This is a genomic window from Lactiplantibacillus plajomi, assembly GCF_005405405.1.
Taxonomy (GTDB): Bacteria; Bacillota; Bacilli; order Lactobacillales; family Lactobacillaceae; genus Lactiplantibacillus; species Lactiplantibacillus plajomi.
Genome location: NZ_BJDZ01000013.1, coordinates 1 through 57,671, shown reverse-complemented (window position 1 = coordinate 57,671; position 57,671 = coordinate 1). Strand labels below are relative to the sequence as shown.

Here is a 57,671-nt window from a genome sequence, read left to right as displayed (position 1 = left end):
TTCGGGCTATTATAAACCGGTTAGAATGGGAACTATAAGGCCTTAAGAATAAAAAGTGTGCCCCTCAACTAACGGCTAAAAACCGGGTTGGGGGGCTTTTTTGCGTCTTTTGGGGCTTTACGAATCCGTAAGTGTCCCGTATACTCTGGGAGTCAAATTTAATTAATTAGAAATTGAAAGGAGTAGCCAGGAATGACGACAAAATTCATCTGGCGGATGCTCAGTGGGGCGACTTAGCGGCGAACGTTCGGCTTAAACTGCGACCAACAGTTACGTTTGCATAAAACTGCGATTAACAGTTTAGTTGAGCGTGGAACGCCTTAAGCCGAACAATCTACGAGTGATGGTAACGTCGCGCCCAACCAACTTGCGCGGGGAATTCCGACCACTCAATTCGCCGCGAAAACGCCTAACCACCGTTTCCGCCCAAATAGCCACTACCGAACGTCCAGTCCGTTTCGGCAGTGATCAATTTTAATGGCACGTTGTTTAATTATTAAGAACAGTTTTTAATCATGAAAGGAGCTTTAAATTAATGAAAGATGCTACCGTTCACTATAAAATGTATAAATCTGGTAAAACGTGGGTAATTGCCGGGTTGACCCTAACCGTCCTGACCTTTTACAGCCAGACACACGTTTTAGCGGCCGGCGGCACCCCCGTTGAAGCCGCAGTCGGCATGACGAAACCCACGGTCGATCAACAACCGGTCATCGCCGAAGTTGCACCAATCGAAATTAGTGATGAGCGTCGTCCCCAATCAAACGCTCAGTTAACGAACCAACAACCGGTTAGTCAAGCAACGTCGCAGGGGAGCCTAACTGGTTCGTCCGCGGAAAGCGCCGCCCCGGAAGCTACGTTGCCGGCTAGCGATGCTGCCCAGACCAGTCAACCGGCGAGCTTGGCCAGCCAAGCAACCAGTGCGGCAACGAGCACACCGACAAGTTTGCACGCGCAAACTAGTGCCACTGCCACGACTAGTGAACCGGCTAGTACGGTAGCGCCCGCGTCTAGCGGCGTTGCTGATCAGCCGGTTAGTGTCGTGGCCAGTGAACGGCCGTCCCCTAATTTACCTGAAACTGCGCCCGACAGTTTAGCGCCGGCCGCGCCAACCCCGATTAAGGCTGAACGGACCACCCCCGAGGTCACCGAAGACATCAACGCGTGGATGCCGGATAAGAACTTGCAATATTTAGTACTTTGTCATTTGCAGAAAAAAGGGCATAAGATTTCGGCGACTAGTGAAATTACCCGCGAAATGGTTGAAAATATGAAGGATTTCTTCGTCAATGAAGCGTACCAAAGTAAGGATAAAGCCTACCTTGACGCGGTTATTAATATAGAAACGTTAGCCGGTTTGCAATACGTTAAGAATATGGACCGGTTTCACTTCAATATTTCACTGAATGCCTATACTAAGTGGGGTTATGAATTGAAAAATATCCGGAGTAAGCTCCGCGATATTAGCGCGTTGAAGGACCAGACGGAACTGACCCACTTTATTCTTCAATTTACCTCGGTTAGTGATGTGAGCGTGCTAAAAAACATGCATAAGATCCGGTTATTTAGCATGTCGCGGAACTTTATTACGGATGCGAGCGTTCTTTCCGACGAACTGATCAACAAGCAGGGCAACTCGCCGATGGGTTACCAAAACATTAAGTACCCTGGCGTCTACGTTCACGTGGATCCGGTAACTGGCAAGTACGTCACGACCGCCAACATCATTGGCTTGGATGGTAAGCGGGTGCCGGTTAAAGTCAGTTCCCTAGCAACGGCGAAGGGCCATAATCTTGATGATTACACCATCGAGTGGGACCATTTAGGTGATACCGGCTACTTTGCGATGGAGTGGAACGCACCGGCGACGATTGCGGGAGTCAAGGGCACGCCGTTTCACGGTAACTTGATTATTCCTTACAAGGTCAGCCAAGCCGTGGGTAACGCCCAGGTGCAATTCGTGGACGAGGCGGGCAACTTAATCGGTCAAGAAATCAATTTGCACGGTGAACTGGGTAAAACCCAGGACTTGAGCCAAAATGCGCAGGTTCAAACCATGCTGAACGACCTCAAGAAAAAAGGCTTAACGCTTAAAGAAGTTCGTCCGGGTGCGCAGTGGCAGGCTACGGATACCGTTCAAAAAGTGACCTTTGTCATGGAGACCCAAAAGACTAGCTTGACGGTAACGGCGACCGATGATGCGGGTAACCCCGTACCAAAGTTCCCCGCGCTGGATCAAAAGGGCGAAGTCGGGGCGGATTGGACGATTACCGTACCGAACGTGCCGGGATACGAGCTGGTCGCCGTTAACCAGGGGGATCAGTCGTTAACGGTTGAAAACGGTCAAGTTAGTGGCAAATTTGGCGACCAGTATCAAACGTTGACCTTTAATTTCAAACGGAAAACTGGCACGGTGGTGGTGCAATTCGTGAACGAAGCGGGCCAACCACTGGCTGAATCCGAGACGGTTACCGGTAAGTTCGGTGAGGACTATACCGTTGAACCGAAGCCAATTCAGGGCTTTCACTTATCGAAAGTCAACGGTCACGAAAGCGGGACGTTCGTTGACGGTGAATTGATCGTTCAATATATTTACGAAGTCGATGAGGACCTGGCCGCACCGGGGGTTCCTGAAGAACCGGGTGAACCAGAAGAACCGGGCAAACCGGAAGTACCAGGCGAACCTGAAGAACCGGGTAAACCGGAAGTACCAGGCGAACCGGAAAAACCGGGTGAACCGGAAGAACCAAGTGAACCAGAACAGCCGGGCAAACCCGAAAAACCAGGTAAACCGGGACAATCCGAACAGCCGGGCGAGCCTGAAAAACCAGGTCAGCCGCAACAACCCGAAGCACCGCAACGTCCCGGTCAAGCTGGGAAACCGACCCCAGAAAAACCGGAACGACCGACGCAGCCCGCACCGGCGGAAAAGCCTGAAACCGGGATGCAGTCCGGTCAATCTGCACCAATGGAACAGGCGGGTCAGATGACTGGTTCAGCACAACCAGCGCCGACCCACCACTCAGTAGTAGCACCACAGTCGACGGCTAGTACCGTTCATGCACAAACGGTGGTAACCGAACGACCGAACACGCCAGAACGACCGGTAACGGCCGCCGCAACCGCTCACCTGCCCCAAACGGGTGAGCAAGCAGCTAACTGGTGGCAACAACTTGGGCTGGCCCCCCTCGGCCTGACCAGTGCGGTTTGGTGGTTCCGCAAGCACCACTAATCACCGACTTTCACTTTCACAAAAATAAAGAATGTTAACAAATAAACCGGAAGCAGGCCCGCACAGCCCGTTTCCGGTTTATTTAATCGTCTAAAATTGTAAAGCTCGGATCAAGCAATGTCACGCTAGTGCGTGGTAGTCCAACAATTTGCAGTTGGCGTTGCTTGTTCACGAAAATAGCGCCGTAGATGTCCGGCCGGTCCTGCGCCCAACCGGCCACCGGTTTACCCGCGAAGAATAAACGGGTCGTTTCGATTTCACCATCAATCGACTTCTTCGAGAAAATCGTGACGCTTTCGAGGTCGTTTTCACGCGGATAACCGGTCTTGGCGTCCAAGATATGGTGGTAAGAGTGGCCGTTAAATTCCAAGTGCCGTTCGTAAATCCCGCTCGTAACTGCGGAAACCGGGCCAATTTGAACGCTAGCAATCGCGTTACCCCGTGGTGTCAGTGGGTTTTGAATCCCAACGCGCCACTGGTGGTCGGCATGTAACGGCGAGTTTCCTACCATTAATAAGTTACCGCCAAGGTTGACCATTCCGGCACGTTGGCCGCAGGCGTCCCAGTAATCCTGGACCCGGTCGGCGATGTAGCCCTTCGCGATGCCACCGAGGTCGAGTTGCATGCCGGCGATTTTGAGAAAAACGCTTAGGTCGTCGTCGTTGAATTCAACTTGGTTGGGATCGACGAGCGCTAGCCGTTGCTGAATTTCTGCGTCGCTCGGCACCTTGGCGTTGGAGAAACCGATGCGCCAAAGCTGGACGAGGGGGCCAATCAGGGCGTTGAAGCCGAAGTGTTGTTGGCTTAACTTTACGGCCAGCTTGACCAGTGAATAGGTGGCGGCGCTGACTTGGACCGGGTGGTTTCCAGCCGCCTGGTTGATGGCCACGACTTCGGAATGGTCGCGGTTGACCGTTAAGCGGTCCTCGTATTGGTCGATCAGTTGGCGGGCGCGGTCAAGGTAGTCGTCGCTGTCGCTGCCGAAGAGCGTTAGGTCGATGTCAGTGCCCAGGGCGTGGTGACCCTGGTAACGGCGTTGGCGAGCCAGGCCGGCTAGGGCGGGCTCGCCGTTGAAATTTTGAGTTGTCATAGTTGTCAGTCCAATCTGGTTTAAATCAGGATGCCGTTACAGTGGTCGACTTCGTGCTGAATGATTTGGGCGGTGAAGTCGTTAAACGTTTGCTGCTGCGGTTGAAAATTTTGGTTCAGAAAACTGACCGTGATGGTTCGGTAGCGGGTCGCCGGGCGCTCACCGGTCAATGATAAGCAACCTTCCTGAGTTTGGTAGCGCCCGTTTTTTGCAGTGATTTGCGGGTTGATCATGGCTAGGGCGAGCGGGCCGATTTGAACCACGATGATGCGTTTGTTGACGCCAATCATGTTGGCCGCCATCCCCACGCAGGTCGCCTGGTTGGCCGCCAACGTGGCGAGTAGGTCGCTTACTACGGCTTGGTCGGCTTTAGTCGCCGGCTGCGCCACGGTTTGTAGGGCGGCCGGGTCGTGAACAACGGGTCTGATCATAAGAATTCCTCCATCCGGTACGTTAGTGAATGACTCCATTATAGGTGGCGAATCGGACTGGGTGCAAGCACTTAGTTAGTAAGGTGAGCAATCAAATGTGCGCAATCACCAGACCTTTTGCTGGTTTGTTCGTTAGAATCGGGGTGGATAATTTATATTTGATTATAAAAGTATTAATTAAAACGGGTGCAGGGAACCCGGTGCAGTGCGCCTGAACGGAAGGTGATCTTGATGGCGACGGACTTAGCAAATTTAACGTTATTAGCTCCGGTAACGGGACGACCGGAACCCGTCAGTGCGTTACACGACCCGGTGTTTGCAAACGGGCTGATGGGACCGGGTGTAGCGATGGAACCCACGGCTGATCAGGTGGTCGCACCGGTCAGTGGTGAAATTACGATGGTGGCGGCAACTAAGCACGCCTTCGGGATTCGAACGGCTGACGGGCTGGAACTGTTGCTACACCTGGGTATCGATACCGTGGGGTTAGCTGGGCGCCCGTTCACGGTGACCGTTAACGTGGGCCAACACGTGACGGCGGGTCAGCCCGTCGCCACGATGGCGGTAGCCGCGATTCAGCAAGCCGGTAAGGCGGCGAGTGTGATCGTGGCAATCACCAATGGCCAGGCACAGGCGGCCAAACTATTCGTGACGGCGACGACGACCGTCGCGGCCGGGGAGGCCTTAGCGGTCGTCACCCGACCACTCGTGACGACCAGTAGTGCGGATAACATTAGTGCGCCGCTGGCAGCCGCCAACCCGGACCAGCCGTTAGCGGCGACCATCGTGGCCGCGGTCGGCGGTGCGCCCAACGTTCAAAGCGTGGTTCACTGCATGACCCGCTTACGCTTTAAGCTAAAGGACAGTGCCGTTGCACAAACGGCCCGGTTAAAAGCGACCGACGGCATCATTGACGTGGTTCAGGCCGCCAATCAGTACCAGGTTGTGATTGGCGCGGCGGTCAACGACGTTTATGACGCGGTCGTGAAGTTACTTGGACCGCGGAAGCCGGACCCGGCCCGTCCCGAGGCGCGCCCGCAAACCGTGGTCGCCGGGCTTAAACGGGGATTAGGCAACGTGATTGGCGTGATGACCGCCTCAATGGTGCCCGTTATTGGTATCTTGGCTGGTTCCGGGATCTTAAAAGGGATTCTGGCGGCACTGACCGGCTTTCACGTGTTGGACGCGGTCAGTGGCACTTACATGGTGTTAAACGCGTTAGCGGACGCGGTATTTTACTTTCTGCCGATTATATTAGGCATTACGGCCGCCAAAAAAATGGCGGTTGACCCGATCGTGATGGCGGTCGTGGGGGCGGTCTTGGTTTATCCAAGCTTGATCAGCGCGGCGCAGCGGGCGACAACTGCTGACATTACGGTGTTCGGCTTGCCAACCCACCTCGTCAACTATTCGGCGTCGGTCTTTCCAATCATCGTGGCTGCTTGGCTGGCGAAGTACGTCGAGCGTTACTTGAAAAAGTGGGTTCCGGTCGCACTGCGCAGTGTCTTAGTGCCAATTTTGGAAGTAATGGTCTTAGGCTTAGTCGTTCTGGTTGGTATCGGACCGCTGATCACAGTGATTAGCCGCGGCATTGCTAACGGCATCATGGCTGTTTACAATCTCAGTCCGGCGTTATCTGGGCTGATTATTGGTGGCGTCTACCAAACGATGGTGATCTTTGGGTTGCACTGGTCGCTAGTCCCAATCGCCATTAACGACATCGCAATGAACGGGCATAGTTACCTGAACGCAATCTTGTCGGTCACGATGGTGGCCCAAGGCGGCGCGGTCCTCGCCGTTTTCCTGAAGACCCGTCATCAAAAGCTTAAGAATTTGTCGCTGGCCGCCGCGATTTCGGCCTTTTGTGGGGTCACCGAACCGGCGTTGTACGGGGTTAACCTCAAGTATAAGCGGCTCTTCGTTATCGCCAGTGTCGTTAGTGCCCTCGGCGGGATGCTGACCGGACTGTTGCGGGTCGATAACTTTGCCATGTCCGGTGCGTTAGTTGGTTTTCCGGCGTTCATTAACCAGAAAGTCGGCATCGACGCTAACTTTTACGGCTATCTGATCACGCATTACGGGACGCTGGTTTTGACCACGGCGGCGGTCTACTTATTCGGCTTTTCGGACCGACTGGTCGAGCAGCCGGCCGAATCCGCGACCGAATCGGGGAACGGTTAATCGTGAACCGGTCAATTTTGAACGATTGATTACGGCAAAATTTGGCGCCTGAAAAAAGTTGAAAACGGGTGACGGCACGCCGCAAGCCGATGGTACACGCGGTTGACTAAAAATTCTATTTTTATAACTCAGGCCATATAAAAGATAAATTTTATTTAATCAAAAGAATCACCTAAGCTTGTGAATCGGCTCGTTTGCCCGGCACAAGCTTTTTTTGCACAACCCACTATGGGTAGGCAACTTATCGAAAATGAGCTACTATATATAGTGTTGATTGCATCCCGATGACGACTAGTTGTTGGGATGTAACTTAGTTCACAGCTTACATAATTTTGAAAAGTGGGGATACGCATGATTAAAACGCCGACCAACGATTGCTTAGAGCAATTGCGCGCACTGCCGGTTATTAAACGCGGTGGGACACAAACTAAATTTCATCCATATAAACTAAACTTTGTGCTCGACCGGATTCTGGATGATCCGGAAGACCGGTTAGCCATTAAACGGGCCATCGTTGACCATTATCAGGATGCGGACCAAATTGAGACCCGTGAACTGCGGCCGGCGTTGATCGCCATGTTGACGGACCGTGGTCTGGACGCCGCGGCTAAGGCTTTTCAGGACTACTTTATTGCCGAACAGGAGCGCTTTGCGGCGGCCAAGAACGTTCGTGGCCGCATCGAAAAATTATTTAACCGTGATGCGAGCGTCGTTCACGAAAATGCCAATAAGGACAGTACCGTTTTTAACACCCAACGGGACTTGGAAGCCGGGGCGGCTAGTCGGGCGCTGGGACTTCAAATGTTACCCGATTTAGTCGCTAAGGCGCACTTGCGCGGAGATATTCACTGGCACGACTTGGACTATTCTCCGGTCACGCCGGAAACCAACTGCTGCCTGATCGACTTTGACGGCATGTTTAAAAACGGTTATAAAATTGGGAACGCCGAAGTGGTGTCGCCACGTTCGATCCAGACCGCGACCGCTCAGATGGCTCAAATTATTGCCAACGTCGCCTCGCTACAATATGGCGGTTGTTCTGCCAACCGGGTCGACCAGTTATTGGCACCGTACGCGGCCATTAACTACCAAAAACATTTGCATGACGCTGAACAGTGGGTCGCCGAACCCCAACGGGAAGCTTACGCCAAAACCAAGACGAAGAAGGATATTTACGACGCGATGCAGGCGTTGGAATACGAAATCAACACGCTCTACTCGTCACAGGGGCAGACGCCGTTTACGACGGTCAACTTTGGTCTGGGAACTAGCTGGATCGAACGTGAAATTCAAAAAGCCATTTTAAAGATCCGCATCAAGGGGCTCGGCAAAGAACACCGAACCGCCATTTTTCCTAAGCTGATTTTTACGATGAAACGCGGCTTGAACTTGGCGCCCAGCGACCCGAACTACGACATTAAAACGCTGGCGATTGAGTGTGCCACCAAGCGGATGTACCCCGATCTTTTAATGTACGATAAAATCAAGGAATTAACGGGGAGTTTTAAGACGCCGATGGGCTGCCGCTCGTTCTTACAGGGCTGGCGGGATGAAAATGGCCACGAGGTCAATTCCGGCCGGATGAACCTGGGGGTCGTGACGGTCAACTTGCCGCGGATCGCGTTATCGGCCCACGGGGATCAGCAGTTATTCTGGGAAATCTTCGACGAACGGATGTCGACTTGTCACCAGGCGTTGGCTTACCGGATTGAACGGACTAAGCAGGCCAAGCCGGAGAACGCCCCGTTACTTTACATGTACGGTGCCTTTGGTAAACGGCTGCCGGCCGGTGGGAACGTTGACGAGTTATTCAAGAATCAACGGGCCACGGTGTCACTCGGTTACATCGGTATTTACGAAGTCTGCACGACCTTCTTCGGACCGGACTGGGAAAAAGATGCCCACGCACTCGCCTTTGCGGAACAAGTGGTCAAGGCTTTGCGTGACCAGTGTGCGGTGTGGGCGAAGGAAAGCGGCTACCACTATAGTTTGTATTCGACGCCGGCCGAATCGTTGACCGATACGTTCTGTCGTGACGACATTGCTAAGTTTGGTAAGATTGCCGACATTACTGATAAGGAATACTACACGAATAGTTTCCACTACGACGTCCGTAAGCACCCCACGCCGTTTGATAAGCTGACCCTGGAAGAACGGTTTCCACAGTACGCTTCTGGGGGCTTTATCCATTACTGTGAATACCCGAACCTGACGCAAAATCCGAAGGCGCTCGAAGCCGTTTGGGACTGGGCCTACGATCACGTTGGCTATTTAGGAACTAACACCGCGATCGACCAGTGTTTCAAGTGTGGGTTCAAGGGCGAGTTCAACGCCACCGCCCGCGGATTTGTGTGCCCCGAATGTGGCAACCACGATCCGAAATACTGTGACGTGGTCAAGCGGACGTGTGGTTACCTAGGTAATCCGCAACAGCGTCCGATGGTGCATGGCCGTCACGTTGAAATCGCGTCCCGTGCTAAAAATATGTCTCCGGAGATGATTAAGAATGCCGCGCGCTACGAAAGGGCCAAACAATCCGATGCCCAAAGAATGGCTGGCAGCCGATCTAAGTGAGCAATACGTTGCCGACTATAAACCGTTTAACTTTGTGGACGGGGAAGGGGTTCGCTGCAGCCTGTATTTAAGCGGCTGCCCGTTCCACTGCCCGGGCTGCTATAACGTGGCCGCCCAAAACTTCCACTACGGCCAGCCCTATACGCAGGAACTTGAGGACCAAATTATTGAAGACTTGAGTCAGGATTACGTCCAGGGACTGACCCTACTCGGGGGGGAACCGTTTTTAAATACTCAAGTCGCCATTCGTATCTGCGAACGGGTCCGCGCCGAGTTCGGCCACACCAAGGATATCTGGTCGTGGTCCGGTTACACTTGGGATGAGCTGCAAAAGGATTCGGAAGATAAGTTAAAGATGCTGTCGCTGATCGATATTTTAGTGGATGGCCGTTTCTTACAAGCTAAAATGGACTTAAAACTTCAGTTTCGCGGGAGTTCTAACCAACGCATTATCGACGTCCAGAAGTCACTTGCAAGTGGCCAAGTTGTCATTTGGGATAAATTAGTGCGTTAGTTGTTAGGATACCTAACGAGACGTTGCAATTAGAAGGATATCAGTGCATACTGGGTTGAAGAAAGCGTTTTCTTCAACCCGTTTTTTTAGATTAAATTAAGGGGATGACACCATGTTAACGATGATAAAACGGTGGCAAATTCGCTACCTACACTTTTGGGACCGCTTGAACGTCTTACGGGCAGGACTGCTCGGCGCCAACGACGGCATTATTTCGGTATCGGGGATCGTCCTCGGGGCGGTCGGTGCCAACATGAGTAACGAGACGCTATTTGTTAGCGGTATTTCTGGGATGCTGGCCGGGGCCTGTTCAATGGCCGGGGGCGAGTACGTCTCCGTCAGTGCTCAAAAGGACGTGCAGCTGTCGCGGCTCAATGCCCAAATTAGCCCCGAATTTCGCAAGTCAAAGGATTACCAGACTAAAATTGATGAGATTGACCTTCTGAACCCGTTACACGCGGCAATCATGTCGTTCGTCTCGTTCATGTTGGGCGCACTAATTCTGCTGTTGGCAATTAGCTTATCTACGCCACGCTGGCGCCTGTTCAACACGGTGGTGGCGATGGCGGTCGCGTTGACCCTGAACGCCACGATTAGTGCTCAACGGGGTGAGATTCCGATTCGCCGGGTCGTTCTTCGCAATATTGTGATCGGGTTAGTGACTGGTTTTGTGACGTACATAGTGGGAACGCTATTGGGCGGCTAAAGCGATAATGAAAGTAAAACCGTGCGGGTTACAATCCGGACGGTTTTTATTTACGCGAAAAAGTTCATTTATTCACAAAACGGGGGTGACTTCTACGGTCATTTTCTATTCCACTAATAACAATCCACTGGTAAGGGTGGGGTTAGTAAAGTGGCAAAACGTTCATTTTTTGAGTTTACGAACTAACGTAGACAATTGTAAACCTTGAGTAAATAAATAGTAAAAGCTGTTAATTATGCTAAAATATGTTAAAGTCGATAAAGAGATTTAGATTGTCAACCGGTTGAACTAATTAGTCTACAACTAATTGGGATACGATTGTGATTTTGTTATCAATCAGTTTAAAGTAAGGAAGTGAAACGCGTGTCAACTGTAGTTAGTCCATTGATACCGGTCGTTGCCCACGTTGGCGGCGCCATGGTTCGGCTCCGGTCGTTAGTTGCCATGGTCCACCCGTACGGTGTTTTAGGGTACCGCCGTCGTTATTACCCGTCGACGGAACAGCTGTTGGCACCGTTTGCCGGGCGGGTCACGGTAATCGATAGGCAGCGCCACTTATTGGGATTCACGACGGGTTACGGCTTAAACGGTTGGTTACAACTTGGCAAGTTTAGTGGCGCCGTGCGATCACCGCGCTTTCGGGTCCGGGTCAAAATTGGTGATTGGGTCACGCCCGGCCAGGTTTTGGCCGTGCAACGGTCTGAAGTCGGGGACTGGACGGAGCCACAGCCGGTGGTCGCAACAATTAGTGCGGCTATGGTTAGAATATTAGCCATTTTATTGGCCGCAAGTAATCGCGTGGCTGCCGTGGGCACGGTAATTCCGAACCTGGTGACGAGTTTGGCCGGTACCCACCGCGTGGCAACGATTGGACCACCAACGGCTTCAAACTAAGAAGAGCATCGATCGGTTAGTGGGAACACTAATCGCAGCGCTTCAACAGTCCGTTAACGGATAGTGTGGTTGAGGTGTCATTGGGGCAGTCATAATCAATGGCTGGTTCACAAGGTCACCGGGTCATTACCGACCGGTGACGCTGAGGAAGGTGCCGTGACTGGTACCGAGATACGGTAATGGTTTGAAGCACTCATAGTGGTCAAAAGTTAGGATGACCGTTATCCCGGCACGTTGGGGGTCGATTGTTGCCGGTAATGGTTCCGAATGCTTGCATTCAGTTAGTTGGTTAGGTTTGTAAGCGAATTACTTGCTATTATTTGGCAGTCCAGTTTAGAATTAAATAAACTGTGAAGGAGTGATTCGATGAGTACAAAAACCTTTAATCAAGCTGAATTAGCAAAATACGATGGTCAAAATGGCCAACCCGCATACGTTGCGGTCGACGGTGTGGTTTACGACGTCACGGGAGTCGCTGCCTGGGCCGGTGGTAAGCATCACGGTAACTTAGCCGGACAAGAATTAACGGCGGTTATTGATGAAAAGTCACCACACGGACGCGGTGTCTTGAAGAAGTTAAACGTTGTCGGCGAATACGTCGCGGGCTAATTAAAGCGAGCGTGTGCCAATTATTAGACGGACACGTTGAAGAAGCTGTGACTCTGGTTACGGCTTCAGCCAGCACTTGGACGAAACCAGTCCAAGTGCTTTTTTTGGTGCAAGCGGTAGATGTAACCGGTTCATAATTTATCATTAAATTGTTACTTACGACGTTGGTGCGTTCCGTGCTATAGTTAGCAACCGTAACTGTTAACGAACGAGCTAAAATTAATTACGAAGGCCAATCACTTACATGGTTAGTGAAAAGGTGGTAGGGTTACTGCTCGTCACTATATTAAGGAGAGTGGAAATTAATGCCACGGAATTTAAAAGAAGAAGTTGTTTTTACGGCAATCATGGCGGGCCTAATGGTCTTTGTGATGACGGCGTATAACGTGACGCTGGCGCAAGGTTTCACGAGTGGTCTGATCATGGCAATTTTGAGTGGTTATCCACTCGGGTTAGTCGTTGCCATCTTATTGGACCTCCTAGTTGTCGGTCCGATTGCGAAGGGCTTAGCCTTTAAATACATTATTAATGATTATATGCGGAAAAAAGTCGTTTTAATCGGTATTACCATTTCGGTGTTGATGGTCCTTGGGATGGTGACTTGCATGTCACTGTTCGGAATCGCGGTTGAAGGTAAGTTAGCCGGGGGTCACGTGCTGGCGACGTACGGTCACACTTGGATCTTTAACTTGATTGTCGCGTTACCGTTACAATTATTGATCGTCGGCCCAATTGCCCGGGCGGTGCTTGGTAAGATGCAACAAGCAACGGCGGCAAAGACCGAAGCTGCGGAAAAAACCGATATTGATTAGTCAGTTTTCTAGAAAGTGCGTGATCACAGACGTTGTGGTGACGCACTTTTTATTTGCACACTGACCGAACTGGGCATGCGAGTATCGCTTGCGCCCCGTTGCTGGGTAAACTACTGGCAGGGGGTGTCAGGATGGTTTGGTTACCGGTTTTAATTGGTGCGGGCTTAGCCGTACAAACGGGCGTTAACGCCCGGCTCCGGCAGTTGGTCGGGTCACCGTTCTTGGCGTCGGCGGTGTCGTTTGCAATCGGCGCGTTGGCGCTGAACGGGTTGCTGCTGGTCACAAGCACGCCAATCACGATTCCGTTGCGCGTATTTGCTCGTCAACCGGCGTGGCTGTGGCTAGGTGGTGTGCTGGGGGTCGTCGGATTGACGGTTAACTTAGTGTTGTTTACCCGTCTCGGTAGCGTCCGCGCCGCCGTATTGCCGATTTTTGGGCAGATTTTAGCGGGAATCATAATCGATCAGTTTGGCTGGTGGGGTGCGCCGCGGCAACCATTGACCGCGATTAAGCTGCTCGGCTTATTGGCGGTGACCGGCGGCGTACGATTAGCGATTGGCTGGCAGCCACGACCATTCCGGTTTAAATTGCCAGGTCAGTGGCGGTGGTCGGCACTGGGCATCTTTGCCGGTGGGTTGGTGGCGGTTCAGGCCACCATCAACGGTCGTTTGGGTACGGTACTCCGTTCGGCCAGTCACGCCGCCGCGATTTCGTTTACCGCCGGCGCGCTTTTACTACTGCTCCTAGTGGTCGCGCTGCGGGTGCCAGTCCACCTTGGCCAAGCCTGGCAGCAAGCCGGTACGGCCAATTGGTGGCTTTGGTCGGGGGGCTTATTAGGGGCGGCCTACGTTTTGGGGCTGTGCCTGGTTAGTGCCTAAAATCGGTACCGGGCAAGTCGTTGTTTTAGCGTTGAGTGGGCAACTCACACTGAGTGCCTTGATCGAACGCTGTGGTTGGCTGGGTGCCCATCGCCACCGCCTGACATTTTGGCGTTACTTGGGATTAGGGTTATTAATTATGGGCGTACTAATGATTCATCACCGTTAGGCCGGCTAAACTGAGTTTTTAATTAAACTGACGGTCAAAGCTTGACAAGTAACCGGTCCCATATCGTAAACTAGGACTGTTCCGTAAGGATAATAATTCAGTGGTTTGGCCATCACTGAAACACGCTTATAGGAACCCTAGAATAGTTTGAGCCGGTGTGACGCGACACCGGCTTTTTTATGGATTATTTTATTAAGTTTACTATCCAATTAAGAATAATTTTTAGTAGTGGGATAATTGCGAAAATTATTGGATTTATGGAAACAATTGTAATTGAAATAATCTGAATATCCCTATCAAATCCCAAAGTATTAACATTGTTTAGATTGGCAGTATAAGTGAAACGGATTGATAACATCATTTGTATTCTTAGTCGGAAACTCTTGGTATTAAAATTTGTAAGCGCTTACTTTATTATTGAAACATAAAGTAAATAATACTTAAGGAGTGATTTTAGGATGACAAGTGATTGGTTAGATTTAGATGGAAACGTTATTATTGTGACGGGAGGCTCATCAGGCATTGGTGAGGCTGTGGTCAAAGAATTGTTAGGTCACGGTGCAGAGGTTTATGATTTTGATTTGAATCCAAGTAAGTTGGATGATGCGCATTTGCATTTCGTAAAGTGTAACGTAACTTCAACAGAAGAAGTGGACGCTGGCGTTGCCGAAATCATTAAGGCGCACGACCGCATTGATGGTCTGGTAAATAATGCGGGAATTAATTTACCAAGATTATTGGTAGATGCAAAGACACCAAAAGGAAAATACGAGCTGAGCGTCACTGATTTTGACAAGATGTTTGCGGTTAATGTTAAGAGTACTTTCTTATTGTCACAAGCTGTCGGTCGGCAAATGGTTAAGCAAAATGAAGGTGTGATTGTTAACATGTCTTCTGAAGCTGGCCTTGAAGGATCACAGGGGCAAAGCATTTACTCTGCGACTAAGGGTGCCATTAATGGCTTTACCCGTTCGTGGGCTAAAGAATTGGGATCGTTTAACGTTCGGGTCGTTGGTGTAGCACCAGGTATCATGGAAGCCACTGGGTTACGGACACCGGCTTATGAAGAAACGCTGGCTTACTCACGTCATAAAACCGTTGACGAGTTGCGAGCTGGCTATAAGAGTACGACGACAACGCCACTTGGTCGCAGTGGTCACCTATACGAAGTTGCTGACTTAGTTTGTTACTATCTTTCAAAACGGGCCAGCTATATTACCGGGGTAACGACGAACGTTGCTGGTGGTAAATCCAGGGGCTAGAAGGAATGAGGTAATTGAATAATCAATATTTACGTCTTTTAAGTTTCTTTATTGTGAATGATTCTGTAACGTTGCGTGAATTGGCGGCAGCTGAACACGTTTCAGAGCGGACGATGACCAAATATATTGAACAATTAAATCAGGAGTTGCAATCAGCAGCTCAAATCGTGGAGAAGCATCGACGCTACTATTTACACGTTGATGATTATCAACAACTAGCAAAATTACAAACGGGCCACTTAAAAAAACGACTTGATTTTAATGATGTGCACAAACGGTTTGGCTATATTTTAAAGCAGCTTTTTCAACATCAGGACTATATTACGCTCGATAATTTAGCCGAAGATTTAATTATTAGTAAGATGACACTAAATCGAGATCTCAAACAATTGAGGACACTGTTAGCGCCATACCGGGCTGAGATTAAATCGATGACTAATAATGGAATTAAGTTGGTTATTAAAGAGGACTATGAGGCGCCGATTATTATTGATGATTTCATTGCAGATTACTTTGACTTACAGAGTGGGGACTACGCACCGCAGCGTGGTCGATTAATGAAGATTCTACAGCCGTTGGAGTTAGATGATCGATCGACAAAGTTGATTGTTCGTAATGCGCTAGTTTTAAATTACGCGGTTACTAATCATTATAGAATTAAGCATCCAATTCCAAAATTCACACGATTATGGCAAAATAATCAAATTATTCAAATAATTAGTAACTCGATTAAAGCGGTATTAAATCAGTCGCTAACAGAATTTGAAATGGATTTTATTTTATCGCCGTTGACGTTCAAAGCGAATGAATGGCTTAAGCCAGATTTAGTTAACCAACAGTTAGACCGGAACTGGCCGTTGTTCTTAAAATTGCCTGATAAGTATGGCATAAAAAATCATATTAATTATTTACACTTTTATCAGCAAATTAAATACCATTTTCTATTCTTGCTCAACCGAACACTCTTTCATACCAAAACTAATCAGCTGTTACCAGGTAGTTTGTTAACCAAGTACCCAACGGCCTATGATTTGGCACAAGGTTTGGTATCGATTGTTGAGGATTACCTGGGTGTCGCGGTTAACCAAGCGGAGTTTAGCTATCTCGTCCTCTATTTTGAAATGGAATTAGAAGATCAGCAAAGGGTAGCTCAACCTGAATTTGAAGTTGCAATTGTTGGACAAGTTGGCTCAAGCGTTATTCGGTTTATAAAACATCAGTTATCTGAAATCTTTGATGATGAGGTTATTGTGACGGTTTTTAGCGACGCTCGGCAACTGAATAGTGACGAAAATCATTATTTGCTAATTTTTTCAGATAAGCCGATTAGTTATCATGATGAGACAACACCGGTAGTGCGGATTAGTGCAGCTTTTCGGGTTGATGAGTTACGTGGAAAGTTACAAGCTTCACTCGTCGAGAAAGATATCTTAAATGGTACTTGCCACTTTAATTACTGGCGGTTTGAAGATGGTGAGACTTATCTTACGGGAGTCCAACATTTAATCAAGACGCGTATCGCTGACGGAGAGTTAACGGAGGATTTCTTGACCGCTTGGCGGGACCGCGAAGCGCAGGGATCCTGTGTGTTTGAAAATGGTATTGCTATGCCACACGTTGTCGACCGTTCGAGTAAACCACGAATTTTACTACAAATTGGCGTTTTTCAACGACCGGTTAAATATCAGGGTAGGGAAGTCCAGATGGTTTTTCTGATTGGTATTCCTAACAACTTAAATCATTTATTAAGCAAAACTCTGTCGGAAGTTTATGATTTAGTCTTTCAGGTTGCTAGCAATCAAAATATTTATCAAGGATTATTAAACTTTGATTCCGAGCAACGTTTTACACAAATAACGGAGGGAATCTAAATGTCGCTAACTTTATATTTAGGAATAGGGCTGGCGGGAGCCTTTTTACTCCAAGGGCTGTTTGGCTTTATTCAAATAAAAAATTTTACGATTAATTATCGTACCATGCGTGAACATGGCCGCGTGTTAATTGGGAAAAATCCAAAACGTTTGCAGGCGGGAAGCTTACTACTGCTGGCAATCGATCTTGATGGCAACATCTCAAAAGCACGGATGATGAAAGGTGTCACGGTATTTGCCCACTTTAAAAGTTTGCCGGCATTAGTTGGAAAAAACATTGGGATGGTTGCCTGTGACCATCAAGAGATGCAGTATTTTGATAAATTAACGCAAGGTTGTATTTTAAACGCTTATCGAAATTTTGTTAACTTTAAAACTGGACAATTGGCATATGACGATTTGGACACTAGTGTTAACATCTTCGCTATGCCATTATTCGAAAAAGGAAAACAGGCTTTTAGAAACTTAACTCAGTTGATTCAACATCAAGTAAATAAATTAAGGAGAAATGAATTATGAAGTATATTACAGATTTTGCTTCAGGATTTATGGGACTTTTCCAAACTGGGGCTAAAACGTTTATCGGGTGGATGAGCTCGATCGTACCAGTTGTCTTGCTATTATTAGTTTTGATGAATACAATCATTGCATATTTAGGTGAAGAGCGGATGACTCGGTTAGCTCAATTTTCATCTAGAAATGTTGTAACGCGTTACATGGTATTGCCATTCTTAGCGGCATTCATGTTAGGTAATCCGATGTCATTTACAATGGGACGCTTCTTACCGGAATTTTATAAACCTAGCTACTATGCTTCGCAAGCACAATTCTGTCACACTAGTAACGGGGTTTTCCCACACATTAACCCTGGGGAGCTCTTTATCTGGTTGGGAATCGCACAAGGGGTTGAAAAGCTCGGACTAAATACGATGGATCTAGCCATTCGGTACTTATTAGTCGGGCTTGTTATGAACTTCATTGGTGGCTGGATCACCGACTACACAACGGCTTATGTTTGCCGGACAAGTGGTGTCAAGCTTTCTAAGAAAGTTAACGTTGCAGCAGTACCGGAAAGTAATTAAGGAGGGAAGAACATGGCTTGGAAAAGTATTCGTGTTGAACACGGCGCAGGTGGCTGGGGCGGCCCACTAGTTATTACCCCGACAGAAAAAAAGCATAAGTTTATCTACGTTACGGGTGGCAATAGACCAGAAATTGTTGATAAAATTGCAGAGTTGACTGGTATGGAAGCCGTTGACGGTTTCAAGACTTCCATCCCGGATGATGAAATTGCTGTTGCAATTATTGATTGTGGTGGCACCCTTCGCTGTGGTATTTACCCTAAGAAGAATATCCTGACAATCAACGTTCTTCCTACTGGGAAGAGTGGTCCGCTGGCAAAATTCATCACACCTGAATTATACGTTTCCAGTGTAGGTGTTAATCAAATTAAGTTATCAGATGCCACTGAAGCGGAAGAAACGCCAGTTGCAGAAACCCAGGAAGCGCCGGTTGATTCACAAGAAAATGAAAGCGATTCTAAATACGATAACTCCAAAACAATTACCCAACAAATGGAAAAGAAAGGATTCATTGCCAAAATTGGGATTGGCGCCGGGAAAGTCGTTGCAACGTTCAATCAAGCCGCTAAGGATTCTGTTCAAACTGTGATTAATACGATTATTCCGTTTATGGCGTTCGTTGCCCTACTAATTGGGATCATTCAAGGTTCGGGGATTGGTAAAGTCTTTGCGAAATTGATGACGCCACTTGCTGGTAACGTTTGGGGATTAATGATTATGGGCTTCATTTGTTCATTACCATTCCTGTCACCATTACTCGGACCTGGGGCTGTTATTGGGCAAGTTATCGGGACGTTGATTGGTGTTGAAATTGGTAAAGGAAACATTGCACCGCAATACGCGTTACCGGCTTTGTTTGCGATTAATACGCAAAACGCCTGTGATTTTATCCCAGTTGGGTTAGGACTTGAAGAAGCGGACTCAAAGACTGTTGAAGTGGGTGTGCCATCAGTACTATATTCACGGTTTATTAACGGGGTTCCGCGGGTCTTAGTTGCTTGGATTGCTAGTTTTGGTTTGTACGCTAAATAGATTTTTGACGGTAGGTGAATTAAATGATGAGAATTAATGAGAACGCAACGTATCAAACGCAAGTGAAAGAAATTGGTGCGGATGCAAGGGAATTTTCTGAGATCAACATGGTCATCTTTTTTGGTGACGAAGCACCGGATGCATTACGATCATCCTGCTATATTATCGATGTTAAGCCGATTAATGGGGAGATTAAACCTGGAATGCATTTAGTTATCGATGATGTGACGTATGAAATTACGGCGGTAGGAAATGAAGTTCAACGTAATTTGAAGAATCTTGGCCACATTGCAGTTAGTTTCACCGGAAAAACGACAGCGGAATTGGCTGGCACAATGTATGTTGAAGAAAAAGCATACCCGGATATTAAAGTTGGTAGCCAAGTTAAAATCGTTTAATTCAAGGGTACCAAGATTAAGATAGAGTTTTATAAGTCAGTTTATAGGAGCGATAATCATGGAATTTTTACTAGACACCGTCGACATTGCGGCAATTCAAAAGTACGTCAACATTATCCCGCTAAGCGGGGTTACCTCGAACCCGTCGATCGTTAAAAAGGCGGGGAAAATTGATTTCTTCAGTCACATGCGGCAGATTCGACAAATTATTGGTCCGGACGCCACGTTGCACGCCCAGGTCGTTGGCACGACGACCGACGCGATGTTGGACGACGCCCACCATATCTTAAAGGAAATTGATGATCAGGTCTATATTAAGGTGCCGACCAACGAGGCTGGGCTGGCAGCAATCAAGCAGTTGAAGGCGGAAAACGTCAACGTGACGGCCACCGCTATCTACACGACCTTCCAAGGTAACTTGGCAATTGCGGCCGGGGCGGATTACTTGGCACCGTACTACAACCGGATGGTCAACATGGATATCGATGCCGACCGGGTAATTCACGACTTAGCAACCCAAATTGAACGCGACCACGCGAAGACCAAGATCTTGGCGGCCAGTTTCCACACCGTTCAGCAAGTGAACGCAGCGTTTGCCAACGGTGCTCAGGCCGCAACCATGGGCGCGGATATCTTACAAACGGCGCTGAACGTGCCGGCAATCGGTGCCGCCGTGGCCGACTTTACCCACGACTGGGAAAGTTTATATGGTCAGGACAGCACGATTACGTCACTTTAATTGAATTGAATTGTAAAAACGTTGGCATTTTTAGTGCCAGCGTTTTTTTGAAATTAGCGATAGTATTTCCATTACGTGATATTAAAACTGTTATTTAATGATGAAATAATGGGTTGATGATGATGTATACCAATTAGTGTAAATAGTGACTACCGTAATATTTTTAACTAGACCATTGTTGCAGATAAGCTATAAATAATATTAATTGGGCGCTTGAATGTCACCGGAAAAAGCGTGAAAATGGAGGTGGATTATAGTAAATATTAATAAACATATTAGGTGGGATCGGAATGGAATCAAAACGAACACATTTTAAAATGTATAAAATTGGCCGGCGTTGGGCCTTTGACTGCGCGGTGATTTTAACGTTAGGAAGTACCGCGGTGGCGGCTCAAGCGGACGAAACGACATCGAGCACCGCTAGTACGACTAGTTCCGTAGTGGACCAGGCTAGTGACCAATCATCCAGTGACGTCAGCAGCTCGGGAAGTAAAGCAGCTAGTCAGGATGAGCAGCAGTCCAATGATCAGGGTACTGAAACGACCGGTGCTAAGAAGACAACGGTGAAAGCCAACGCTCAAGGTTCCGAAACGGATACTGAGCAGAGCCATGATTCTGCGGCGGATGCTTCCAGCAATGAAAGTTCGGTTAATGAACACTCAACTAAGGAGAATAGTGCGTCACAAAATAGTGCCAAGGGAAGCAATACTACCGGTGACGAAGCCAAAGCGCAATCAACGACTCAGGGTGAACCAGTGAAGTCGTCAAGCAAACCTACGACGAAAGCCGCTAAAGTTGCGGCGATGACAACACAATTAGCGACACCAAAGTCAGAAAACAGTGCCGTCAAAGATGGTGGTAACGTTGAAGATGACTACCCGGATTTACATAACCTCTTGGGGATTTCCTCGCAATTTCATATTTTTGCCCGTGAAGCGGAACTAAACGCGCACACGAACGGGAACGTTGCCGTGGAAACTTTGATTGGTAACGTCAACTTTGGGACCAACATCACGGAAGAACTTTTGGATAAGGATATTTCCTACATTCAAAATATTACAAACATTGCCAACAGTTCCTTCGTTTCAAAAGGCAATAAGCGGGTCAATAAAGTGATCTTTGGTAAGGACATTGAGATTGACGTTTCTAACCCGAACCGGCCAAAAGTTAATGGTGAATACATCGACCACTTATTAGCCGAAGAAGTTTACCAAGACAAGAACGGCAACGTCTACATTGACTTTGACAAAGAGTTTGCCAAGTTGGAAAAGTTAAGTGGGAGTTTGAGCGCCATTAACCCGCACGTCAACTACAACAACAGTGATTTTGAAGATATGAATAACCGGGTGATCGACGTGACCGACCTGGAACCGGATGAAGACGGCCACATTATCATTAACTTATCCGCCGACGTGTTGGCGAACAGCACACCACTGACAATCAAGGGACTTTCTGCTGATAAGGACGGCCACACCGTTATCATTAACGTAGATACGGAAGGCAACCAGGATTACCACGTTAACTCGCAAATCAAAGTGATTTACGATGACGGCACTGAACGCAATAATAAGGAAACCGAAGACTTCGGTGATAACCACTTGCTTTGGAACTTCTACGACTCGACGGCGAGTGACAAGTTAGCGACCGGCACGATTTCAGTTGACCGGCCGTTCCAAGGAAGTGTTCTGGCACCCAAAGCGGAAATCGTGGCCAACCAAAACTTGGATGGTAACATCATTGCTGACAAAGTCGTAGTGAATGCCGAAACCCACCGTTGGGATTTACAAGACAACGTGGATAATAAGAAGGATCCCGATGACTTTGATAAGCCGGTCCACCCAAGTATCGACGTTGAAATGCCGAATATCGAAGAACCGGAAGGCCCCGAAGAACCAGGCGAACCGGAGGAACCAGAAGGCCCTGAAGAACCGGGCGAACCGGAGGAACCAGAAGTGCCCGAAGTACCGACTGCACCGGTTGACGTTGAGGAACCGGACGAGGAAACCGATGGGAATACCGATGAAGTAATTGATGAAATTGAAGAGGAAGTCGAAGAAGAGCTTGAAGCGGGGAACGTGACCGAGGACACCGTCGACGAACTCGAAGACTTATTCGACTTAATCGAAGAAGAGGCCGTTAGTGACCAAATCGAAGATGAAAGTAACTTATTAACGCTGATTGATGAAGCGATTAAGGTTGCCCAAGCGCAACATAACACCGCGTTGGTCAAGCAATTGACGACGTTACGGGCAAAAGTGGCAACCGCGCTTGCCCAAGCCAAGGGACAGCAATTGCCACAAACTGGTGAAGCCACGACACAATGGCTGACCTTAGCTGGTTTCGGCCTCGCTAGCAGCTTAGCGGTTGCGGCGTACGGGTTACGTCGGCACCGGGTAACTGAATAAAGTGTTAATGTAACATTCAGTTTAGCAAAAAAACTCCTATAATTGTTAGAGCCATTTGTCTAATAATTATAGGAGTTTTTACGACTAAAAATAAGAAAGCGTGGTAACTTCAACTACCGCGCAAAAATTTTAGGAGCATTATCATACAGCTAATTAAATCACTATTTTAACGTCCCGTGAAATAACTCATGATGACTACCAACTCTAATTAGGCGAATTGTTGGATTAGTTTTATGGGGCATATAAATAACGAGCACGTCAACTTTGCCATCGGATAAATGGTATTCGTAACAGCCAGTATAATTGCCACCGCGATTATTTAAGATGTGTGGTTGATACTCAGCATTAACGACACCGTTAAAGTGCAACTGATTTAAGCTGTTCATGAGATGAGTAATCAACTCAGGGTGCCGAAGTTTTAACCGCTGATAGTCTTTCTTGAATTAAGGCTCGACTTTTAGTTGGTATATCATGCTTTATCCAGATAGGTCTTCAGTTCGTCTACGCTATTGAAAGTAGGGGCGTCATCGGGGAGGATGCCGAGTTCCTTCGCTTGGGCCGTTACGATGGCTTTCTTAGTTGCTTCCGTTGGCACATCTGATTCAGATAGTACTTCAAAAGGCACTTTCTTTTGAATAACCAATTGACGAGCAGCTAAGTTGAAATACCCATTGATGCTTAGCCCCATGGATTTTAGTTGTTTAGTTAATTGTTTCTTGAGATCATCATCAAGACGAACGGTAGTTGGCGTTGTCTTCATATAAATCACCTCTATTTATATATCATTCTACCATACTATTGATATACAGTGAGTATCAAGTTGCCGTTTGTTAGCTGGTTACTTAGGACGGCCGATGCCTAAGACGAGGCTGTTAGTCACCCTAGTAAGTATTTGATCAAGCAGTATCCAAACTGATTGATAAGGGCTACTATAAATTAGCACACTTTTCCGTTGCATGTTGGACCACTGACGGTCGTTTGGTATAAGGGATAATTTTAGTTGGGCATTAAAAAAGTCACTAGTTACCTAACCAGTGACACCCAATCTTATGACGACTCCTTGACCTAATCCTTTGACCCCATGTCGACCACGAGTTTTCGTGGTGTAAAGGCTAACCCCCATTAGCTTTTTACAACTATTATTATAAATGGTTAGCTTAATTAGTCAATATTTGTTCGAATATATTTTAAATAAACATTGTAATTAAAATGCAACAATTGGTCGCTAACTTTTGGTAAACGTTCCAATCGTTGATTTAACAAGCAATCCCCGCGGACCGTTGCGCACAGTCCGCGGGGATTTAGTTTGTTTGCTCTAGTTACGAATGAGGCGGGTGAAGTTAAATTCGTTCGGAATGAAGTGTGATTCAGTGTATTCGAACTGGCGCCCCTGATCATTAAAAGAGATGCTGATCATATTGCCGACACAGTTATTATCGCCGAGATCGAGTTGTTCCAAGTCGAGATCCTTGGCGGAGTCTATTTGCAATATTCGCTTAACGACCGCAATTTTTAATTTCAACGTCGTTTTTAAATAATGGTAAATCGACTGCTTGGCGATTGCCGCCGTAATCCCGGGCGTTAGTTGAGCGTTAAAATAGTTGATATCGATTACGGCGCGGGTACCGTTGATGACCCGTACCCGCTGAATGGCGTAAACCGGGATACCGATTTCGAAAGCTGTTTTGGCGCTTAGGGCCTGGTCAACGATGACCTGTTCAAAGTAAATCACGTCCGTTTGGTAGTCGATGGAGCGGCCGCGATTCATCGCGGCTACGCCGGTCGTATCGCCTAGGTTTAAGTTAAACTGCTGGGTTTGCGGTGAATGTTCAAGCAGCACCACACCGCGCCCCTTTACACTGTATACTAATCCTTCGGCGGCCAGTTGTTCGATGGCCTTTCGCACGGCGTAGCGGCTACTGTCAAATTCTTTAATTAAGTCGTCTTCAATCGGTAGGCGCATCTTGATACTGTAGTCCCCAGCCAGGATGCGCTTTTTGAGTGTTTCGTATATGGTTGCGTAAGTTGCTTTTGCCATGGCTGTCACCCTCGTTCATTCCTTTATTTACCTACATTATATCAGATTCTTTATCAATTGAATAAATAATTCGAATAAATTTAGATATTTATTCGAATAAAAATTGACAGCGCTTACGACTGTAATCTATAATGTTGGGTGAGGAAATGAAAGTTAATTAATTAGGCAATATGGGGGGATTCGTAATGCAAATTGAAAACGTGACACTAACGACTGACAACCAACCGTTTCACCTGACCGCGACTTGGCTCGACCAGATTTCTGATTTGGGGACGCCGGTTGACTACCCGCTCATGATTATTTGCCCGGGCGGGGGCTTTACTTACCATTCTGGTCGGGAAGAAGCGCCAATTGCGACCCGTTTTAACGCGAGCGGCATGCACACAATCGTACTGAACTACCAACTGGAAGCACCGGAAACGCCGGTTTATCCACGGGCGTTGCACCAAGTGGCGGCCACGTTGGACTGGGTTAGCGACCAGGCCGCGGCGCACCACGTCGACACGGACCGGATCGTGTTAGCTGGCTTTTCAGCCGGGGGTCACGTTGCCGCGTTGTTCAACGTCGTTGCGACCGACCCGCAGTTGCGTGAGCAGTACGGGTTAAACGCGTACCGCGGCCGCCACGCAGCGGTCGTCCTGAGTTATCCGGTGATCGACCTCCGCGCCGGTTTTCCAACGACCCAGGCAGAACGAATCAAGGTGACGTCAAACCAGCAATTATGGGCGGCGCAGGCGTTGGTCACTGCGGCTACGAAGCCGGCCTTTGTTTGGCAGACCCGGACCGACGAACTGGTGCCGGCCCAAAACTCGCTGTTATACGTCCAAGCTTTAATGGCTAAGGGCGTGGCGGTAGAATACCACTTATTCGGTAACGGGGTTCACGGCCTGGCGCTTGCGGACCACGTGACCGCTAAGCCGGGGAAGCCGAAGTACTTGAACGCGGAAGCCCGCCAGTGGCCACACTTGGCGACCCGCTGGTTACAGACCCAGGGCATCTTAACGACTGATTAATTTAAACATACTAAGATTAGCTCCGTAAAACCAAAAACGGTTTTACGGATTTTTTTGAATTATAGTGGAATATATGGCGCTAAAAATCAAACATGGCCTCTTGGACTTCGAGTTCGTAATGACGCTACTATTAATTTGGAAATACACAATATTATTGACGTTGACTAGAATCGTTATCAATTTGGTGCCTATCCGTGAAAAATCATATTAATGGACGTGGTAACATCCGAGCAGGTCGTATTTTATTCTTTACTATTCGAAACACGGTGCACCGACCAATTGTATGATTACTTATACTACGGACAGTCCAATAAGGTTCATACCTTATAATTTAATCCTGGCTATCTCACGTTGATACTTCCAATTTCAATCGTTGGGAGACACTGTTTAATGGACACGTATTTAGCCGTGAGGGCGGTCCTAAAGTGGCTCAGTGGTGTCGTTTGCGTTAGTCGGGGTTGTTTCCCGACTTACCCAAAGACCGAGCTTTAAGACAAGTGGGTTGCTTGGCTTAAAGTCGTGTCCACCACGCTCCAGCCGCTTTAGGACCAACCGGCAAGGCGGCAAGTTGCCACGATTCGGACTTGGCTGATGTTAGGAAAGGGGGCTACGGCAAAAGTCACGGCCGCCTCTGTGTCTCCGTCGGATAAGGGGCGAAACGTGCGCCCAAAGTCAGCCATCTTTTGGCACACGTTCGTTTTTGAGTGGCGACCATTTCATTTCGGGTGTGACAGGCGGGAAATTTCTGCGGTATAATCAAAGTTATGCTAATTATGTAAGGAAGCGATTATTGATGGCGACCAACCAACACTTAGTCATCATTTCATTAGATTCACTCGGGTTCCGCGACTTGCGCGAACACGGGGCGGAATTACCGGTGCTAAGTCAACTGATGGCTGGCGGGGCCTGGGTCAAGTCCGTGACCGGGATTTACCCGACTTTGACCTACCCGTCACACACGACGATTATTACCGGGCAATACCCGCGAATTCACGGGATTGTGAATAATACGAAGTTACAACCTAAGCGGCGCTCGCCCGACTGGTTCTGGTACCAAAAGGACGTTCGCGTCCCGACACTGTACGACTTGGCGCGCAAGCAAAAAATGACGACCGCCGCGTTTTTATGGCCGGTGACGGCCGGCAGTAAGATTACTTACAACTTGGCCGAAATTTTCCCGAACCGGATCTGGACCAACCAGGTACTGGTATCGTTAAAGGCCAGTTCACCGCTGTTCTTACTCAATATGGACCGCAAGTACGGGCATTTACGGCGTGGGATTAAACAGCCGGAGCTTGACGAATTCATTACGGCGTGTGCGGTCGATACGATCAGCCATAAGCGGCCGAACTTAACAATGATCCACCTGGTTGACATGGACAGCATGCGCCACCGTTACGGTGTACGTTCCAAGCAGGCCATGCAGGCGTTACACCGGTTAGACCGCCACGTTGGCCAAATCATTGATGCAACCAAGGCGGCCGGAACCTTTGCCGACACCAACTTCGTGATTTTAGGCGACCATTACCAGATCAACGTTGACCACATGATCCACCTGAACACGCTGTTTGCGGCCAAGGGCTGGTTGACGCCGCGGCCGGACCAGACGTTTGAAGACGACTGGCGGGTCATGGCTAAAACGACGGACGGGTCGACCTACGTTTATACCCGCAACTTTGACGCGGTGGCCGAACTCAAAGCGTTGGTTGCCGGTGTCGAAGGGGTTGAAACGGTAATCGACGGGCCCGCCGCGGCCGACCGCGGTGCCGATCCGCAGTGTACCCTGATGGCCGAAGCGCAGGCCGGCTACTACTTCACCGATGAAAGCCGGCGGCCGTTAGTCGTTGAGCCGGTCCATCCGGATACCTTGGGCCAACCGGACCGTTATCACGGGGTCCACGGCTACGACCCGACTAAGCCGGATTACCAAACGACGCTACTATTCAACGGACCAGCTGTGAAAGCCGGTGCGACGGTTGAACGGGCCGACTTGGTCGACGAAGCCCCGACCTTTGCGCGGCTCCTCGGGCTGCACTTTGACGGCGCGTTACCGGGACACGAACTGAACGGGATTTTTAAATAAGGAGTTTTTTGATGAAATTTAATAAGCAACAGTGGGGTTGGATCTTCTACGACTGGGCAAACTCCGGTTACGGGATCATCGTCACGACCGCCGTACTGCCGGTTTACTTCAAGGCGGTTGCGCAAAGCAGCGGGGTCAGTCCCGCAAACGCCACGGCTTATTGGGGCTACGCGAATAGTTTCGGGACCTTACTGGTTTCGATCTTGGCGCCGATTCTGGGCGCGCTAGCTGATTACCCAAACACGAAGAAGCGGTTTTTAAACGCGTTTTCGATGTTGGGGATGGTGATGACGCTCGGCCTAAGCTTGGTACCGTCGTCGGCCTGGCAATGGTTACTAGTGGTTTACATCCTTTCAATCATTGGCTATTCGGGCGGTAACCTGTTTTACGATAGCTTTCTGACCGACGTTGCGCCTAACAAGCAGATGGATCGCATTTCCTCATATGGTTACGGCTTTGGCTACCTGGGCGGGGTGCTGGCCTTCGTCTTGTTCTTAGTGTTGCAACTAACCAGCGGTTTCGGCATGTTATCCAGTTACGGGGTCGCGCGCTGGAGTTTCGCGTTAGCCGCCGCCTGGTGGATCATTTTTTACATTCCGTTATTGAAGAACGTGCACCAAAAGTACGCGTTGGAACCAAATGGTCACCCGATCCGGTCGAGTTTTGCGCGGGTCTGGTCGACCTTGAAACACATCGGTAATTACCGGGCCGCCGCCTGGTTTTTAGTGGCCTACTTCTTTTACATTGACGGGGTCGACACGATTTTTACCATGGCCACTTCGATCGGGATGGACATGGGAATCACCACCACGACGTTGATGATCGTCTTGCTGGTCGTGCAACTAGTCGCCTTTCCGTTTTCACTACTATACGGTTGGTTGGCGAATAAGATCTCGACGCGTTTCGGCATTTTGTTAGGTATCTTGATTTACCTTGGAATTTGCCTGTATGCACTGCGACTGGAATCAACGGTCGACTTCTGGATTTTGGCGGTGCTGGTCGGAACTAGTCAGGGGGGAATTCAAGCCCTGAGCCGCTCCTACTTTGGGCGGCTAATTCCGAAGCAGAGCGGCAGTGAATTCTTCGGTTTTTATAACATTCTCGGGAAGTTTTCCGCCGTTATGGGGCCGGTACTGGTCGGGATTGTGACCCAAATTACGGGTAAATCAACGATTGGGGCGGCTTCGCTCAGCATTTTATTCATCATTGGTCTCGTCATTTTTCTGGCGTTGCCCCGTTTAGGAAAAACAACGACGCAAGCTTAACGTCCTTAAACGTTCACCGTACTGGTGGGCGTTTTTTTGTCGGCGGGGTTTGAAAGCGGCGACCGCTAAGTTTTGCGGTACACTAAAACGAAAAGGTTGGGGGAATCAGCATGCAAAAAAAGATGCGGTGGCTGTTCGGGCTACTGTTAATTATGGGAATTTTGAGTGGTTGTCAAGCACCGACGAAAATGGGACGGTCGCAAGCAATCCGGCCGGTACCGACCTTGTTTTTCCACGGTTACGGCAGTAGTATCAACGCTGAAAAGCAAATGGTACGGGCGGCGCAGCGGGCGGGGGTTACCAACTCGGTCGTTCAGGCCACCGTCGCCAAAAACGGGCGGGTGCACTTGACCGGTCATTTTCAACGTGGCGATCAGTACCCAATCGTTGAAGTCGGCTTCCTAGATAACCGCAACGGCGACTACCCAACCGTTGGCCGCTGGATGCGTAACGTGGTGTTGGCGTTACAGAAGCGTGACCACGTTAAAAGTTTTAACGTCGTCGGTCATTCGATGGGCAATTTAGCGATTGCCTATTACTTGTTGGACTACGGGCAACGGCGCGACTACCCGCAATTGCGTAAGCAAGTGGATATCGCCGGTCACTACAACGGTGTGCTGGGCATGGACGATGAACCGAACCGGATGCAGCTGGCGCAAAACGGGCGGCCGACCAAGATGATTAAGACCTACCGCCAGCTGACCAAGTTACGGCAAAGCTATCCGTACCACCAAATTGACGTCCTAAATATTTATGGTGACCTAAACGATGGCAGTCATTCGGACGGCCGCGTCAGCAACGCCGCGTCCAAATCGTTACGTTACCTAGTGGCCGACCGTGCCAAGTCGTACCGTGAACAACGGGTGGTCGGCCCGCAGGCGCAACATAGTAAGCTCCACGATAATGCGACCGTTAACCGGGCGTTGATCAAGTTCATTTGGGGGAAGTAGTGGCTTGGTACTGAGCGTGAAAACTAAACAGGGAGCGGTTGACACACCTCAGTTGTGTGTCAACCGTTCCCTGTTTTTAAGTTAACGTTAGTCAAAAGTTCCAGCGTTTAAATCTAGCAAGTAGTTCCGCAAGTTAGTAAAGAAGACCTCGGGATTGTCGACCATGTGGTTATGACCACTGTCGGGCGTCACGGCTAAGCGGGCGTGGGGCATGTTCTTAGCCATCCGTTCGGCGGTCGCTAGTGGCATGGTTTCGTGGTCGGCAAAGGAGAGCAGGGTCGGGACTTGGATCGTCTTTAGCTGTTCGGAGAAGTCCCAGTCACCGAGGTCGCCTTCGAGCACGAACTCGTTGTCGCCTTGAAAGTAGTTATAAACCGGCTTGGCTTGAATATCGATTTGATGGGCCATTAGTTCGGGATGATGCCGGTTCACGTAACGGTGGTAGAGAGTCCGGATCAAAGCGCGGTAGTGGGGATTTTGCCACTGACCGCGTTGCTCGATCGAGCGCATAAAGGCGTTTTCGGCGGACGAAAAATTCGTTTCGCGGATGGCCTGCATGTGGGTCAGGTAGTCGGCAACGTTGTCAATCATGCTGATGATGACCAGACCGGCTAATTGCTCGGGGTGGGCCGCCGCGTAGGTCATGGCCAGCATGCCACCCCACGAGTGACCGACCAGGATGACGTGGTCGTAGCCAAGTTGACGGCGGACCTCGTCGACTTCTTGTAAGTAGTAGTCTTCGGTTAAGTACTGGCTGCGCACTTTAGGGTCGTCCCAGTCGGGGGTGTCGGAGTACCACGAACCCAGTTGGTCGTACATGGTGACTTCCACGTCGAGGGCGGCTAGCTCCGGCCCGAAGCGTTCGAAGACTTCGTGGGTGTCACCAGGGCCACCGTGTAAGCAGAGCATCTTAATTTTTCCACCGAGGTTACTGGTGTGGCTCCACAGGTGGTAGCCGTTACTGAGGGTTAAAATGCGGGTGACGTTTTTCATGGACAAACTTCCTTTCTATAGGCAGGCGCCCGCAATTAGCGCGCCATGGTTTGATAGCCTTATCTTACAACAACTTCCCCGCTTTGGACACGAAAGTCAGTCGCTGGTATGGTAAACTATCACTAACAACGGAAAGGCGGGGGTTACGGATGCTTAAAAAGGGGTGCTGGTCGGGCGGCTTGTTCGGCCTGCTGAGCGTCATCGCAATCATTATCGGCTTGGGGTGCGGGCAGCTCAACGCACGCGCGGACTACGACATCGACAATTACCGGGTAAAGGTCAACGTGCGCGAAGATGGCAGCGCGGAAGTCACCCAGTCGATGAGTTACGAATTCGATGACGATTATAGCGGGGTCTTTAACGTTCAGAGCCTGAAGGGAATTCGTGGCGCCAAGTTGCGCGACGTCTTTACCCAGGTCAATAACGGGGCGTTCAAACGGGCGCAACCGGCAACGAGTGGTCAGAATAACACGTACGAAGTTAGTCAAAATAAACAACGAATGCGGGTTAAAGTCTACCAGCAAGTTGAAGACGACGACGTTCTACAAGTCGGGTACGTCTACGACTTATACGGGTTAGTGACCAATTACGCGGATACGGCCGAATTGAACTGGCAGATTGTCGGTAACGGCTGGGACGAACCGCTCCACCACGTTAAGATCACCGTTCAGCTGCCGGCCAATCAAATTTCAAAGTTACAGGCCTGGACGCACGGACCGCTTGACGGCCAGACCAAAGTTGACCGTAAGCGGGGGTTGGTGACGATGACGGTTGACCGTAACCCGGCCAACCAGTTTATTGAAAGTCACCTGTTATTTCCAACCAGCGTAACGCCGGCTAACCAGCAGAAGAGTTCTAAGAAGCGTTTAGCCGCGGTCCGTAAACAGGAAGCTAAGCTAGCGGAACAGGCCAACCAGAAACGCCGCCAGTCGCGGCTGATTCGGGTCGGGGTCGTTAGCGTGGTGGCGGCCATTTGGCTGATTATCCTGGTGAGCTACGGTGTCTGGTTTGCCCGCCATGCTGCGCACCGCTACCCGCGGCCGGTACCGGTGAACCACTGGTTCGAAGTCCCTAACGTTTCACCAGCCGCTGCGCAGGCCATGCTAAGTAAGCAGGATCCCAATGCCAAGGCGTTGACCGGTGAAATCTTGCGGGGCGCCGCTGCCGGTGAGTATGAGATTACCACCATTCCGGGAAAACGCGGTAAGCAGCGGGTGCTGATCACGAAGCGTAAGCCGGTGACCAACGCCTTTTTAGCGGATTGTTTTACCTTCGTTGCGCCGGACGGTACGCTGGATATGGCGGACCTCAAGGCGTTTGGTAAACGCGATAAGTCCGGTAAGTTAGCGAAGGCCTTTACCAAGTGGCAAAAAACGGTCCGGCACGAGTTGGACGCCTACCGCGACCCAACTAATATCCGCTGGTTACAAGCTTGGGACGCGCTGACCGTTTTGACCCTGGTCGTGGGGGAAATCGGTAGTGCGCTCGCGCTACTGATCAGCGGTCGACTAGCGCTAACGATGGCTATGGTGGTTGGCGTTGTCGCTTTGATTTGTCTCATCATGACGCTGATTCAACACCGGAAAATCACCCGCTACGTACCGGCGGGCCTGGACATCGAAAACCAAGTTGGGGGCTTAAAGCGGATGATGAAGGACATTGGGCACTTCAATACCGCTGAAATCGGGAATTTAATTTTATGGGAACAGTTACTACCGTACGCGGCGGCCTTTGGACTCAGTAAAAAAGTGACCGACCAGTTGGCGATTGATTTTAGTGCCAGTGACCTGGCCGATAATTGGATCTTGTACTACCCGTTATTTTACTCGGATGTCAACTTCGACTTTTCGGACGTTATTACGTCGAGCTTCAACGGGTCGATCAGTGCGTCGAGTAATTCAAGTTCATCCGGGGGCTCCGGCGGCTTTTCCGGTGGCAGCTCGGGGGGCGTCGGCGGTGGTTCCGGTGGCGGTGCGTTTTAATATATAGTGCAATCAACGACTACTTCGATCATGGGGTAGTCGTTTTTGCTGTGTTTTTCCGGCGAATTAAGGTGTAAACTTAAGCATAATACCACCCGGGGGTTAATTTTATAACCGATTAACGTTTTCGCCCGTCCGAAGTTGTTCAGCGCGCGATAAACCGGTAAACTTAGGTGGTAAGGTTTTTACATAGAATGGATGATTAATGAATGACAATTAAACTGATTGCGGCCGACATGGACGGCACCTTCCTGGATGATCACGGGGAGTATGACCGGGGCCGGTTCGCCGAAATATATAAAGCATTACGAAAGCGCGGCATTCAATTCGTCATTGCCAGTGGCCACCAAGCCGTGGAACTGGCGCAGTTTTTCGCTGATTTCCCCGATATCTGGCTAATTGGTGGTAACGGCGCGGAGTTGATGAACCGGGATGCTGGTCTGAGCGCCGAAACGTTTAGTCACACCGCCACTGACCAGGTCTTAAAAGTACTGGCGGCTTACCCGGAATTACAAGTTGCCCTGTGTGGCACCCACACCGTGTCCGTGTTACAAACGGCTAACCCGGTCTTCGTCGCGCAGATGCGCAATTATTATTACCAGGTGGCCAGTGTGGCTGATTTTGACCAGGTCACTGATCCAGTCGTCAAGTTTGACCTGATCTGCGCGCCCGAACAGACGAACCAGCTGCTTTACGAGTTAAAGCCTAAGCTGGCCGAAATCGCCGTGCCGGTTTCCGGTGGTCAGGGTAGTATGGACCTGATTCAGCCGGGCATGCACAAGGGGCGGGCTTTAAAGCGGCTAGGGGCCCGTTTGCACATTAAACCCGAGGAAATGGTGGCGTTTGGCGACGGCACCAACGACCTCGAAATGTTGCACTACGTTAAAACCGGCGTTGCGATGCAAAACGCGCCGGCCAACGTCAAGGCTAACGCTACCGCGGTCACCGGCACGAACCTAGACAGCGGCGTGTTGCACTATATTGAACAACATATTTTGAAACCATAACGTTGTTTTCAGAAAATGACTAACTGTTTTGATTGCAATCTAGATTGTTCGCATGCTATCATCAGGATATATGATTAACGATGCAGGAGGCTGGGAGGATGATTCCCGACCTCTTTTCTGTATGATTGGTCGATAATAAAAAAGTAGAGGTATTTAAATGCTCACCGTAAATAATGTTAGTATGCAGTTTTCAACGCGCAAACTTTATGATGATGTTAACTTAAAATTTATACCGGGAAATTGTTACGGCGTAATCGGGGCCAACGGGGCTGGTAAGTCAACCTTCTTAAAGATTTTGGAAGGCAAGCTCCAACCGACGACCGGGACGGTTTCCATGGGTCCTAACGAACGGATGTCCAGCTTGAACCAAAACCACTTTGCCTTTGAAGATGAAGAAGTGTTATCGACCGTCATTCAGGGGCACCGTAAACTTTACGAGATCATGGTTGAAAAGGACGCGTTGTACGCCAAACCAGATTTTAATGACGAAGACGGGATTCGTGCCGCCGAACTCGAGGGCGAATTTGCCGAAATGGATGGTTGGAACGCCGAAGCTGAAGCGGACCAACTGTTGCAAGACTTAGGCATCGACGAACCAATGCAACACTTGAAGATGAGTGAACTGACCGAACCCCAAAAGGTGAAGGTCTTATTAGGGCAAGCGCTATTCGGTAACCCCGACGTCTTACTCCTAGACGAACCGACTAACGGGCTGGACGTTCAGTCAATCAGCTGGTTGGAAGACTTCCTAGCGGGCTACCAAAATACGGTCATCGTGGTTTCCCATGACCGCCACTTTTTGAACCAGGTTTGTACCCACATGTGTGATGTGGACTTTGGCAAGATTACGCTCTTCGTTGGGAACTACGATTTCTGGATGGAATCCAGTCAATTAGCGGCGAAGTTGCAAGCCAACGCGAACGCTAAGAAGGCGGATCAAATCAAGGAATTAAAGGAATTTATCGCCCGCTTTAGCGCCAACGCGTCGAAGTCGAAGCAGGCCACGTCGCGGAAGAAACAATTGGAAAAAATCACGTTGGACGACATTAAGCCGTCCTCACGGAAGTACCCGTTCATCAAGTTTACGCCCGACCGTGAACTCGGCAACGACTTACTGCGGGTCGAAAACGTGTCGAAGACCATCGAAGGCGTCAAAATTTTGGATAACATTAGTTTCACGCTGCGCCCGACCGAAAAGACGGCGTTGATCAGCCGGAACGACTTGGCCACGACGACGCTGATGCAAATTATCGCGGGCGACCTGGAACCGGATACCGGTGAAGTCGTTTGGGGGCAAACCACCTCACGGACTTATTTACCTAAGGATATCGACGAACAGTTCGCCGGGAGCGACTTACCGATTATTGATTGGTTACGGCAGTTCGCTTCCAAAGAGGAAAGTGACAACACCTTCTTGCGTGGTTTCCTTGGTAAGATGCTGTTTTCTGGAACCGACGTCGAACGGCCGGTCAACGTGTTGTCCGGGGGCGAAAAGGTTCGCGGCATGTTGTCCAAGATGATGTTGAGTCGGGCCAACGTCTTGTTACTAGACGACCCGACCAACCACTTGGACTTGGAATCGATCACGGCGTTGAACGACAGTTTGATTGCGTTTAACTCCGCCATTATCTTTACGTCCCACGACCACGAGTTCATTCAAACGATTGCTAACCACATCGTTGAAGTGAGTGCCAAGGGCGTTGTCGACCGGGGTGATACGACTTACGACGAATACCTGGCCCACGAGGCAACCCAGGGACGCGTTGAAGACCTTTATTAATTAGTTCCCATTAAATCTCCTCGTCTGGTATGATTAGAAGCATACCAGACGGGGGGATTTTTTGATGGCGAATTACAGACAAACGTTACGGTATTGGTACGTCGGCCAGCTAGCCGTTTTGAACATTGCGTTATTTTTACGCTTATTCGTGATGGGCGGCGCGGCTTTTTCCGCCGGTGGGTTTATGCTGATTATTTGGACGTTGACCGCACTGTTACCGGCGTTTGAAGATGAGCAAACGGCTTGGCGGCGCTCCCGCCGGGTCAACGACTACCTTCAGACCACCATTCTTTTTACGGGCCTGCCGCTGTTGGTTGGTAACTTTATTGACTTGTTGATCCGGTTGGGGTTGGATCGGCGGGGGCTGATTGCCGTGGCGATGACCTACTTGATCGTTGCCGGGGTGCCGGTGGCGACGGTCGTGACCGCTAAAATCAAGTCGTTGACCGGGCGGGTACTGATTCTAATCGTTCCGATATTTAGTGGCGTGGTGGGTGCCCAGACGACCTTACTGGTTTTTCCGGGCTTGCGGGCCCCAGCCGGGTTTACAGTGGTTAGCGACAGCGGGATTCTCGGGGTACTCGGGATTGTCGTGACGCTGACGAGTTTGTTGGCGTGCTGGCAGGTCAAGGCCCCGCACTGGCGCCTTAACGCCGCCGCGAACCATGGCATAACGTTGTTACTGGTCTTACTGGCGGTCGCCTTTAGCCTGTGGAACGCCTTTAGTGACGGCGACAGTTGGGCCACGACGCTGACTCGCTGGAACTTTCATTTAGAAGCGCCAACCTGGGCCATGTTTTTGAACGGGCTAGAACCGGGGATTGCCGAAGAATGGTTATACCGTTACGCCGTTTTGGCGCTGATGCTGACGATGGTTCGGCGCTCACGAGCGCGGCTCGACTGGGCAGTTTGGAGTAACGGGTTAATTTTTGGTGCTTGGCACGTTACGAACGTTTTGGCCGGTCAGTCCTGGGCGGCAACCAGCGAACAAATGGCGTTTGCGGCCGCCCTCGGCTGGTTTTATGCCGGGCTCTATCTTTACTCCGGCAGTATCGTTTTGCCGATGGGGTTGCACGCGTTCCTCGATATATTGAGTATGATGGCTTCCGGATCGCAGACCATGGCGGTTCCGGACGCCTTTGAATGGCAAACGCTGTTAGTGACGGTTGTTTTATTTGCCGTTGTGACCGCCTATTTACTGACGGGTTCGCGGCGGCGGGTCGTTCAGCGGCGGTGTCGGCAAATCGTTGAGGATGGGAACTAATTAAGTAAATTAACCTAAAACGTTCGGCATTATTATCATGGAACCTTAATGATTCATCGACAACTCAATTGTACACAAAACGTTGTCATCATCAGCTTTGTACCCCGTCTTTTACTGGTCTATACCTTTTGTAACATTTTTGTAATCTTCGTGTTATCTAAACGCAACGCCGGCTGGTTATACTAGCGTCAGATATGGAAGTTTATCAGGACTTACATACGCTTCGCTAGATTAGTTCATAGTTGGGAGCCAGATCGGTGAACTTTTTAGGCCGTCCGCTTGGTTAGCGGGTGGGGAAAGTTGCTCAGTTGGGTGAACTGATAATTTAGTGAGCACGTTAAACCTCTCGGGATGGGCTGGGTCCATGACGAGGCACATAACTTGGTAAGCGTAAAGCTTGCGAGCCGATCGAGTGGCGGGTACGTTGGTGCCCGTCTTTTTTGTTGACTTTTGTAAACGTTATCACAAACGTGTTATACTTTTGGTATTCAATCAGTGGTTGGGTGACGCGGCAATGCACGATTGTGCGGCGAGCCGCCGAATAAAAAAGTTCGAATTAGTTGCGACTGTTGAGGGTTGCGGGGGCACCGGTCGGAACCCGATTTGGCATGAACGGGTTAGTCGCGGTCGGTGGTAAAGTCGAGTCCCGTGAACAATGGGATTATGCCGTAATCGCTTGCCTACAATCGATTGTGGCGGTTAGCGACTATTCACGTATACTAGAGTCATTCAACCAACCACAAGCAGTGGGGATTGGTCACTGCGTTTAAGCTAAATGTAGTGTATTTTTACTGGAAATGGGGTATCGGCATGTCAACACTAGTCATTAAGGATTTGAAGGTCAGCGTGACCGAAAATGAACGGGAACGGTTAATCTTAAAGGGGGTCAATCTCACCCTCAATACCGGTGAGACCCACGCCATTATGGGACCAAACGGGACCGGGAAGTCGACCTTGTCGGAAACCATCATGGGTAACCCGGCGTATCACGTGGTCGGTGGCTCGGTTACGTTAGACGGTGAAGATTTGTTGAGCCAGACGGTCGACCAACGGGCCCGCGCCGGGTTGTTTTTAGCGATGCAGTACCCGGCTGAAATTAAAGGGGTGACCAACGTTGAGTTCTTACGGGCCGCAATCAATGCCCGCCGGCCAAAGGATGATCCAATCAGTGTGACCGACTTTTTGACGGATTTGGATCACAACCTCGGTTTACTTAACATGAGTTCGGAAATGGCCGAACGGTACTTAAACGAGGGCTTCTCCGGCGGTGAAAAGAAACGCAACGAAATTTTACAACTATTAATGATCAAACCGCGGTTTGCGATTTTAGACGAAATTGATTCGGGGCTCGATATCGACGCCCTCCAAGTCGTGGCTAAGGGGGTCAATGCGTTGAAGGGACCGGATTTTGGGACTTTAATGATTACCCACTATCAGCGGTTACTGAACTACATCATCCCCGACTACGTGCACGTGATGATGGACGGGCGCATCGTGAAGACCGGCGACGCTGAATTGGCGAATACCTTGGAAGCAGAAGGGTACGCCGGCCTGCGGGATGACCTGGGGTTAGACGTCCCGTTGACCGATGACGAGGAAGAATAGGGGGCGAGCGGATGCAAACAGCACAAATGTTGGCTAACGTTCAAGAATATAGCCAAACTTTAGCGGAACCGGCGTGGTTGATGAAACGTCGGAGTCAGGCGGTTGCCGACTACGCACGCTTAGCCTTACCAACGTTTGAAAAAATTGATTATCACGACTGGCCCTTATTGGACGTTGACGCGCCCACGGGTGACGTTGAGCCCGGGCTGACCGAAGAAGTCAGCGCGCGCGGGGCGCAAACCGACTTCTTTACGGTGGGCGATACCGTTGTCCGGGCCGCTTTACCGGCGGCTGTCCGCGAACAGGGCGTGATTCTGTGTGACTTACGAACCGCAATTCGCAAGCACGCCGAGCTGGTTAAAGCCAACCTATTTCAACACGCACTGAAGGCCGATACTGATAAGCTGACGGCGTTAAACGCCGCGTTGATGACCAACGGCTTTTTCCTGTACGTACCGGCTAACGTCGTCATTAAGGAACCGTTGGAAATTATGCAACTGGTTGATCAGCGCCGACCGCAAAGTTTTGTGCAACATAACTTAGTCGTGACGGCAGAAAACAGCCAAGTTGACCTGGTGCAACGCCTCGGTAGTGTCGGTACCAGCGATGCTAGCGTCCACATGATCGTGGAAGTGGTTGCTGGTGCGGGGAGTCACGTTAACTTTGCCGGCATCGACGACTTAGCGGCCAGTGCAACGGCCTACCTAAACCGGCGCGGAACGCTGCGGCCAGACGCCCACCTCAACTGGGAGTTAGCCGAAATGAACGCGGGTCGGGTGGTTGCCGATTTCGATACCGAACTACGCGGCCGCGGCTCGGAAGCCAACGTCAAAACGATTGCGGTGGCTAACCAGCAACAGACGCAGGGCATCGATACCCGGGTAACCAACTACGGACCGAATTCGGTGGCCAACATCGTGCAACGGGGCGTGATTTTGGACGACGCCACCCTGATTTTTAACGGTATCGGCCACATCGTTCACGGGGCGCACGGTTCCAAAGCCGATCAGGAAAACCGGTTATTGATGTTGTCTTCCAAGGCCCGCGGTGACGCTAACCCAATTTTATTAATCGATGAAAACGACGTCGAAGCCGGCCACGCTGCCAGTGTCGGCCGCGTCGACGAACAACAAATGTACTACTTACTTAGTCGCGGGATTCCGAAACCAATCGCCCAACGGTTGGTGATTCGCGGGTTCCTCGCGGGCGTCGTGACCGAACTGCGCTCACAGCGGTTACGCAAGCGACTGATGGCGTTGATAGAGAGGCGGTTAGCCGATGAAGAAGCTTAATTATCGCGCCGACTTTCCAATTTTAACGACGCAAATTAATGGTGAACCGTTAACGTACCTGGATAACGCGGCGACCAGTCAAAAGCCACAAGCGGTCATCGACGCGTTGACGCACTATTACACGACCGATAACGCCAACGTTCACCGCGGCGTGTATACGCTGGCGGCCAAGGCGACTGACCAGTACGAAGCGGTTCGGGACCAAGTGGCAGCCTTTTTGCACGCGGCGCGGCGCGAAGAGGTCTTCTTTACCCGTTCGGCGACCGATAGTCTGAATTGGGTTGCGCAAACTTACGGCGATCAGTTTGTGACGGCCGGCGATGAAATCGTGGTGACCGTCATGGAACACCACAGTAACCTAGTGCCGTGGCAACAATTAGCACAGCGTAAGCACGCCACTTTGAAGTACATCGGCTTAACGGCGGATGGGCAGCTGGACCTAGCGGATGCTCGCCGCCAAATTACCGCTAAAACCAAGCTAGTGGCGGTAGCCCACGCTTCTAACGTCCTCGGGGTGACCAACCCGGTCGCAACCATTGCCAAGTTGGCTCACGCTCAGGGTGCGGTGGTCGTCGTGGACGGTGCGCAGGCGGTAGCCCACGTACCGGTCGACGTTCAGACGTTAGACGCTGATTTTTACGCTTTTTCTGGCCATAAGGTGTACGGTCCGACCGGGATTGGTGTCCTGTACGGAAAGTATGCGTTACTAGAACAACTCACACCGGCTCAGTTCGGTGGCGAAATGATTAGTGACGTGGACTGGCAAACGACCGAGTTTGCGGCGATTCCGGCGCGCTTTGAAGCCGGAACGCCGAACATTGCTGGCGTGATTGGTCTAGGCGCGGCGTTGACCTACCTACAAGGCGTTGGCTTTGATGCTGTTCAGGAACTTGAACAACCGCTGACTGACCAACTTTTAACGGGGTTAAGTCAAATTGACGGGGTGACGGTTTATGGGCCCCGTGCGCTGGCCGACCACGGTCCGGTGGTGGCGTTTAACTTAGCCCATTTACACCCGCACGACGTGGCAACCGGCCTGGACATGGCCGGGGTGGAAGTCCGGGCTGGGCACCACTGCGCGCAACCGCTGATGCGTTACTTAAAGGTGACCGCAACGGTCCGCGCCAGTGTCGGCTTTTATAATAATTCCACGGACGTTGAGCGCTTCTTGACGGCGCTTCAAGCGGTAAAGGAGTTCTTTCACGTATGAGTATTTTGAATTTAAAAGCACTTTACCAGACGGTTATTTTGGAAAACGCCCAGGCACTGCACCATTGCGAGACGCTAACCGGGGTGCCCAGCGTGACGCTGCATAATCCGAGTTGTGGCGATACGATCAATGTTCAACTAGTGATTAAGGATCAAACAATCGAGCAAGCGGCCTTTACCGGTGACGGCTGTACGATTTCGCAGGCGTCGGCTAGTATCATGACGGACGTCCTGCAAGGTCAGCCGGTCAGCGCAGCCCGGCAGCGCATTGCCAATTTCTCCAAGCTGATCACCGGGACGCAATTATCCCCGGCCGCTCAGCACGCGTTGGGGGACGCCGCCGTCTTAGCCACGGTGGCCGAATTTCCGACCCGGATCAAGTGTGCGACCTTGGCGTGGCACGCGGCGGATCAATTATTAACGATGGGGGATGCAACTAATGGCAGAACCAACTAAAGCCCGTGAAGTGGTTGCGGGTACCGATAATTATGAATATGGCTTTCACGACGACGTCACGCCGGTTTATTCGACCGGTGAGGGGTTGACCGAAGCGGTCGTTCGCCAGATTTCGGCGGAGAAACACGAACCGCAGTGGATGCTGGATTACCGGCTGAAAGCCTACCACACCTACTTACAACTACCGGAACCAAAAGTCGGGCCGGATTTGAGCGGCCTTGACTTGGTTCACATGAAGTATTTCCAGAAGGCGACCGATAAGAAGTACCGTGACTGGAACGATGTCCCGGATAAAATTAAGCAGACCTTCGACCGGTTAGGCGTCCCCCAAGCGGAACGCAAGTACTTGGCGGGGTCGAGTGCCCAGTACGAATCGGAAGTCGTCTATCACCGCATGCAGGCGACCTTTGAAAAGACCGGGATTATTTTCACCGATACCGATACGGCGCTGCAAAAGTACCCGGAACTGTTCAAAAAGTGGTTCGGAAAACTAGTTCCGGCCAACACCAATAAGTACGCGGCCTTGAACTGTGCCGTGTGGTCCGGGGGCACGTTCATCTACGTCCCTAAGGGCGTTAAGTTAGATACGCCGATTCAGTCGTACTTCCGGATCAACGCGGAAAATACCGGCCAGTTTGAACGGACGCTGATCATCGTTGGTGAGGGTGCCAGCGTGAACTACGTAGAAGGGTGTACGGCCCCGAATTACGACTCCGACAGCCTGCACGCGGCGGTCGTAGAAGTTAACGTGTTGGCCAACGCGACCTGTCGCTACACGACGATTCAAAACTGGTCGAATAACGTGTATAGCTTGGAAACTAAACGGGCGCAAGCCATGGCCAACGCGACGATGGAATGGGTCGACGGTAACCTTGGTTCTAAGATCACGATGAAGTACCCGTCCGTTTACTTAAATGGTGAGGGCGCTCACGGTACGATGCTGTCAATCGCGGTTGCCGGCCAAAACGTTGACCAGGATACCGGTGCACGGATGATCCATAATGCTAAAAACACGACTTCGTCGATCGTGTCCAAGTCGATTGCCAAGGACGGCGGGGCGGTCGACTACCGCGGGACCGTCCGTTTTGGGCGCCATTCCGACGGCTCGTTTGCCCACGTGGAATGCGATACGATTATCATGGACGACTTGTCGACCAGTGATACGATTCCGTATAATGAAATTTTGAACGGTAACGTGTCAATGGAGCACGAAGCGAAGGTTTCGAAAGTTTCAGAAGCCCAACTCTACTACTTAATGAGCCGCGGTATTTCTGAACAAAAAGCGACCGAAATGATCATCATGGGCTTCGTCGAGCCGTTTACCAAACAGTTACCGATGGAGTACGCGGTTGAACTCAACCGCCTAATTAGTTTTGAAATGGAAGGCTCGATTGGTTAAGTATTGAGCCAGTAATCAAAGGCCCTTATCCGGTTTTGGATAAGGGCCTTTTACTAGCAAGCAAACAAAATAATTTACAACCCGCTCAGTAAAGTTATAATGTAAAAATTGCGACTTTGATGAGAGAGGATTGATTGCATGCAATTTGAGACGGACCGCTTGGTGATCCGGCCACTAACGAGAGCCGACGCCGCACCGTTACGGGCGATGATTTTTGATACGCGGGTGGTGGCTTACTTACGTTACCAAACGGTGAAGACCAGTGCCGACTTTGAACGGATTTTCCAAGAGCATTTTTTGGCGGACCGGACGACGACCTTTGGGCTGGAACGGAAGCGCGACCACCAGTTGATCGGCTTTTTTGAGTTTCACGTCACCGGCACGACCGCCGCGTTGACTTACGCTTTGAGCCCAGCCGCCTGGGGAGCGGGCTACGTGGCTGAAGCTGGCCGCCGGTTAATGACTTATGGCTTTGAACAGTTAGGCTTGACCCGCATCGAGGCGCACTTTGCCAGCGTGAACCCGCGCTCGGGACGGGTGATGGCTAAGATGGGCATGCACGATGAAGGTGAATTAAAGACGGTCACGATTACGTCCGGTGAACGGGTTCACGTGATGATGTACGCGCTCAGCCGCGCGGACTGGCAACGGGCCAGTGCGTAAGCAAAGGTAGTGGTTAGGAAGACGAGATTAGGGCGACTTACCACACCACACGTCAGCGTACCCGTTATTTGACAGCCATTTTTATACGAACGACTACTGTGATCTTACCCTGTTTAGGATAAGGTCTTTTTAGTATTGACTGATAATCATTGTTGTTCGTACCAACGGGTGGCTGGTTTTGTTGTCCACCATTTTTCCGACACAACATTGTAAACTTTCTGAAAAGGTCATAGTCTTGTTCTGAAAATTAGTGTAGGCTAAAAGGGTGTGATTATTTTAGTATCAGCTTTACATATTTGGAGGAATTTTAGGTGTCGAAAAAAGTAACGATGGTCGTCACGATCGCGTTGTTATTATCCAACGCGATGAACGGCCTGGATAGTACCATTATTAGTACGGCGTTGCCGGCGATTATCAGTGACTTGCACGGGCTGCAACTGATGGGCTGGATCGTCGCGGTCTTCTTGCTTGGCGGGGCGGTAACGACGCCACTGTGGAGTAAGTTGGGTGAGCGAATCGGCAATAAGAAAGCCTATCAGATTTCAACGCTGATTTTCGTGATTGGTGCGCTGCTGGAGGGGCTCGCGCCGAACATTATCTTCCTGATTGCCGCCCGGACGGTGATGGGAATCGGTAGTGGTGGCATGACCGCCATTCCGTACATTATTTACGCCGAAATTTACCGCGACCCGGTTAAGCGTGGCAAGGTCTTTGGCTACGTCACTGCCAGTTTCAGTACCGCGGCGATCATTGGCCCGCTAGTCGGCGGTTTCATTGTAGATAATTTTGGTTGGCACTGGGTCTTTTACATCAACGTGCCGATCGGGCTCGCATCAATTATCATTATTCAGTGGTTATACAAAGCACCAGCGGTCAAGCCAGCTACGGAAAAGGTCGACTACTGGGGCGCGCTATTGTTAAGCGCCGGCTTGGTCAGTTTGTTAGTCGGCATCGAAATGATCGGCAAGCTGACCCCCATTGCCATTGGCATCATTTTATTAGTGGCAGTTGGTCTACTTACCGGCCTAGTCGTGGTGGAACGGCGGGCCAGTGACCCAATCATTCCGTTACGGTTATTTAAAAACCGTTACTTGGTCGCGGCCTTCGGAATGTTCTTCCTAATTTACGGTTTCTTCGTCGGCTTTAACGTCTACGTCCCAATGTGGGCCCAGGGGTTACTGGGAACGACCGCCGTGATTGGGGGTGTCACCCAAATTCCGGGGTCAATCACGAACTTTTTGGGTGCCCAGTGGAGTGGCAATATGGAACGCCGCTGGTCGACACGGACGGTGGTCATGATTGGCTTTATCGGTATGTTACTCGCGTGTGGCTTACTGGCAGTCGCCGGTCAACAAACGAACTACTGGTTACTATTAGTGGCTAGTGCGTTACAGGGTTGTGGCATCGGCATCTGTTTTACCGTGTTGCAGGTCAGCGTGCAACAACAGGCGCGTCACCGCGACGTGCCGATTGCGACCTCCTTTAGCTTGTTGGTGCGGATGCTGGGTCAGACCTTCATGGCGTCGGTTTACAGTATCGTCTTGAACCACGCGTTGACGACCGGGGTTGCCAAGTCGGGTGGTCACATTACGATGAATATGATGAACGAGTTAAGCGATGCAACCAGTGCGGGGCACTTGCCAGCTAAATTATTGCCCGCCATGCGGCACATCCTACACTCGGGTTTACACCACATTATGGGAGTGGCGTTCCTACTGCTGCTCGTGGGGATTGCCATCAATATCTGGGCGTTTCGGGCGCCGCGACGACGGACTAAGCAATCCAATTTAAAAACGACGGCGACGCACCCAAGTTAATCTCTGAAAGTTAACAAAACATTTGTTCCCCTAGCCAAAGTACGTTATCATTAAGGTATCCTTTAAAAAGATGGGGCGGAAAGAAAGTATGTTTAAATGGACACGACGGGTGGCAGTCGCCGTCGTTATTAGTTTAGGACTGGGGCTTGCGGGCTGTAGCACGACGACCAGTACGACCAACAGTGAGTCAGCGCGGCAGGAGAGTTCGCCGGCGACTTCCGGAACAAAGACGAGTGGCAATAGCCAACAAACTTACCAGCAACTTGCAAAAATGACGTATAAATCGGGCGGGGCGGCCGCCATTAAGGTCAACAGCGGCAAAAGCACGTTGGCGGCCAGTCAGTGGAAAAAGTCGAAGGTTGACTACGGGAACCTGGACCGGTTGAACCGGACGACCACCGACACGGCCTACTTAAGTAAGGCTAATTTGGGTCGGTCCGCGGGGCGCGCCGCGCAAAATTGGCAACCGACCGGCTGGCATAACCAACCGATCAAGGTCAACGGTAAGCGGGTCTACCCGCAAAACCGCGGGCATTTGTTAGCCTACACGCTGACCTTTAACCTGACTCAGGACGGTCAGTACCGGCAGGGCGAAGATGGGAGTTTGGATAATCCAAAAAACCTGGCCACCCAGACGGCCTATTCTAACCAACAGACAATGCAAATTTATGAAGACCAAGTTCGAACGGCGTTGGAGCAAGGGAAAAAGGTCATCTATAAGGTGACGACCGTTTTCCGGGGCGACGAATTAATGCCGCGCGGTTACTGGTCACAGGCGCTTTCAACGGACGGCAGTGTGAACTTCAACGTTTATATTTGGAACGTTGAGCCGGGAGTGAGCTTCGATTATGCAACCGGTCGTGGCAAGGCTGACAGTAACATGCAAGTTGCCGGTGCCGACCGCGTCAACAGTAGTGCGAACACGAGTAGCTCGCGGCGTTATTCAAAGAAGCCAACGACAACTAAGCAAGTGGAACGCGAACTGTACCGTTACGGTTATAAGTACGTTAAGAAGCATTTAAATTAACGAAAAGCAGTACAATTCATGAAAATTGTCCTATTCCGCGACAGTGGTGACCAGGACGACTAGCAAAATTATGCGCAGTGGTTATACTAAGAACCATAAGCGTTACTTAACCGCCGTTAATTGCTATTTTTCTCTCAATATCATTAACAAGTAACGTTTGACCTGAACGATCAGGTTCCTTCCCAAGTACCTGTGAATTTTCCATAGTACGTTGCGGACTCCCAACCGCGGCGTGGCAACAATCGTTATTGATTGTTAGTACTAATTACCCTTTGACGTCCAACTGCGTGGTTGGGCGTTTTTTTTAGCGTACGTTTTGGCTACCAGTATTTGGAGATATACAGGGGCTGCGACTAATGTCACAGTCATTTTTAGTGTGGCCATCCCGTTAGCACGACTTTACCAACCATGGTGCCGGCTTCTACCTGGGCGTGCGCACGGCGCATATTCGTCGCGTTGATTGGTTGGTAGGTTATTTTATTGATTGGCATGAGGGCGCCTAGTTCGTACAGTTCGGCAAGGCGGTTTAAAATTTGGTGTTGCGAGCTCATCTGGGCGCTGTGGTAGTAGGATTTACTGTACATCCATTCCCAGGCGAAGGTGACCCGTTTTTTCGTTAGTTTTTGTAAATCAATCAGTCGGCGATTTTCGGTAGTGGCGACCACGGCGCCGTTCGGTTTGATCAATTCCGCGATTTCGTTCCAATGGGCGTCTAAATTATTGAGGTTTAAAATTGCGTCGACGTATTTACGGGTCCGCCGAACTTGCGGGACCAAGTCTTGGTGGTGGTCGATAATTTCATCCGCGCCGAGTTGGCGAACCCAGCCAACCGAGTCTGGACGGGAGGCCGTGGCGATGACGGTTAGTCCGGCACGCTTTGCAAGTTGAATGGCCATCGAGCCGACCCCACCAGCGCCATTAATAATTAGTAGTGTTTGGCCGTGATTATCGTGCCGGTCCAACCGAAGTTGCTCAAAGAGTGATTCATACGCCGTTAGCCCTACGAGCGGCACCGCGGCGGCTTGGGCGGTGGTCAGGTTAGTCGGTGCCCGGCCAACTAGTCGTTCGTCGACAAGTTGGTGCTGGGCATTGCTACCAGAGCGGGTAAAGTCGCCAGCGTACCAGACCCGATCGCCAGGTTGGAAAAGGGTGACATCCGCGCCGGTCGCCCGGACGGTTCCGCACGCGTCCCAACCGATAATTTTAGGATGGGCACGGCGGGTGGCCCGGCCGGCTCTTCTAACGAAGACGTCGACTGGATTAACGGCAACGCCGGCAACTTCGACAAGCAGGTCGTGACCGCTAACGACCGGATCCGCTACCGAAAGGTCTTGAAAACTATTGGGGTTACTAATAGGTAAGTGTTGATAAAAACCGACTGCTTTAATTGATTTTGGCATTGTGATGAGCCTCCCTTTGCACCTAACGATACCCCGTTCACGTAAAAAGTTAAGACGTGTCTTTAAGTGCACTAGGTGACAAGTGGTGCACCTTCTTCACAAGTCCGGATGAAGGTGCTAAATTTAAGGCATGGTTAGGCAAAACAGCAATGGGGGGATGGGTAATGGTGAGGAAACATTACGATTGTGCACCGGGATGTCCAATTCAAAATACGTTACAGTTTATTGCGGGAAAGTGGAAAACGGTGATTTTATACCATTTATTCAACGCGGGCGTGTTGCGCTTTTCTGAGTTACAACGAAAATTACCTTACGTGACGAAGCGAATGCTGGCACGGCAGTTAGCCGAATTAGAAGCGGACGGTATTATTCAGAAAACCGTTTACGCGACCGTCCCGGTGAAAACCGAGTACGCCGTTTCGGCCTTTGGTGCAACCTTTCGCCCAGTGATTCAGGCGATGGCGGACTGGGGTACCGACTATTTAGAGGCGGATGGCAAGGCCATTGGTGAGTAGCAAGGGCAAAGGAACCCACGTTTTGGTGATTACCGTCCGAGTACGTTAAATAAGTCGTGACGTCTTTGTCACGACTTATTTTGAAAATACTTTAAAATAACAGCAGCAGACTGACCGCAACCAGCGTCAGGACGTCGATTGCTAAGTAGGGACGCGTGATTTGGCGGGCGTAGACGCGGTAGGCATCGATCAAGGTTATTAAAAAAATTAGACCAATTAAGGCAATGCCCAAATAATGTAAGCTGTTAGCGTCATTGCCGAGGGCGCTTGGCAGGAGCAATAACTGAACGAGTAACCAGCATCCCGTTACGAGTCCCAAGTGTTCGAGGATGGTTGGTTGAGGAAAAGGTTTCATAGCTAACACCCGCTTTCTTAGTGGTTAGTGTAATCGTTACCAATTTTAAAAAGAAGACCAATTTTTTGAAATTGTCGCGAAAATCGACAAACTTAATTGAGGTGTTGCAAAGCGGGATAAAAAGGGTTAGTATTGATTCATTCAAATATTGGAATATAAGAATATAGGGAGGCCGTTTAACATGGTTAGCAGTGAAGAAGCGCTCCAAGAATTCCGCGAAACGATTCCGATTTTCGAAGTCTTAGCGGATGAACGCCGGCAACAGATTATGATCGAGTTAACGAAACATGCGCACGGCCTGACCGTGGGTGAGTTGACCAAGCGGATGCACATTTCGCAACCGGCGGTGTCGCACCAGTTAAAGACGTTGAAGGATCACCATTTTGTTTCGGTGGAACACAAGGGTACCCGTAACTTTTATCACGTGACTTTCGATGCGCCGTTAACCAAGGTGGAACACTTGATTCATACGTTGAAAGCCGATTTGGAACTCAAACCGTACTTACATTAATCGCGCTACCAAAAATCGTTGCACGGGGATGCAGCGTGTTTTTACGGGAACTATATTCTTCTATTCGAATATAAGAATGTAAAAAGGGGTGATTATAATTTCAATGCGTACGGAGCTAGATTTACAGCGAGCGCTGTACCAATTGTTAGAGCAACGGTCAATTTCGCAGATAACGGTTGAGCAGATTTGTTCGCAGGCTTTGATTCACCGGAGTAGCTTTTACCGCTATTACACGGACAAGTTCGACTTGCTCGATCAAATGGTGATTCACGCGCTGGAAGAGTTACTGGCGGCTGAGCGTAAAAACGCCGCGGGCTCGACCATTATGGCGCAGTTTATTGGGACGCATACCCAAATACTACGCCACCTGTTAGTGACGAATTCGGACGCCGACAATAGTCGCTCACAGCAAGTCATCAATAATTGCTTTGTGACACTGGCACAGACGGAAGCCAGCGACCGCGTCCTAGAAACGATTCGCGACTCGCAGCACCCGGACCTCACCGCCTACTTGGTGAGTGGGGTGGTGATGAGTATCGTGCAGTGGCTCAACAATAGTGGTCGTGATGGGGAAGCCGAAAGCACCCAGGCTACGATCCGGGCAACACTGGCAACGGTGTTCTCGCTCGAACAACATTCGGTTTAAAGTTTTTTGAAGGAAGGTTTCAGGTCAGTGAAAATGATTCGCGACGAATGGAAAGCTATTCGTCATAGTAAAATTTTATGGATTTCAGTTGCAGTTATGGTTTTGATCCCATTTCTCTACAGCGTCTTCTTTCTGACGTCGGTGTGGGATCCTTATGGGGAAACGAAGCACTTGCCAGTGGCCGTTGTTAACAATGATAAGCCAGTTAACTATCAAGGCAAACGCTTCGCGGTTGGTGAACAGATGGTGACCAACATTAAAAAGAACAAGCAGCTTGGCTGGCACTTCGTCTCCGCGGAGAAGGCTAAGCAGGGGATGCAGAATCGTAAGTACTACATGGTCGTCACGATTCCAAGTAATTTTTCGAAACACGCCACGACGGTCACTAGTGAGCATCCCCAGAAGATGAAGTTGCACTACTCAACGAACGCCTCCCTGAACTACATTGGGAAAGTTATTAGTGATACCGGGGCAACCGAATTAAACGCTAACGTCCGCTCCGAAGTTACGAAAGCCTACGCCTTAGCGATGTTCAAGCAGGTTAAAACGGCCGGTGACGGTTACCAGAAAGCCGCTGACGGGGCCACCAAGTTAAAAGACGGTGGCGTCGTACTGCAAGACGGCTTAACGACCTACACGACCGGGGTCCACACGTTGAAAAACGGGACGACGGAGCTGAATACTAAAGTTAAGCAACTGCCTGCTGGTATTGCGAAGTTAGCTAACGGTGGTAGTGCGTTGAAGACCGGGCTGGACACCTTAAACGGGAGTACCGGTCAACTCGCCAGTGGCGTTGGCCAATTAGCCAGCGGTGCTAACCAGTTGAATAGTAAGAGTGGCGCCTTGGCGAGTGGCGTTGGCCAGCTTGCCAGTGGTGCCAACCAGTTGAATAGCAAGAGTGGCGCCTTGGCGAGCGGCGTCAGCCAGTTGACCAGTGGTTCCAGTCAAGTGACAGCGGGTCTGGGTCAATTGAACGGTAAGACCGGTACGCTAGCGAACGGGGTCGTCCAATTGGCTGATGGTTCCCAAGCGCTAAAGGTGGGAATCGTGAATTACACGGACGGTGTTTACACCGTTTCGGCCGGTTTAAAGAAGTTGAATAGTAAGACCGGTGAATTAGCGAGTGGCGTCGAACAGTTGTCGAGCGGCTCCACGACCCTTGCACAAGGGGTGACCGCTTATACCAACGGCGTTAAGTCTGCCGATGAAGGGGTCACGAAGCTTAGTGGTGGCATTCAACAAACTGCGGACGGTGCTAAGGCACTGAACGCCGGGGTTACTGAACTTCAAACGAAGACGGCCGCCTTGCCAAAATCCGTGACTGACGCAAGCAATGGCGCAACTAAAATTAACGATTCCGTTGCGACTTTAAAAGCGGGCAGTACGCAAGTGTCCCAAGGCTTGGCCGACATGGTCACTGAGGGTACGAGTGAAGAAAACGTTCAAAAGATTAAACAGTTACAAACGGGGATGGCTAGCATGGAAACGGCGCTCAAAGCCGTTGATAAAATGATGGCCAGTGCCCAAAGTGGTGCGAGTGCTGATCAAGTCAATACCATGATGAGTGCGGTTCAAAAGGACGTGACCACGTTGACGGCCACGACCAGCACCAGCGATTTGACGAGTCAGATCAATGCGAAAATTGAAGGCCTGCAAAAATCACAAAACTTAACCGATGCGCAAGTTAAGGCGTTGGAAGCAAGCTTAGCCACGGTCGGTCAAAGTGGTGATAGTCAGGCTAAAACAGCGGCTGCACAGGATCTAAAAGCAACGATGACCAAGATGCAGACGATGATGAAGACCAATGCGACTGCGACGAGCGGTACCGACCAGAGCTTAGCCGCTAGTTTCCAAGAATTGGAAACGGGGGTTAACGCGTTAATCGGGAACCTTAATGAAATGACCAGTGGTGCCAGTCAGTTGAGCGATGGGTCAACCAAGGTCACGGCTGGACTGACGCAGTTGCAAGCGGGGACGAGTAGTTTGAGTACCGGATTGGCGCAAATGAATCAGTCGGTACCAGCCCTAACTGCCGGAATCGGTGATTTATCTAAAGGTACGAACGCCTTAGCAACCGGAACGCCCGCTTTAGTTTCGGGTGTTGGTACTTTGTCAGCCGGGACGCAGGAATTAGTTGGCAAGTCCGGTGACTTAACGAGTGGTGCCACCCAATTGCAAGGCGGCTTAACGACCTTAAATGGTCAAGTCCCAACCTTAGTCAACGGCGTCAAACAGTTGACCGATGGGAGCAGCCAATTAATGGCCAACTCCGGTCAGTTGCGGAATGGCGCCAGCCAGTTAGCGAGTGGTACGGCGCAACTCAACGCCCAGATTCCAACGTTAATTAGCGGCGTCCAACAGTTATTCAACGGGTCCAGCCAAGTTACTGGCGGCTTAACGACTTTGAACGGCCAAGTACCACTGCTCGTTGGTGGGATTCAACAATTATCTGGTGGTTTGAATACCTTAAACGGTCAGGTGCCACTATTAGTTGGTGGGATTCAACAATTATCCGGCGGTTTAACCACCTTGAACGGTAAGGTGCCAACCTTAGTTTCCGGCGTTCAACAATTGGATGACGGTGCTGGTCAATTAAACACCGGGTTGCAAACCTTACAAGGGAGCACCGGTCAGTTGACTGACGGGGTGCAACAACTTGCCGATGGTGCGGATCAGTTGGATAACAACTCTGCTAAGTTATTAGCGGGTAACAAGAAGATCAAGAATGGGAATAAGACGTTAGCGAAGTCCTTACAAAGCGGGGCCGACACGATCAACGCAACGCCGTTGAAGTCGTCGAACGCCAACATGTTTGCGGCACCGTCGAAGTTGACCCATTCGAACTACAGTTACGTGCCGAACTACGGTCACGCCTTAGCACCGTACGTGCTTTCCTTAGCGTTATACGTTGGGGCGGTCGTCTTTAACTTCGCCTATCCAATTCGGCGGATGGCGGACGACGACGGGACTGCGACCCAGTGGTTCTGGAGTAAAATTGCGGTCGGCGCACCGGTCGCAATCGGCATGGCCGTGATTGAATGTATCGCGTTGTTGATCGTTGGCTTGAAGCCAATCAGCATGGGCGGTTACTTCTTGACGGCGATCATGATTGCCCTGGCGTCGATGTTCATCGTTATGTTCCTGTCGATGTTACTGGATAACCCAGGTCGGTTCTTAGCGATGGTTCTGTTGATGTTACAACTTGGTGGTTCTGGTGGGACCTTCCCAATGGAAATTACCAACCACTTCTTCAACGTCATCCACCCGTTCTTGCCGTTAACGTACTCGATTCAAGCGTTCCGGCAATCCTTGACGGGCGGTTGGGGGACCGGTATCTTCTGGTCTTCGATCGCGATGTTGCTCTTCTTCGCCGTCCTAGCCTTAGTCTTACTATGGGCTTCAATGGTTTTCTTAAAGAAGAAAAATATGCAAGTGCCTGCCGAAGCTGAAATTCAGATGAAGGCTGGCAAATAAGTCGAATCGTTAAACTGGCCGGTAGCCACCCTGCGCACCATTGCGGGGTGGCTACCGGTTTTTACGAACAAATAATGTCGGCTTAACTAATAAATATGGTAATGTATATGGTTGTCTTAATTAAAATTTAATTAAATTATTAGAGGGGGTGCACCGTGAGTATTTTTCTAAAACTAGGCTGGTATTTCCGGCGTGAATGGAAGTTATATTCGGCGGGCGTGATCGGGCTGATTTTTACCGCAATTATTGGGATTATCCCGCCACGGGTGATTGGGAACGTCGTGGATGGCATTAACCAACACCGCTTAACGGCCCGGTCCTTAACGATTTACTTGGTGATCATTGCGGCCGCGGCCGTTGGGCAGTACCTGACCCGCTTTCTGTGGCGTAACGCCATCTGGGGTGGGGCGGCCGGTCTTGAACGGACCTTGCGGGAACGCTTATTTTGGCATTTCATGAAAATGGACGCGACCTTCTATCAGAAGTACCGGACCGGGGACTTGATGGCCCACGCGACTAACGACTTAACCGCGGTTGAACGGGTCGCCGGCGGGGGTATCTTGCAATTTGCGGATTCGATCATTACCGGTGGGACGACCCTGATTGCGATGATGATGCTGATCGATTGGCGGTTGACGTTAATTGCGGTCATCCCGTTCCCATTACTTGCGGTGGCCTCACGCTACTTAGGCAAGAAGATTCACGTGGCGTTTCGCGCTTCGCAAGCGGCTTTTTCGAGGCTGAATAATAAGGCCCAGGAAAGCATTAGTGGCATTAAAGTCATTAAGGCGCTTGGTCAGGAAAAGGCCGACGTTGCCGATTTTAATGACCAAATCGACCAGACGATTAAAATCAACCGTCGCGTTAATGTGCTGGACTCGCTGTTCGACCCGGCAATTACCCTGATCATTGCGGTCTCCTACGCCGCAACGATTATTTTGGGTGGGATTTACGTTAGTGACGGCGTCATTACCATTGGTAACCTGGTTTCGTTCATCACCTATTTAGGCATGATGGTCTGGCCGATGTTTGCGGTCGGCATGTTGTTCAATACCATGGAACGTGGGAACGCGTCCTACGACCGGGTTATGGAACTGTTGAACCAGCAAAGTGCAATCGTCGATTCGAAGGATGGTCTGGAACAGCGGCCACATGGTGATTTACGCTACGCCATTAAGCAATTTAACTATCCCGACGATGCCGGTACGAGTTTGCAGGACGTCCACTTTGAACTCAAAGCGGGCCAGACGCTTGGTATCGTTGGCCGGGTCGGTGCCGGCAAGTCAACGATTATGAAGTTGATCCTCCGCGAATTTGATAACTATGACGGCCAAATTGTTTACGGCGGCCACGATATCAAACGCTACGCTCTGGATAGCTACTTACCGGCAATCGGCTACGTGCCGCAGGATAGTTTTCTTTTCTCCAATACAATTCGTGAAAATATCCGTTTTGCCGATCCACGGGTCAGTCAGGAAACGGTCGAAGCGGTTGCCGCCAAGAGTGACTTAAGTGGTCAAATCGCAACGATGGCGGAAGGTTACGATACCCAAGTCGGTGAGGAAGGGATTTCCTTGTCCGGTGGGCAACGACAGCGGTTGGCGATTGCCCGCGCGCTGTTGATCAACCCGGAACTATTGATCTTAGACGATGCGTTGTCGGCGGTCGACGCCGAGACCGAAGCCCAAATTTTGGGTAATTTGAAGGCGGAACGGGCCGACAAAACGACGATTATCGCGGCTCACCGGTTAAGCTCGGTGATGAACGCGGATGAAATTATCGTGCTGGACGCCGGCCGGGTCGTGGAACGCGGTAACCATCAGCAGTTGATGGCACAACACGGCTGGTATCAGCAAATGTTCGACCAACAACAGTTGGAAACCAAAGTGGAAGGGGCGGTGCAGTGATGGCACAGCGACAATCAGTCTGGGCGCGCAGTATGCCCGTTAAGGAACAGTTGACCGTTATTCGGCGCCTACTGCCATACGCCAAGCCGTTCAAATGGTTCTTCTTCGGTGCCATCATCTTTTCAGCGCTAATTAGTTTAGTCAACATTTACTTACCGCGGGTCTTGCAATACTACATTGACCACTACTTACGCACGAATCACGCGACGATGGCCATTATGTGGTACTTTGCGGCGTTATACTTCTTTGGTATGCTGACCCGGGCAATCATGCAATTTATGCAAAACTACAGTAGTACGATGGGTGCCGAGTACATGTTAGAAAACGTCCGCCGGCAGCTATTTAAGAAACTCCACCGGATGGGCATGCGGTATTTTGACCAAGTTCCGGGTGGCTCGATTTTGTCACGGCTGACGAACGATACCATGTCGTTTTCAAACTTTTGGGCACTGTTTAATACGCTCTTTACTGCCTTTTTTGCGGTGATTTCGTCCTTTATCGCGATGTATTTAACGGACCGGCAAATCGCGTTGTGGCTACTGGTCTTCATGCCGTTTTTAGGCCTAACCATCTGGTATTATCAGCGCTACAGTTCGCGGGTCTACCGGCGGATGCGCGAGCGGTTGAGTGAGCTGAACACCAAGCTTAGCGAAGCAATTACCGGGATCAGCGTTATTCAGCAGTTTCGCCAGGAACGCCGCATTAACGGCGAATTTGACCACACCAACGACGCCTATTTCCGGACCCGCCAAGCGATGATCCGAATTAACGCGTTGCTGTTAAGTCCGTTGATTAACCTCTTTTACGCGTTGGGGACGGTCATGGTGTTAGGCATCTTCGGGGTGCGCGGCCTCAACGGTTACGTGGCCGCCGGGGTAGTTTATGCGTTTGTCACTTACCTGAATAACTTTTATAACCCGATGACCTCGATGATGGATAACCTGTCCGATTTTCAGGACGGGGTGGTTGCCGGGTCGCGGGTTCTCCGAATAATGGATGACCCGACGATTGCGCCGGCCCAACACGCCGATCCGCAGGCTAAGATCACCCGGGGAAAAATCGAGTTTCGCCACGTGACGTTTGCCTACGACGGCGTCCACCCGGTGTTAAACGACGTGTCGTTTGTCGCCGAACCCGGTCAAACGGTGGCCTTGGTTGGTCAGACTGGGAGTGGCAAAACGTCGACGATCAACGTCTTAATGCGCTTTTATGAATTTCAATCCGGGGAAGTCCTAATCGACGACCGTGATATTCGCGACTACCCGGCAGCCGAGTTACGCCAGAAGCTGGGGTTGGTGTTACAGGAACCGTTCATGTTCTACGGTGACATTAATTCCAATATTCGGATGTTTAACGATTCGATTTCGGACGAACAGGTCCGCGAAGCCGCTGAATTCGTAAAGGCCGATGACTTTATCAACGACTTGCCCGAGAACTACCGCTCGCGGGTTATCGAACGGGGCGCCAGCTACTCGTCGGGGCAGCGCCAATTAATTTCGTTTGCCCGAACGATCGTGACCGACCCGAAAATCCTCATCTTGGATGAAGCGACCGCTAACGTCGATACCGAAACCGAAGAGATGATCCAAACCGGGTTAGACCGGATTCAACAAAATCGGACGACGATTGCCATCGCCCACCGGTTATCGACGATTCAAAACGCGGACTTGATTCTGGTTTTGAACCAGGGTCAAATCGTTGAACGCGGGACGAACGATGAATTGCTACAACAACGTGGTTATTATTACGATATGATTCAACTCCAAAACGCCGCGCACGTCGATTAATGTGGTAAGCTAAAGAAAACGTCGCGGGGGTGAAGTGCGTGCGCCGAAAATTATCGTTTTTAGTGACCGTTCTAGCCGGGTGCTGGTCGTTAGTCAGGTGGTTACTTGACTGGCGGCGCTCCCGCCAGACGGTCCCACGCAAGATTAAAGTCAAAGTTAAAATTAAGTAATTAAAGGTTGAAAGTACAAAAACGGACCGCCGGGCTTTGCTACGAACGGCCGGTGGTGACAATTATTAGTTTTAGGGCACTATCCGAGGCTGTGACATAAGTCTCTAAAAACAAAGCAGGTCTGGAAAAATCTTCGGATTTTTCCAGACCTGCTTTTGATATAATAGAAAATAAAAAAAGAGCA

48 protein-coding genes and 1 pseudogene (1 of these 49 running past the window's edge) are annotated in these 57,671 nt (G+C 50.2%); 41 read left to right on the top strand and 8 right to left on the bottom strand.

Translation table 11 applies throughout. The features are described from left to right. Both FFM82_RS07080 and FFM82_RS07075 read left to right on the top strand, forming a co-directional pair. Positions 1–38 carry the end of a tRNA dihydrouridine synthase gene (locus tag FFM82_RS07080; protein ID WP_137645158.1) on the top strand. The gene continues 958 nt to the left of window position 1, outside the view, so 38 of the gene's 996 nt are visible here — the last part of the coding sequence; its start codon lies off the left edge, out of view; the stop codon is at positions 36–38. Between the two features lie 497 nt (positions 39–535). Continuing rightward, a complete protein-coding gene (locus FFM82_RS07075) occupies positions 536–3,232 on the top strand; it encodes a MucBP domain-containing protein (protein WP_137645157.1) in 2,697 nt (898 codons plus the stop codon). 82 nt (positions 3,233–3,314) lie between these two features. Here FFM82_RS07075 and FFM82_RS07070 read toward each other — a convergent pair whose 3' ends face one another. Further along, complete coding sequence (locus FFM82_RS07070) at positions 3,315–4,322, bottom strand: FAD:protein FMN transferase (RefSeq protein WP_137645156.1); 1,008 nt, start codon at positions 4,320–4,322, stop codon at positions 3,315–3,317. 20 nt (positions 4,323–4,342) lie between these two features. Beyond that, complete coding sequence (locus tag FFM82_RS07065; protein WP_137645155.1) at positions 4,343–4,753, bottom strand: peptide deformylase; 411 nt, start codon at positions 4,751–4,753, stop codon at positions 4,343–4,345. A 231-nt stretch (positions 4,754–4,984) separates the two neighbouring features. Here FFM82_RS07065 and FFM82_RS07060 point away from each other — a divergent pair, with 231 nt between their 5' ends. The 17 genes from FFM82_RS07060 (at position 4,985) to FFM82_RS06985 (ending at position 22,879) form a co-directional block, all read left to right on the top strand. Next, positions 4,985–6,934 (top strand): PTS sugar transporter subunit IIABC, encoded by a 1,950-nt coding sequence (locus tag FFM82_RS07060; protein ID WP_137645154.1) that lies wholly within the window; start codon positions 4,985–4,987, stop codon positions 6,932–6,934. Positions 6,935–7,285: 351 nt separating this feature from the next. After that, positions 7,286–9,508 carry an anaerobic ribonucleoside-triphosphate reductase gene (gene nrdD / locus FFM82_RS07055; RefSeq protein ID WP_137645153.1) on the top strand — a complete coding sequence of 741 codons (2,223 nt, stop codon included), beginning with the start codon at positions 7,286–7,288 and terminating at the stop codon, positions 9,506–9,508. Then, positions 9,474–10,022, top strand: a complete 549-nt coding sequence (nrdG, locus tag FFM82_RS07050) for an anaerobic ribonucleoside-triphosphate reductase activating protein (protein ID WP_371852243.1) — start codon at positions 9,474–9,476, stop codon at positions 10,020–10,022. The genes nrdD and nrdG overlap by 35 nt, the downstream gene beginning before the upstream one ends. Before the next feature lie 112 nt (positions 10,023–10,134). Next, positions 10,135–10,728, top strand: coding sequence for a VIT1/CCC1 transporter family protein (locus tag FFM82_RS07045; protein ID WP_137645151.1), 594 nt, complete (start codon positions 10,135–10,137; stop codon positions 10,726–10,728). 363 nt (positions 10,729–11,091) lie between these two features. Then, positions 11,092–11,622 carry a PTS glucose transporter subunit IIA gene (locus FFM82_RS07040; protein ID WP_137645150.1) on the top strand — a complete coding sequence of 177 codons (531 nt, stop codon included), beginning with the start codon at positions 11,092–11,094 and terminating at the stop codon, positions 11,620–11,622. Positions 11,623–11,988: 366 nt separating this feature from the next. Beyond that, positions 11,989–12,231, top strand: a complete 243-nt coding sequence (locus FFM82_RS07035) for a cytochrome b5 domain-containing protein (RefSeq protein WP_137645149.1) — start codon at positions 11,989–11,991, stop codon at positions 12,229–12,231. A 305-nt stretch (positions 12,232–12,536) separates the two neighbouring features. Then, positions 12,537–13,043, top strand: a complete 507-nt coding sequence (locus FFM82_RS07030) for a DUF2798 domain-containing protein (protein ID WP_137645148.1) — start codon at positions 12,537–12,539, stop codon at positions 13,041–13,043. A gap of 131 nt (positions 13,044–13,174) precedes the next feature. Beyond that, a complete protein-coding gene (locus FFM82_RS07025; protein WP_263854483.1) occupies positions 13,175–13,921 on the top strand; it encodes a DMT family transporter in 747 nt (248 codons plus the stop codon). Then, positions 13,914–14,090 carry a DMT family transporter gene (locus FFM82_RS13885; protein WP_263854482.1) on the top strand — a complete coding sequence of 59 codons (177 nt, stop codon included), beginning with the start codon at positions 13,914–13,916 and terminating at the stop codon, positions 14,088–14,090. The genes FFM82_RS07025 and FFM82_RS13885 overlap by 8 nt, the downstream gene beginning before the upstream one ends. Before the next feature lie 458 nt (positions 14,091–14,548). Beyond that, positions 14,549–15,352, top strand: a complete 804-nt coding sequence (locus FFM82_RS07020; protein ID WP_137645147.1) for an SDR family oxidoreductase — start codon at positions 14,549–14,551, stop codon at positions 15,350–15,352. Positions 15,353–15,366: 14 nt separating this feature from the next. Beyond that, the gene (locus tag FFM82_RS07015) at positions 15,367–17,223 is read left to right on the top strand and encodes a BglG family transcription antiterminator (protein WP_137645146.1); all 1,857 of its coding nucleotides are present in this window, start codon (positions 15,367–15,369) and stop codon (positions 17,221–17,223) included. Then, on the top strand, positions 17,224–17,742 hold the full coding sequence (locus FFM82_RS07010) for a transcriptional regulator GutM (protein ID WP_137645145.1): 519 nt from the start codon (positions 17,224–17,226) through the stop codon (positions 17,740–17,742). Beyond that, positions 17,739–18,305 (top strand): PTS glucitol/sorbitol transporter subunit IIC, encoded by a 567-nt coding sequence (srlA, locus tag FFM82_RS07005; protein ID WP_137645144.1) that lies wholly within the window; start codon positions 17,739–17,741, stop codon positions 18,303–18,305. Before FFM82_RS07010 ends, srlA begins: the two co-directional genes overlap by 4 nt. Before the next feature lie 12 nt (positions 18,306–18,317). Further along, positions 18,318–19,337, top strand: coding sequence for a PTS glucitol/sorbitol transporter subunit IIB (gene srlE / locus FFM82_RS07000; protein WP_137645143.1), 1,020 nt, complete (start codon positions 18,318–18,320; stop codon positions 19,335–19,337). 23 nt (positions 19,338–19,360) lie between these two features. Then, entirely contained in the window at positions 19,361–19,735 is a 375-nt protein-coding gene (locus FFM82_RS06995; RefSeq protein WP_371852242.1) for a PTS glucitol/sorbitol transporter subunit IIA, read from the top strand. Between the two features lie 58 nt (positions 19,736–19,793). After that, positions 19,794–20,474: a fructose-6-phosphate aldolase gene (locus FFM82_RS06990; RefSeq protein ID WP_137645142.1), complete on the top strand. Its 681-nt coding sequence runs from the start codon at positions 19,794–19,796 to the stop codon at positions 20,472–20,474. 290 nt (positions 20,475–20,764) lie between these two features. Further along, positions 20,765–22,879 (top strand): collagen-binding domain-containing protein, encoded by a 2,115-nt coding sequence (locus tag FFM82_RS06985; RefSeq protein WP_137645141.1) that lies wholly within the window; start codon positions 20,765–20,767, stop codon positions 22,877–22,879. Between the two features lie 161 nt (positions 22,880–23,040). On the opposite strand, the pseudogene FFM82_RS06980 reads toward FFM82_RS06985, so the two are convergent. The 3 genes and pseudogenes from FFM82_RS06980 to FFM82_RS06970 form a co-directional block, all read right to left on the bottom strand. Next, positions 23,041–23,310 (bottom strand): annotated as a pseudogene (locus FFM82_RS06980) (type II toxin-antitoxin system mRNA interferase toxin, RelE/StbE family); the annotation flags it as partial. 38 nt (positions 23,311–23,348) lie between these two features. After that, positions 23,349–23,639, bottom strand: coding sequence for a type II toxin-antitoxin system RelB/DinJ family antitoxin (locus FFM82_RS06975; protein ID WP_137645140.1), 291 nt, complete (start codon positions 23,637–23,639; stop codon positions 23,349–23,351). A gap of 555 nt (positions 23,640–24,194) precedes the next feature. Beyond that, on the bottom strand, positions 24,195–24,917 hold the full coding sequence (locus tag FFM82_RS06970) for a GntR family transcriptional regulator (RefSeq protein ID WP_137645139.1): 723 nt from the start codon (positions 24,915–24,917) through the stop codon (positions 24,195–24,197). A gap of 185 nt (positions 24,918–25,102) precedes the next feature. On the opposite strand from FFM82_RS06970, the gene FFM82_RS06965 reads away from it, so the two are divergent. The 4 genes from FFM82_RS06965 to FFM82_RS06950 all read left to right on the top strand — a co-directional run bounded on the left by FFM82_RS06965 (position 25,103) and on the right by FFM82_RS06950 (position 30,228). Continuing rightward, positions 25,103–25,930: an alpha/beta hydrolase gene (locus FFM82_RS06965; protein WP_137645138.1), complete on the top strand. Its 828-nt coding sequence runs from the start codon at positions 25,103–25,105 to the stop codon at positions 25,928–25,930. 793 nt (positions 25,931–26,723) lie between these two features. Beyond that, positions 26,724–28,013: an alkaline phosphatase family protein gene (locus tag FFM82_RS06960; RefSeq protein ID WP_137645137.1), complete on the top strand. Its 1,290-nt coding sequence runs from the start codon at positions 26,724–26,726 to the stop codon at positions 28,011–28,013. A gap of 11 nt (positions 28,014–28,024) precedes the next feature. Beyond that, complete coding sequence (locus FFM82_RS06955) at positions 28,025–29,278, top strand: MFS transporter (RefSeq protein WP_137645136.1); 1,254 nt, start codon at positions 28,025–28,027, stop codon at positions 29,276–29,278. A gap of 110 nt (positions 29,279–29,388) precedes the next feature. Continuing rightward, a complete protein-coding gene (locus FFM82_RS06950) occupies positions 29,389–30,228 on the top strand; it encodes an alpha/beta hydrolase (protein ID WP_170178242.1) in 840 nt (279 codons plus the stop codon). An 87-nt stretch (positions 30,229–30,315) separates the two neighbouring features. Here the strand turns inward: FFM82_RS06950 and FFM82_RS06945 are convergent, their stop codons facing one another. Then, a complete protein-coding gene (locus FFM82_RS06945) occupies positions 30,316–31,221 on the bottom strand; it encodes a proline iminopeptidase-family hydrolase (RefSeq protein ID WP_137645135.1) in 906 nt (301 codons plus the stop codon). Positions 31,222–31,370: 149 nt separating this feature from the next. On the opposite strand from FFM82_RS06945, the gene FFM82_RS06940 reads away from it, so the two are divergent. The 12 genes from FFM82_RS06940 to FFM82_RS06885 all read left to right on the top strand — a co-directional run bounded on the left by FFM82_RS06940 (position 31,371) and on the right by FFM82_RS06885 (position 46,722). Continuing rightward, the gene (locus tag FFM82_RS06940; RefSeq protein ID WP_137645134.1) at positions 31,371–33,203 is read left to right on the top strand and encodes a DUF2207 domain-containing protein; all 1,833 of its coding nucleotides are present in this window, start codon (positions 31,371–31,373) and stop codon (positions 33,201–33,203) included. Positions 33,204–33,412: 209 nt separating this feature from the next. Beyond that, a complete protein-coding gene (locus tag FFM82_RS06935) occupies positions 33,413–34,210 on the top strand; it encodes a Cof-type HAD-IIB family hydrolase (RefSeq protein WP_137645133.1) in 798 nt (265 codons plus the stop codon). A gap of 157 nt (positions 34,211–34,367) precedes the next feature. Next, the gene (locus tag FFM82_RS06930; protein WP_137645132.1) at positions 34,368–35,990 is read left to right on the top strand and encodes an ABC-F family ATP-binding cassette domain-containing protein; all 1,623 of its coding nucleotides are present in this window, start codon (positions 34,368–34,370) and stop codon (positions 35,988–35,990) included. A gap of 64 nt (positions 35,991–36,054) precedes the next feature. Next, positions 36,055–37,254 carry a CPBP family intramembrane glutamic endopeptidase gene (locus FFM82_RS06925; RefSeq protein WP_137645131.1) on the top strand — a complete coding sequence of 400 codons (1,200 nt, stop codon included), beginning with the start codon at positions 36,055–36,057 and terminating at the stop codon, positions 37,252–37,254. A gap of 810 nt (positions 37,255–38,064) precedes the next feature. Further along, entirely contained in the window at positions 38,065–38,859 is a 795-nt protein-coding gene (gene sufC / locus FFM82_RS06920; RefSeq protein ID WP_137645130.1) for a Fe-S cluster assembly ATPase SufC, read from the top strand. A gap of 11 nt (positions 38,860–38,870) precedes the next feature. Further along, positions 38,871–40,151, top strand: a complete 1,281-nt coding sequence (gene sufD / locus FFM82_RS06915; RefSeq protein ID WP_225425638.1) for a Fe-S cluster assembly protein SufD — start codon at positions 38,871–38,873, stop codon at positions 40,149–40,151. Further along, on the top strand, positions 40,138–41,361 hold the full coding sequence (locus FFM82_RS06910) for an aminotransferase class V-fold PLP-dependent enzyme (RefSeq protein ID WP_137645129.1): 1,224 nt from the start codon (positions 40,138–40,140) through the stop codon (positions 41,359–41,361). Before sufD ends, FFM82_RS06910 begins: the two co-directional genes overlap by 14 nt. After that, positions 41,358–41,816 (top strand): Fe-S cluster assembly sulfur transfer protein SufU, encoded by a 459-nt coding sequence (sufU, locus tag FFM82_RS06905; RefSeq protein ID WP_137645128.1) that lies wholly within the window; start codon positions 41,358–41,360, stop codon positions 41,814–41,816. Before FFM82_RS06910 ends, sufU begins: the two co-directional genes overlap by 4 nt. After that, positions 41,800–43,215: a Fe-S cluster assembly protein SufB gene (sufB, locus tag FFM82_RS06900; RefSeq protein ID WP_137645127.1), complete on the top strand. Its 1,416-nt coding sequence runs from the start codon at positions 41,800–41,802 to the stop codon at positions 43,213–43,215. Before sufU ends, sufB begins: the two co-directional genes overlap by 17 nt. Before the next feature lie 138 nt (positions 43,216–43,353). After that, complete coding sequence (locus FFM82_RS06895; protein WP_137645126.1) at positions 43,354–43,878, top strand: GNAT family N-acetyltransferase; 525 nt, start codon at positions 43,354–43,356, stop codon at positions 43,876–43,878. Positions 43,879–44,189: 311 nt separating this feature from the next. Then, positions 44,190–45,695, top strand: a complete 1,506-nt coding sequence (locus FFM82_RS06890; protein WP_137645125.1) for an MFS transporter — start codon at positions 44,190–44,192, stop codon at positions 45,693–45,695. An 88-nt stretch (positions 45,696–45,783) separates the two neighbouring features. Continuing rightward, positions 45,784–46,722: a DNA/RNA non-specific endonuclease gene (locus FFM82_RS06885; protein ID WP_137645124.1), complete on the top strand. Its 939-nt coding sequence runs from the start codon at positions 45,784–45,786 to the stop codon at positions 46,720–46,722. Positions 46,723–47,093: 371 nt separating this feature from the next. On the opposite strand, the gene FFM82_RS06880 is transcribed toward FFM82_RS06885, so the two are convergent. Next, positions 47,094–48,122 (bottom strand): zinc-binding alcohol dehydrogenase family protein, encoded by a 1,029-nt coding sequence (locus FFM82_RS06880; RefSeq protein ID WP_137645123.1) that lies wholly within the window; start codon positions 48,120–48,122, stop codon positions 47,094–47,096. Between the two features lie 164 nt (positions 48,123–48,286). On the opposite strand from FFM82_RS06880, the gene FFM82_RS06875 reads away from it, so the two are divergent. Continuing rightward, positions 48,287–48,637, top strand: coding sequence for a winged helix-turn-helix transcriptional regulator (locus FFM82_RS06875; RefSeq protein ID WP_174795689.1), 351 nt, complete (start codon positions 48,287–48,289; stop codon positions 48,635–48,637). A gap of 91 nt (positions 48,638–48,728) precedes the next feature. Here the strand turns inward: FFM82_RS06875 and FFM82_RS06870 are convergent, their stop codons facing one another. Then, the gene (locus FFM82_RS06870) at positions 48,729–48,992 is read right to left on the bottom strand and encodes a hypothetical protein (RefSeq protein ID WP_137645122.1); all 264 of its coding nucleotides are present in this window, start codon (positions 48,990–48,992) and stop codon (positions 48,729–48,731) included. A 181-nt stretch (positions 48,993–49,173) separates the two neighbouring features. Between FFM82_RS06870 and FFM82_RS06865 the strand changes: the two genes are divergently transcribed. The 5 genes from FFM82_RS06865 (at position 49,174) to FFM82_RS06845 (ending at position 57,317) form a co-directional block, all read left to right on the top strand. Next, positions 49,174–49,503, top strand: coding sequence for an ArsR/SmtB family transcription factor (locus FFM82_RS06865; protein ID WP_137645121.1), 330 nt, complete (start codon positions 49,174–49,176; stop codon positions 49,501–49,503). A gap of 103 nt (positions 49,504–49,606) precedes the next feature. Then, positions 49,607–50,149, top strand: a complete 543-nt coding sequence (locus tag FFM82_RS06860; RefSeq protein ID WP_225425637.1) for a TetR/AcrR family transcriptional regulator — start codon at positions 49,607–49,609, stop codon at positions 50,147–50,149. Positions 50,150–50,182: 33 nt separating this feature from the next. Further along, positions 50,183–53,623 (top strand): YhgE/Pip family protein, encoded by a 3,441-nt coding sequence (locus FFM82_RS06855; protein WP_137645174.1) that lies wholly within the window; start codon positions 50,183–50,185, stop codon positions 53,621–53,623. A gap of 155 nt (positions 53,624–53,778) precedes the next feature. After that, a complete protein-coding gene (locus FFM82_RS06850) occupies positions 53,779–55,530 on the top strand; it encodes an ABC transporter ATP-binding protein (protein WP_137645120.1) in 1,752 nt (583 codons plus the stop codon). Next, positions 55,530–57,317 (top strand): ABC transporter ATP-binding protein, encoded by a 1,788-nt coding sequence (locus FFM82_RS06845; protein WP_137645119.1) that lies wholly within the window; start codon positions 55,530–55,532, stop codon positions 57,315–57,317. Before FFM82_RS06850 ends, FFM82_RS06845 begins: the two co-directional genes overlap by 1 nt. The last annotated feature ends 354 nt before the right edge of the window (positions 57,318–57,671 follow it).

Coding starts and splice junctions, on each gene's coding strand:
- FFM82_RS07075 (WP_137645157.1), top strand. CDS start 536: ATGAAAGATGCTACCGTTCACTATAAAATGTATAAATCTGGTAAAACG.
- FFM82_RS07070 (WP_137645156.1), bottom strand. CDS start 4,322: ATGACAACTCAAAATTTCAACGGCGAGCCCGCCCTAGCCGGCCTGGCT.
- FFM82_RS07065 (WP_137645155.1), bottom strand. CDS start 4,753: ATGATCAGACCCGTTGTTCACGACCCGGCCGCCCTACAAACCGTGGCG.
- FFM82_RS07060 (WP_137645154.1), top strand. CDS start 4,985: ATGGCGACGGACTTAGCAAATTTAACGTTATTAGCTCCGGTAACGGGA.
- nrdD (WP_137645153.1), top strand. CDS start 7,286: ATGATTAAAACGCCGACCAACGATTGCTTAGAGCAATTGCGCGCACTG.
- nrdG (WP_371852243.1), top strand. CDS start 9,474: ATGCCCAAAGAATGGCTGGCAGCCGATCTAAGTGAGCAATACGTTGCC.
- FFM82_RS07045 (WP_137645151.1), top strand. CDS start 10,135: ATGTTAACGATGATAAAACGGTGGCAAATTCGCTACCTACACTTTTGG.
- FFM82_RS07035 (WP_137645149.1), top strand. CDS start 11,989: ATGAGTACAAAAACCTTTAATCAAGCTGAATTAGCAAAATACGATGGT.
- FFM82_RS07030 (WP_137645148.1), top strand. CDS start 12,537: ATGCCACGGAATTTAAAAGAAGAAGTTGTTTTTACGGCAATCATGGCG.
- FFM82_RS07025 (WP_263854483.1), top strand. CDS start 13,175: ATGGTTTGGTTACCGGTTTTAATTGGTGCGGGCTTAGCCGTACAAACG.
- FFM82_RS07020 (WP_137645147.1), top strand. CDS start 14,549: ATGACAAGTGATTGGTTAGATTTAGATGGAAACGTTATTATTGTGACG.
- FFM82_RS07010 (WP_137645145.1), top strand. CDS start 17,224: ATGTCGCTAACTTTATATTTAGGAATAGGGCTGGCGGGAGCCTTTTTA.
- srlA (WP_137645144.1), top strand. CDS start 17,739: ATGAAGTATATTACAGATTTTGCTTCAGGATTTATGGGACTTTTCCAA.
- srlE (WP_137645143.1), top strand. CDS start 18,318: ATGGCTTGGAAAAGTATTCGTGTTGAACACGGCGCAGGTGGCTGGGGC.
- FFM82_RS06995 (WP_371852242.1), top strand. CDS start 19,361: ATGATGAGAATTAATGAGAACGCAACGTATCAAACGCAAGTGAAAGAA.
- FFM82_RS06990 (WP_137645142.1), top strand. CDS start 19,794: ATGGAATTTTTACTAGACACCGTCGACATTGCGGCAATTCAAAAGTAC.
- FFM82_RS06985 (WP_137645141.1), top strand. CDS start 20,765: ATGGAATCAAAACGAACACATTTTAAAATGTATAAAATTGGCCGGCGT.
- FFM82_RS06975 (WP_137645140.1), bottom strand. CDS start 23,639: ATGAAGACAACGCCAACTACCGTTCGTCTTGATGATGATCTCAAGAAA.
- FFM82_RS06970 (WP_137645139.1), bottom strand. CDS start 24,917: ATGGCAAAAGCAACTTACGCAACCATATACGAAACACTCAAAAAGCGC.
- FFM82_RS06965 (WP_137645138.1), top strand. CDS start 25,103: ATGCAAATTGAAAACGTGACACTAACGACTGACAACCAACCGTTTCAC.
- FFM82_RS06960 (WP_137645137.1), top strand. CDS start 26,724: ATGGCGACCAACCAACACTTAGTCATCATTTCATTAGATTCACTCGGG.
- FFM82_RS06955 (WP_137645136.1), top strand. CDS start 28,025: ATGAAATTTAATAAGCAACAGTGGGGTTGGATCTTCTACGACTGGGCA.
- FFM82_RS06950 (WP_170178242.1), top strand. CDS start 29,389: ATGCAAAAAAAGATGCGGTGGCTGTTCGGGCTACTGTTAATTATGGGA.
- FFM82_RS06945 (WP_137645135.1), bottom strand. CDS start 31,221: ATGAAAAACGTCACCCGCATTTTAACCCTCAGTAACGGCTACCACCTG.
- FFM82_RS06940 (WP_137645134.1), top strand. CDS start 31,371: ATGCTTAAAAAGGGGTGCTGGTCGGGCGGCTTGTTCGGCCTGCTGAGC.
- FFM82_RS06935 (WP_137645133.1), top strand. CDS start 33,413: ATGACAATTAAACTGATTGCGGCCGACATGGACGGCACCTTCCTGGAT.
- FFM82_RS06930 (WP_137645132.1), top strand. CDS start 34,368: ATGCTCACCGTAAATAATGTTAGTATGCAGTTTTCAACGCGCAAACTT.
- FFM82_RS06925 (WP_137645131.1), top strand. CDS start 36,055: ATGGCGAATTACAGACAAACGTTACGGTATTGGTACGTCGGCCAGCTA.
- sufC (WP_137645130.1), top strand. CDS start 38,065: ATGTCAACACTAGTCATTAAGGATTTGAAGGTCAGCGTGACCGAAAAT.
- sufD (WP_225425638.1), top strand. CDS start 38,871: ATGCAAACAGCACAAATGTTGGCTAACGTTCAAGAATATAGCCAAACT.
- FFM82_RS06910 (WP_137645129.1), top strand. CDS start 40,138: ATGAAGAAGCTTAATTATCGCGCCGACTTTCCAATTTTAACGACGCAA.
- sufU (WP_137645128.1), top strand. CDS start 41,358: ATGAGTATTTTGAATTTAAAAGCACTTTACCAGACGGTTATTTTGGAA.
- sufB (WP_137645127.1), top strand. CDS start 41,800: ATGGCAGAACCAACTAAAGCCCGTGAAGTGGTTGCGGGTACCGATAAT.
- FFM82_RS06895 (WP_137645126.1), top strand. CDS start 43,354: ATGCAATTTGAGACGGACCGCTTGGTGATCCGGCCACTAACGAGAGCC.
- FFM82_RS06885 (WP_137645124.1), top strand. CDS start 45,784: ATGTTTAAATGGACACGACGGGTGGCAGTCGCCGTCGTTATTAGTTTA.
- FFM82_RS06880 (WP_137645123.1), bottom strand. CDS start 48,122: ATGCCAAAATCAATTAAAGCAGTCGGTTTTTATCAACACTTACCTATT.
- FFM82_RS06875 (WP_174795689.1), top strand. CDS start 48,287: ATGGTGAGGAAACATTACGATTGTGCACCGGGATGTCCAATTCAAAAT.
- FFM82_RS06870 (WP_137645122.1), bottom strand. CDS start 48,992: ATGAAACCTTTTCCTCAACCAACCATCCTCGAACACTTGGGACTCGTA.
- FFM82_RS06865 (WP_137645121.1), top strand. CDS start 49,174: ATGGTTAGCAGTGAAGAAGCGCTCCAAGAATTCCGCGAAACGATTCCG.
- FFM82_RS06860 (WP_225425637.1), top strand. CDS start 49,607: ATGCGTACGGAGCTAGATTTACAGCGAGCGCTGTACCAATTGTTAGAG.
- FFM82_RS06855 (WP_137645174.1), top strand. CDS start 50,183: ATGATTCGCGACGAATGGAAAGCTATTCGTCATAGTAAAATTTTATGG.
- FFM82_RS06845 (WP_137645119.1), top strand. CDS start 55,530: ATGGCACAGCGACAATCAGTCTGGGCGCGCAGTATGCCCGTTAAGGAA.